The sequence below is a fragment of the Streptomyces sp. NBC_00223 genome (genome assembly GCF_036199905.1).
Classification (GTDB): Bacteria; Actinomycetota; Actinomycetes; order Streptomycetales; family Streptomycetaceae; genus Actinacidiphila.
The window spans coordinates 7,526,549-7,584,219 of sequence record NZ_CP108109.1 but is presented as its reverse complement, the minus strand read 5'-3'; the positions used below and the strand labels follow the sequence as shown (position 1 = coordinate 7,584,219).

37 protein-coding genes and 1 pseudogene (1 of these 38 cut by a window edge) are annotated in these 57,671 nt (G+C 73.4%); 31 read left to right on the top strand and 7 right to left on the bottom strand.

The window, feature by feature from the left end; genetic code table 11:
* Positions 1-94: 94 nt before the first annotated feature.
* From OHA30_RS32240 to OHA30_RS32225, 4 genes and pseudogenes are all read left to right on the top strand, one after another.
* Entirely contained in the window at positions 95-883 is a 789-nt protein-coding gene (locus OHA30_RS32240; protein WP_328917397.1) for a thioesterase II family protein, read from the top strand.
* Between the two features lie 45 nt (positions 884-928).
* Positions 929-1,987 carry a TauD/TfdA family dioxygenase gene (locus tag OHA30_RS32235; protein WP_328917396.1) on the top strand — a complete coding sequence of 353 codons (1,059 nt, stop codon included), beginning with the start codon at positions 929-931 and terminating at the stop codon, positions 1,985-1,987.
* Positions 1,988-1,992: 5 nt separating this feature from the next.
* Positions 1,993-3,819 carry a non-ribosomal peptide synthetase gene (locus tag OHA30_RS32230; RefSeq protein ID WP_328917395.1) on the top strand — a complete coding sequence of 609 codons (1,827 nt, stop codon included), beginning with the start codon at positions 1,993-1,995 and terminating at the stop codon, positions 3,817-3,819.
* Between the two features lie 138 nt (positions 3,820-3,957).
* A pseudogene (locus tag OHA30_RS32225) lies at positions 3,958-10,245 on the top strand (condensation domain-containing protein); the annotation flags it as partial.
* A 425-nt stretch (positions 10,246-10,670) separates the two neighbouring features.
* On the opposite strand, the gene OHA30_RS32220 reads toward OHA30_RS32225, so the two are convergent.
* Positions 10,671-11,813: a DUF6183 family protein gene (locus OHA30_RS32220; RefSeq protein ID WP_328917393.1), complete on the bottom strand. Its 1,143-nt coding sequence runs from the start codon at positions 11,811-11,813 to the stop codon at positions 10,671-10,673.
* A 466-nt stretch (positions 11,814-12,279) separates the two neighbouring features.
* On the opposite strand from OHA30_RS32220, the gene OHA30_RS32215 reads away from it, so the two are divergent.
* From OHA30_RS32215 to OHA30_RS32155, 13 genes are all read left to right on the top strand, one after another.
* Positions 12,280-19,482, top strand: a complete 7,203-nt coding sequence (locus OHA30_RS32215) for a non-ribosomal peptide synthetase (protein ID WP_328917392.1) — start codon at positions 12,280-12,282, stop codon at positions 19,480-19,482.
* Positions 19,483-19,577: 95 nt separating this feature from the next.
* Positions 19,578-19,784, top strand: a complete 207-nt coding sequence (locus OHA30_RS32210) for an MbtH family protein (RefSeq protein WP_328917391.1) — start codon at positions 19,578-19,580, stop codon at positions 19,782-19,784.
* A 210-nt stretch (positions 19,785-19,994) separates the two neighbouring features.
* Entirely contained in the window at positions 19,995-20,495 is a 501-nt protein-coding gene (locus tag OHA30_RS32205; RefSeq protein WP_328917390.1) for a cobalamin B12-binding domain-containing protein, read from the top strand.
* Positions 20,492-21,964 (top strand): methylaspartate mutase, encoded by a 1,473-nt coding sequence (locus tag OHA30_RS32200; RefSeq protein WP_328917389.1) that lies wholly within the window; start codon positions 20,492-20,494, stop codon positions 21,962-21,964. The genes OHA30_RS32205 and OHA30_RS32200 overlap by 4 nt, the downstream gene beginning before the upstream one ends.
* Positions 21,965-22,061: 97 nt before the next feature.
* Entirely contained in the window at positions 22,062-23,111 is a 1,050-nt protein-coding gene (locus OHA30_RS32195; RefSeq protein ID WP_328917388.1) for an asparagine synthetase A, read from the top strand.
* On the top strand, positions 23,108-24,559 hold the full coding sequence (locus OHA30_RS32190; RefSeq protein ID WP_328917387.1) for a glutamate synthase-related protein: 1,452 nt from the start codon (positions 23,108-23,110) through the stop codon (positions 24,557-24,559). Before OHA30_RS32195 ends, OHA30_RS32190 begins: the two co-directional genes overlap by 4 nt.
* Before the next feature lie 103 nt (positions 24,560-24,662).
* Entirely contained in the window at positions 24,663-25,022 is a 360-nt protein-coding gene (locus OHA30_RS32185; protein WP_328917386.1) for a hypothetical protein, read from the top strand.
* A 66-nt stretch (positions 25,023-25,088) separates the two neighbouring features.
* Positions 25,089-26,945 carry an MFS transporter gene (locus OHA30_RS32180; RefSeq protein ID WP_328917385.1) on the top strand — a complete coding sequence of 619 codons (1,857 nt, stop codon included), beginning with the start codon at positions 25,089-25,091 and terminating at the stop codon, positions 26,943-26,945.
* Positions 26,946-26,952: 7 nt separating this feature from the next.
* The gene (locus OHA30_RS32175; RefSeq protein WP_328917384.1) at positions 26,953-27,723 is read left to right on the top strand and encodes a 4'-phosphopantetheinyl transferase family protein; all 771 of its coding nucleotides are present in this window, start codon (positions 26,953-26,955) and stop codon (positions 27,721-27,723) included.
* A gap of 312 nt (positions 27,724-28,035) precedes the next feature.
* Complete coding sequence (locus OHA30_RS32170; RefSeq protein ID WP_328917383.1) at positions 28,036-29,022, top strand: YhjD/YihY/BrkB family envelope integrity protein; 987 nt, start codon at positions 28,036-28,038, stop codon at positions 29,020-29,022.
* A gap of 355 nt (positions 29,023-29,377) precedes the next feature.
* Positions 29,378-31,234 carry a coagulation factor 5/8 type domain-containing protein gene (locus OHA30_RS32165; protein ID WP_328917382.1) on the top strand — a complete coding sequence of 619 codons (1,857 nt, stop codon included), beginning with the start codon at positions 29,378-29,380 and terminating at the stop codon, positions 31,232-31,234.
* A 172-nt stretch (positions 31,235-31,406) separates the two neighbouring features.
* Positions 31,407-32,180 (top strand): LmeA family phospholipid-binding protein, encoded by a 774-nt coding sequence (locus OHA30_RS32160; protein WP_328917381.1) that lies wholly within the window; start codon positions 31,407-31,409, stop codon positions 32,178-32,180.
* 103 nt (positions 32,181-32,283) lie between these two features.
* Positions 32,284-33,099 (top strand): SAM-dependent methyltransferase, encoded by an 816-nt coding sequence (locus OHA30_RS32155; protein ID WP_328917380.1) that lies wholly within the window; start codon positions 32,284-32,286, stop codon positions 33,097-33,099.
* An 84-nt stretch (positions 33,100-33,183) separates the two neighbouring features.
* On the opposite strand, the gene OHA30_RS32150 is transcribed toward OHA30_RS32155, so the two are convergent.
* Complete coding sequence (locus tag OHA30_RS32150) at positions 33,184-34,014, bottom strand: helix-turn-helix domain-containing protein (RefSeq protein ID WP_328917379.1); 831 nt, start codon at positions 34,012-34,014, stop codon at positions 33,184-33,186.
* Between the two features lie 161 nt (positions 34,015-34,175).
* Entirely contained in the window at positions 34,176-34,412 is a 237-nt protein-coding gene (locus OHA30_RS32145; RefSeq protein WP_328917378.1) for a DUF397 domain-containing protein, read from the bottom strand.
* A gap of 311 nt (positions 34,413-34,723) precedes the next feature.
* Here OHA30_RS32145 and OHA30_RS32140 point away from each other — a divergent pair, with 311 nt between their 5' ends.
* The gene (locus OHA30_RS32140; RefSeq protein ID WP_328917377.1) at positions 34,724-35,176 is read left to right on the top strand and encodes an ATP-binding protein; all 453 of its coding nucleotides are present in this window, start codon (positions 34,724-34,726) and stop codon (positions 35,174-35,176) included.
* Positions 35,177-35,281: 105 nt separating this feature from the next.
* Here the strand turns inward: OHA30_RS32140 and OHA30_RS32135 are convergent, their stop codons facing one another.
* On the bottom strand, positions 35,282-37,471 hold the full coding sequence (locus OHA30_RS32135; protein WP_328917376.1) for an alpha-galactosidase: 2,190 nt from the start codon (positions 37,469-37,471) through the stop codon (positions 35,282-35,284).
* A gap of 236 nt (positions 37,472-37,707) precedes the next feature.
* Here OHA30_RS32135 and OHA30_RS32130 point away from each other — a divergent pair, with 236 nt between their 5' ends.
* On the top strand, positions 37,708-38,358 hold the full coding sequence (locus OHA30_RS32130) for a maleylpyruvate isomerase N-terminal domain-containing protein (protein WP_328917375.1): 651 nt from the start codon (positions 37,708-37,710) through the stop codon (positions 38,356-38,358).
* A gap of 54 nt (positions 38,359-38,412) precedes the next feature.
* Here the strand turns inward: OHA30_RS32130 and ligD are convergent, their stop codons facing one another.
* A complete protein-coding gene (ligD, locus tag OHA30_RS32125; RefSeq protein WP_328917374.1) occupies positions 38,413-39,300 on the bottom strand; it encodes a non-homologous end-joining DNA ligase in 888 nt (295 codons plus the stop codon).
* 38 nt (positions 39,301-39,338) lie between these two features.
* Here ligD and ku point away from each other — a divergent pair, with 38 nt between their 5' ends.
* The 12 genes from ku (at position 39,339) to OHA30_RS32070 (ending at position 52,594) form a co-directional block, all read left to right on the top strand.
* Positions 39,339-40,460 carry a non-homologous end joining protein Ku gene (ku, locus tag OHA30_RS32120; RefSeq protein WP_328917373.1) on the top strand — a complete coding sequence of 374 codons (1,122 nt, stop codon included), beginning with the start codon at positions 39,339-39,341 and terminating at the stop codon, positions 40,458-40,460.
* 500 nt (positions 40,461-40,960) lie between these two features.
* Complete coding sequence (locus OHA30_RS32115) at positions 40,961-42,004, top strand: amino acid ABC transporter permease (RefSeq protein WP_328917372.1); 1,044 nt, start codon at positions 40,961-40,963, stop codon at positions 42,002-42,004.
* Positions 42,001-42,792 carry an amino acid ABC transporter ATP-binding protein gene (locus OHA30_RS32110; protein ID WP_328917371.1) on the top strand — a complete coding sequence of 264 codons (792 nt, stop codon included), beginning with the start codon at positions 42,001-42,003 and terminating at the stop codon, positions 42,790-42,792. The genes OHA30_RS32115 and OHA30_RS32110 overlap by 4 nt, the downstream gene beginning before the upstream one ends.
* Before the next feature lie 116 nt (positions 42,793-42,908).
* The gene (locus OHA30_RS32105; RefSeq protein WP_328917370.1) at positions 42,909-43,925 is read left to right on the top strand and encodes a transporter substrate-binding domain-containing protein; all 1,017 of its coding nucleotides are present in this window, start codon (positions 42,909-42,911) and stop codon (positions 43,923-43,925) included.
* A 112-nt stretch (positions 43,926-44,037) separates the two neighbouring features.
* Positions 44,038-44,811 carry a GNAT family N-acetyltransferase gene (locus tag OHA30_RS32100; RefSeq protein WP_328917369.1) on the top strand — a complete coding sequence of 258 codons (774 nt, stop codon included), beginning with the start codon at positions 44,038-44,040 and terminating at the stop codon, positions 44,809-44,811.
* Entirely contained in the window at positions 44,808-46,268 is a 1,461-nt protein-coding gene (locus tag OHA30_RS32095; protein WP_328917368.1) for a pyridoxal-phosphate dependent enzyme, read from the top strand. Before OHA30_RS32100 ends, OHA30_RS32095 begins: the two co-directional genes overlap by 4 nt.
* Before the next feature lie 2 nt (positions 46,269-46,270).
* On the top strand, positions 46,271-47,191 hold the full coding sequence (locus tag OHA30_RS32090; protein WP_328917367.1) for an NADP-dependent oxidoreductase: 921 nt from the start codon (positions 46,271-46,273) through the stop codon (positions 47,189-47,191).
* Complete coding sequence (locus OHA30_RS34130; protein ID WP_405784919.1) at positions 47,192-47,500, top strand: putative leader peptide; 309 nt, start codon at positions 47,192-47,194, stop codon at positions 47,498-47,500. It begins immediately after the preceding gene.
* A 115-nt stretch (positions 47,501-47,615) separates the two neighbouring features.
* Positions 47,616-48,887 (top strand): LLM class flavin-dependent oxidoreductase, encoded by a 1,272-nt coding sequence (locus OHA30_RS32085; protein ID WP_328917366.1) that lies wholly within the window; start codon positions 47,616-47,618, stop codon positions 48,885-48,887.
* Between the two features lie 19 nt (positions 48,888-48,906).
* Positions 48,907-50,286 (top strand): NtaA/DmoA family FMN-dependent monooxygenase, encoded by a 1,380-nt coding sequence (locus OHA30_RS32080; protein ID WP_328917365.1) that lies wholly within the window; start codon positions 48,907-48,909, stop codon positions 50,284-50,286.
* On the top strand, positions 50,283-51,422 hold the full coding sequence (locus tag OHA30_RS32075) for an LLM class flavin-dependent oxidoreductase (protein ID WP_328917364.1): 1,140 nt from the start codon (positions 50,283-50,285) through the stop codon (positions 51,420-51,422). The genes OHA30_RS32080 and OHA30_RS32075 overlap by 4 nt, the downstream gene beginning before the upstream one ends.
* Entirely contained in the window at positions 51,419-52,594 is a 1,176-nt protein-coding gene (locus OHA30_RS32070) for an LLM class flavin-dependent oxidoreductase (RefSeq protein WP_328917363.1), read from the top strand. Before OHA30_RS32075 ends, OHA30_RS32070 begins: the two co-directional genes overlap by 4 nt.
* 86 nt (positions 52,595-52,680) lie before the next feature.
* Here OHA30_RS32070 and OHA30_RS32065 read toward each other — a convergent pair whose 3' ends face one another.
* Together OHA30_RS32065 and OHA30_RS32060 are read right to left on the bottom strand one after the other, a co-directional pair.
* Positions 52,681-53,718, bottom strand: coding sequence for an aldo/keto reductase (locus OHA30_RS32065; protein WP_328917362.1), 1,038 nt, complete (start codon positions 53,716-53,718; stop codon positions 52,681-52,683).
* Positions 53,715-57,671 carry the 3' portion of an ABC transporter ATP-binding protein gene (locus OHA30_RS32060; protein WP_405784922.1) on the bottom strand. Its footprint extends 78 nt past the window's final position, so only the last 3,957 of its 4,035 coding nucleotides appear in the window; its start codon lies beyond the right edge, outside the window; the stop codon is at positions 53,715-53,717. The genes OHA30_RS32065 and OHA30_RS32060 overlap by 4 nt, the downstream gene beginning before the upstream one ends.

Here is a 57,671-nt window from a genome sequence, read left to right as displayed (position 1 = left end):
CCCCGTGAGCAACCCCTGAGCGATCCCCCGAGCCGCAAGGCCCGTCACCGCCGCTCCCGCCACGCCGCGCACCCATCCACGAACGGAGTCCGTCATGAGTCATGCCCAGCACCCGACGCCCGCGCCCGACGACGTCGTATGGGACCTGCCGGGCACGGCACCGCACCGCGTCTCGCTGCTGGTGCTGCCGCACGCGGGCGGCAACGCCCACGCGTACGCGCAGTGGCGGGAGTTCCTGCCCGCCGACGTGCGGCTGCTGATCGGCCAGTACCCCGGTCGCGGCGCGCGTTTCTCCGAGCCGCTGCCGCTGGACATCGACGACCTGGCCGCGCCCGTCGTCGCCTCGCTGCCCGCCGACACCGAGGAGTTGGTGGTGCTCGGGCACAGCATGGGCTCGCTGGTGGCGTTCGAGGTGGTCAGAAAGCTCCAGGCGGCCGGGCGCACCCCCCGGGCGCTGATCGCCTCGGCGTGCCGGGCGCCCTTCCTGCCCAACCCGAGCGTCGTGCGGCCGGAGTCGCTGGACGACGACGCCCTGGTCGCCGCCATCAAGGAGCGCGGCGGCACCGACGACGGCATCCTGGACGAGCCCGAGCTGCGGGAGATCGTCCTGCCGTCGATCCGGGCGGACTTCGCCATCGACGACGTGTACCAGTGCCGCGAGCCCGGCGTACGTGTCGACTGCCCGGTGACCGTGATCGGCGGCACCGCGGACCCGGTCGTTCCGGTCGAGGCGCTGACGCACTGGGCCGAGATCACCGGCAGCGGCTTCGCTCTGGAGATGCTGCCCGGCGGCCACTTCTACTTCCAGCAGCAGCTCGACGCGTTCTTCGCGCTCGTGAACCCCGTCCTGGACGGCGAGTTCGCCCAGCCGCAGACCGTCTGAGCGGCCCCACCCCGTTCCCCCATCCCTCACTTAAGGACGCAGCCCATGCCCGCCACCGCACAAGCCACCGCCACCGTCACCGCCGCGGCCGCGTTCCCGACGGGGATCGACCCCGTACGGAAGCCCGGCAAGCCCGTCGTCGTGCACGTCCCGCACTTCGACGACCTGGAGCCGGCCGTCGGCTGGCTGGACGACCACCGGGACGCGATCCAGGCCGAGTTGCACCGCTCGGGGGCCGTGCTGCTGCGCGGTCTGCCGGTCGAGGACGCCGCCGGGTTCGCCCGTGCCCGTGACGCGCTCATCCGGCAGCGCGCCGGGTACAAGGAGAAGGCCACCCCGCGCACCGACTTCGGCGAGGGCGTCTTCTCCTCGACCGACCTCCCGGCGATCCAGCCGATCCGGCTGCACAACGAGAACAGCTACACCCTGGACTTCCCCGGCGTGCTGCTCTTCGGCTGCGTCATCGCGCCCGAGGAGGGCGGCGCGACGACCGTCGGCGACATGCGCGAGGCGCTGCGGCAGCTGCCGCCGGAGCTGGTCGAGCGGTTCGCGCGGGCCGGCTGGCTGCTGGTGCGCAACTACTCGGAGCTGGCCGGGCTGCCCTGGTACAAGACGTTCGCCACCGAGGACAAGGCCGTCGCCGAGGCGTACTGCCGCGAGAACACGGTCGGTTACGAGTGGCTGGACGACGACAGCATGCTCACCCGGCAGCGGCGTTCGGCGATCGTCACCCACCCGGTGACCGGTGAGCGCTCCTGGTTCAACCACTTCGCCTTCTGGAACAGCCGCACCCTGGACCCGGACGTCCGCGAGGTGCTGGTCGAGACGTACGGCGAGGACGGGCTGCCGTTCAACACCTACCTGGGCGACGGCAGTTCGCTGACCGACGCCGAGGTCGACGCGATCAACGAGGTGTACGACCGGGTGACCGTCCGCGAGACCTGGCAGCGCGGTGACCTGATGCTGGTCGACAACATCCTGTGCGCGCACGGCCGTGAGGCGTACAAGGGCGACCGCAAGATCCTGGTCGCGATGGGTGAGCCGGTCGCGCTGGCCGACTGCCGTCCGCAGACCGCCCCTTCGACGACCGTGTTCGGGGAGTGAGCGCGATGACCGCCGTACTTCCTGAGCGCACACGGCAGTTCACCGACCAGGCGCCGGTGGATCTGCTGGACCGGCTGGCCGCCGTGCCCGCCGACCGGCCGGCCGTGGTGGCGGGCGACCGTACGCTGACCTTCGGGGCGCTGCGGGCCGAGGCGGCCCGGATCGCCGGGCGGCTGACCGCGCGCGGCATCGGGCCGGAGAGCGTGGTGGCGCTGAGCCTGCCGCGCGGCGCGGACCTGGTGGCGGCGCTGATCGGCACGCTGGCCGCGGGCGCCGCGTATCTGCCGGTCGACCCCAAGCTGCCCGCCGAGCGCCGCCGTTACCTGGTGACGGACGCCGCGGCCGACCTGGTGGTGGTCCCGGGGGCGGACACCGCGCCGCTGAGCGCGGACGTGCCGCACCTCGCGTACGCGGAGCTGGCCGGGGGCACCTCTGCCGCGCCCTTCCGCCCGGTGCCGGTCACGGCCGGCACGCTCGCGTATGTCATCTACACCTCCGGTTCGACCGGGCGCCCCAAGGGTGTCGAGATCGTCCGGTCCGCGGTCTCCGTACTGCTGACCGAGCTGGAGGACGCGGGCATCGCCGTCACGGAGGCGGGCCGGGTCGGCTGGAACGCCTCGCCGTCCTTCGACGCCTCGGTGCAGCAGTGGATCCGGGTGTGCCGCGGCGACACCCTCGTGATGATCGACGAGGAGACCCGGGCCGACCCGGAGCTGCTGGCCCGGCTGGTGGACGAGCAGGCGCTGACCGATCTCGACATCACGCCCTCGCACGCCGACCCACTGCTGGACCTGCTGTCGGCCGACGGCGGGCACCGGCCGATGACGCTGCTGATCGGCGGCGAGGCGATCAGCCCCGCGCTCTGGCGGCGGCTCGCCGAGCAGACCGAGGCGGGTGTGCTGCGCGTGGTGAACCTCTACGGACCCACCGAGTGCACGGTGGACACCACCGCCGGGTGGATCGCGGCCGGTGACGAGCCGCACATCGGTACGGTGCTGCCGGGTCTGCGGGCGCGGCTGCTGGACGACAAGCTCCAGCCGGTCGGCTTCGGCGAGACGGGTGACCTGTATCTGGCGGGCCCGCGGGTCGGCCGCGGCTACCGGCGGCGCCCTGCGCTGACGGCGGAACGCTTCGTCGCGGACGCGGGCGGCCCGTCCGCCGCGCTCCCCGGGCAGCGGATGTACCGCACGGGCGACCTGTGCCGTCTCCTGCCGGACGGCCGGCTGGTCTATCTGGGCCGGGCGGACGGGCAGGTCAAGCTGCGCGGCCACCGGATCGAGCTGTCGGAGATCGAGGCCGTGATCGCCGGGTACGAGGGGGTCGCCGAGTCCGCCGTGCTGGTGCGGGACGAGGTGAACGGCGCGCCGGGCCTGGTGGCGTACTACCGGGCCGGGACCACCGCCGTGGACGAGGCGGGTCTGCGCGCGCGGCTCGCCGAGGAGCTGCCCGCGTACATGGTGCCCTCGGCCTTCGTGGCGCTCGACCGCTTCCCGACCACGCCGAACGGCAAGCTGGACCGGGCCGCGCTGCCCGCCCCCGCCGCCGCCGGTCCCGGGCCGGAGGAAGCCGCGAAGGACGAGCTGAACGGGCCGGTCGAGGAGCTGATCGGCCGGGTCTGGCAGACCGTGCTCGGCGCGTCCCGGATCGGGCCCGACGACAACTTCTTCAAGCTCGGCGGGCACTCGCTGCTGGCCATCAAGCTGGTGTCGCGGGTCCGCGCCGAACTGGGCGTCGGGCTGCCGGTGAAGGCCGTCTACGCGCACCCGCGACTGCGTGAACTGGCCGCGCACATCGAGGGCTTGATCGCCGGGAGCGCGGCCCCCGGGGCATAGCGCTCGACGCGCCGGGGGCGTGCTCCGCGCACGCCCCCTCGCCGACCCGGCTGCCCTTCGGGCCTGGGCCCCGGCTTCCCCCTTGAGCCCGCCCTTCTTCCCCCGTCCCGCTCCGCCCACCCCCGGAGACTGACCGTGATCCCGTTGTCCTTCGCACAGCGCCGGCTGTGGTTCCTGAACCGGCTTGAGGGCCCGTCCGCGACGTACAACGCGCCGGTCGTGCTGCGGCTGGACGGCGTGCCGGACGCGGACGCCCTCGACGCAGCCGTCGCCGACGTGGTCGCGCGGCACGAGGTGCTGCGTACCGTCTTCCCCGCCGCCGACGGGGAACCGTACCAGCGGATCCTGGACGCCCCCGGCGCCGGCCTGCTGAGTGTCGGGCGCTGCGCGCCGGACTGGCTGGACGCGCTGGTGGCCGCCTACGCCCGTGAGACGTTCGACATCACCGCCGAACTTCCGCTGCGGGCACGGCTGTTCGTGCCCGAGGGCGGTACGTCGTCGGTGCTGGTGCTGCTGCTGCACCACGTCGCCACCGACGGCTGGTCGGTGGCCCCGCTGCTGCGCGATCTGTCCACGGCGTATGCCGCCCGCGCCGACGGGCGGGCGCCCGCGTGGGACGCGCTGCCGGTGCAGTACGCCGACTACACGCTCTGGCAGCACGAGATGCTGGGCGACCCGGCCGACCCGCAGAGCGTCGCCCATGAGCAACTGGCTTACTGGCGAGGCGCGTTGGAGGGCCTGCCGGACGTCATCGAGCTGCCCGCCGACCGGCCGCGCCCGACCGGGCCGACACACCGCGGGGTGACCCTCACCGCCCGGGCGGACGCGGACGCGCATCGCGCGCTGCTGGCGCTGGCCAGGGCGCGGGGGGCGAGTCTGTTCATGGTGGTGCGCGCGGCGCTCGCGGTGGCGCTCTCGGCGGCGGGCGCGGGCGACGATCTGGCGATCGGCACGCCGGTCGCGGGCCGCCCGGAGGAGGATCTGAACGACCTGGTCGGCTTCTTCGTCAACTCGCTGGCCCTGCGCACGGATCTGTCCGGCGACCCGACGGCCGACGCGCTGGTGGACCGGGTGCGTGACGCGGACCTGGCCGCGTACGCCCATGAGGATCTGCCGTTCGACCTGCTGGTCGAGCATCTGAACCCGGAACGTTCTCTTGACCGGCATCCCTTCTTCCAGGTGATGCTGACCCTGCTGTCCGCCGAGGACGACGCCGCGGTGGCGCTGGGCGGGCTGACGGCCCGGCTCGCGGCGGCCGATCTGGCGGCGGCGAAGTTCGATCTGACCTTCTCCTGCGCGGAGGCGTCCGGCGCGGACGGGGAGCCGGCCGGGCTGGACCTCGGCGTGCAGTACGCCGTGGACCTCTTCGACGACGGGACCGCCCGGCTGCTGCTCGATCTGCTGCTGCGGGCGCTGCGGGCTTTCGCGGCCGACCCGGACGTGCCGATCAGCGCGCTGGGGCTGCTGTCCGACGCGGAGGCGGCGGGGCTCGCCGAGCGCCGGCGGCGGCTGGCGGCGGCGAAGGCCGTGGCGGCGGACGGCCGGGCGGAGGCGGAGGCTGTTCCGTCCGCCGGTGCGCTCACCCCTCGTGAGGAGATCCTGTGCGGGCTGTTCGCGGAGGCGCTGGGCCGCGAGCACATCGGCCCCGACGACAACTTCTTCCGCAGCGGCGGCCATTCGCTGCTCGCGAGCAAGCTGGTCAACCGTGTCCGGGCCGCGCTCGGCGTGGAGTTGGGCATCCGCGACCTCTTCCTCGCGCCGAACCCGGCCGGACTCCACCGCCGTATCGGCGAATTGGACGGGTCGGCGGCGGCCAGACCCGCGCTGCGACCGGTCCCGACCGCCGAACGGCCCGCGCGCGTCCCGCTGTCGTACGCCCAGCGCCGCCTGTGGTTCATCAACGAACTCGAAGGGCCCGGCTCGGCGTACAACGTGCCGATCGTGCTGCCGCTGGACGGTCCGCTGGACCCGGCGGTGCTGGCCGACGCCCTCGCGGACGTCGCCGAGCGGCACGAGGTGCTGCGCACGCGCTATCCGGCGGAGGGAGGCGAGCCGTACCAGACGGTGGTGGCCGGGGCCCGGCCCGCGCTGGAGACGGTCGAGACCAGCCAGGAGAGCCTGGCGGCGGCGGTCGACGCGGTGGCCGGGCATGTCTTCGACCTGGCGGGCGAGATCCCGTTCCGGGCCTGGCTGCTGGACCCGGGCCCGGGCGCCGGTTCCGGCGGCCGGACGCTCGTGCTGCTCCTCCACCACATCGCCGCCGACGGCTGGTCCACCGGACCGCTGCTCGCCGACCTCGCGCGGGCGTACGAGGCCCGGTCCGCCGGTCGCGCGCCCGGTCTCGATCCGCTGCCGGTGCAGTACGCCGACTACACCCTCTGGCAAAGGGAGTTGCTGGGCGACGACCAGGACCCGGACAGTCTGATCACCCGTCAGATCGCTTACTGGTCCAAGGCCCTGGACGGCCTTCCCCCGGTCGTCGACCTTCCGGCCGACCGGCCGAGGCCCGCCGAGCCCAGCGGACGGGGGGCCACGCTCAGCGCCGGCCGGCTGAGCGCGCGCACCCACCGCGGCCTGCTCGCGCTGTCCAGGACCGCCCGCGCGACGCTCTTCATGGTGGTCAGGTCCGCGCTGGCCACCGCCCTGTCGGCGGCGGGCGCGGGCGACGACCTCGCCTTCGGCACACCCGTCGCGGGCCGCGCCCACCAGGACCTGCACGAGTCGGCCGGGCTGTTCGTGAACACCCTGGTGCTGCGCTCCGACCTGTCGGGCGCGCCCACGCTCCGCGCGCTGGTCGAGCGGGCCCGGGAGACCGACCTGGCCGCGTACGCCCATGACGACGTGCCGTTCGATCTGCTGGTCGAGCATCTGAACCCGGACCGCGCGCTCGGCCATCACCCCTTCTTCCAGGTGATGGTGACGCATCATCAAGGAGAGACAGCCGCCGTGTCGCTGGGCGCCGCGTCGGCGCGGCCGACGTCGACGGATCTGGCGGCGGCGAAGTTCGACCTCACCTTCCACTGCGGCGAGGCGTACACCGCGGACGGCGAGCCGGCCGGGCTCGACCTCGGCGTGCAGTACGCGGTCGACCTCTTCGACGAGGAGACCGCGCGGCTGCTGCTCGACCTGTACGTACGGGCGCTGGAGTCCTTCGCGGCCGCCGCGCCCGACGCGCCGGCCGGGGAGTTGGTCGCGCTGACGCCGGAGGAGGAGGCGGGGCTCGCCGCGCGCCGGGACCGGCTGGCCGCAGCAGCCGTGCCCGACGCGCCAGCCGCCCGCAGTGGCGTGGGGATGGACCCGCGCGAGGAGATCCTGTGCGGGCTGTTCGCGGAGGTGCTGGGCCGCGAGCACATCGGCCCCGACGACAACTTCTTCCGCAGCGGCGGCCATTCACTGCTCGCCAGCAAGCTCGTCAACCGGCTGCGTACGGTCCTCGGCGTGGAGGTCGGCATCCGTGACCTCTTCCTCGCGCCGACCCCGGCCGGGCTCCACCGCCGTATCGGTGAACAGGACGCGTCGGCGGCGGCCAGGCCCGCGCTGGTCCCGGTCCCGCCCGCCGAACGGCCCGCCCGTATGCCGCTCTCCTACGCCCAGCGACGCCTGTGGTTCGTGGGCCAGTTGGAGGGGCCCAGCGCCACGTACAACATCACGGTCGTCCGCCGGCTGGACCGGCGGCTGGACCCGGCGGTGCTCGCGGACGCCCTCGCGGATGTCGCCGAGCGGCACGAGGTGCTGCGCACGGTCTACCCGGTGGTGAACGGCGAGCCGTATCAGCGGGTGCTCGACGGAGTACGGCCCCCGCTCACGGTCGAGCGGATCGCGGCGGGCCGGCTCGGGGCTGCGGTCGACGCGGCCGCCGGGCATGTCTTCGACCTGGCGGCCGAATTCCCGTTCCGCGCCTGGCTGTTCGACACGGACGGGGACGAAGGGCAGACGCTCGTCCTGCTGATCCACCACATCGCCGGTGACGGCTGGTCCCTCGACTGCCTGCTCGCGGATCTGGGGTACGCGTACACGGCCAGGGCCGCCGGAAGCGCCCCCCGCCGGGAGCCGCTGTCCGTGCAGTACGCCGACTACACGCTCTGGCAGCGCGCGATGCTCGGCGAGGGCGACGAGAGCCTGATGGAACGTCAACTCGGCTATTGGACGAAGACATTGGCGGAGCTTCCGCCGGTCATGGAGCTTCCGGGCGACCGGCCGCGGCCCGCCGAGCCCAGCGGGCGGGGCGCGCTCACGCCCTTCGGGCTCGACGCGGCCACGCATCGCGGGCTCGCCCGGGTCGCGCAGGAGAACGGTGCCACGCTCTTCATGGTCGTGCAGGCCGCGCTCGCCGCCACGCTGACGCTCCACGGCGCGGGCGACGACCTCGCGCTCGGTACGACCGTCGCCGGGCGCGGCGACGACGCGCTGAACCCGCTGGTCGGCTTCTTCGTCAACACCCTGGTGCTGCGCACCGACACACGTGGCAACCCGCCCTTCACCGAGCTTCTGCGGCGGGTGCGGGACACCGATCTGGCCGCCTACAGCGCGCAGGACGTGCCCTTCGACCGGCTGGTGGAACATCTGAACCCGCACCGGTCGTCCGCGCACCACCCGCTGGTGCAGGTCATGCTCCAGGTACACCCGGCCGCCTCCGCGCCGGAGGGCCAATCGCCGCTCGCCGGGGTCCAGTTGCCGGTGGGGGCGGACCGCGCGAAGACCGATCTGACGTTCGCGCTCACGGAGTCGCGGGACGCGGCCGGGGCGCCGGGCGGGCTGTCCGGAGTGCTGGAGTACGCCACCGATCTCTTCGACCCGGCGACTGCCGAACTGCTCACCGAGCGGCTGGCGTTCACTCTGCGGGCGGTCGCCGCCGACCCCGGGCTCGCGCTGGACGATCTCGCCCCCGGCGGGCCGGCGTCCGCGGCCCTTCTGCCCGGTCCCGGCCGGCCCGTGCACGAGCTCTTCGCCGACCGGGCCCGCCGCACGCCGGACCGGATCGCCGTCTCCCACCGGGGTGACGCTCTGACCTATGCCGAACTGGAGGCCCGTTCCGGCGTGTTGGCCCGGCGGCTGGTCCGGGAGGGGATGGACGCGGGCGAGGTGGTCGCAGTGCTGCTGGAACGCGGCACCGAGCAGGTCGTGGCGGCGCTCGCGGTCCTCAAGTCCGGTGCGACACCCCTTCTGTTGAGCCCGGGGCCCGATCTCGGGCGGGCGCTGGACGCGGCGGGCTGCGCGGTCCTGCTGACCCGGCGGTCGCTGTCCCGCTCCGGGGGCGCCCCGCGCGTGCTGTATCTGGAGCGGCTGACGGCCGGCTCCGCCAGGGGAGTTCGGCTGCCCGCGGTCGACCCGCTGGACGCGGCCGCGGTGTGCCTGGCCGTGGACCCGGCGGGCGAACCGTACGCGGTGCGTCTCACCCACCGTACGCTGGCCGCCTCGCCGCCGCCCGACGCCCCCGGCATCGGCTTCGCGGTCGGCGCCGAGGAGTTCGTACGGTCGCTGTGGGGGGCGCTGCTGTCCGGCGGCACGTGCGCGCTGGGTCCGGTGCGCCCGTTGTCCGGCCTGACGCCGGCCGGGGCGGCGGTGCTGCTCGACCACCGGCTGCGGCCGGTCCCGCCGGGGATCCCCGGTGAGGTGTATCTGCGCGGCGCGGCCGCCGGTGACGGCTTCCCGCTGCGGCCCGGCGCGACGGCGGGGACATACGTGCCCGATCCGTACGGGGCCCCGGGCGACCGGATGGTACGGACCGGCGAGCGTGCGGTGTTCGGCCGTGACGGTGAGCTGCGCCGGGCCCTTCCGGCGCACGGGAGCGACGACCTGATCGGCGGTTACCGCATGGACACCGCCCGGGTCGGGGAGCTGCTGGCCCGGCACCCGGGGGTGGCGGCCGCGGCCGCCGTCGTACGGGAGGACGAGCCGGGTGAGCGGCGGCTGATCGCCTATGTCGTACCGCGCGGCGCGGCGCCTGCCGAGGCCGAGGTGCAGGCGTGGGCGGCGGAGCGGCTGCCGGAGTATCTGGTGCCGTCCTCGGTGGTGGCGTTGGACGCGCTGCCGGTCGGCCCCGACGGGCGGCTCGACCGGCGGGCTCTTCCGGCGCCCGGGGAGGCCGAGCAGCGGGGTGCGGCCGGTCGGCCGTACGGGCGCTGGGAGGAGCCGCTGTCCCGGCTGTTCAGCGAGGTGCTGTCCGGCAAGGAGGTGGGGGCGGACGACAACTTCTTCCGGGTCGGCGGGCATTCACTGCTGGCGGTGCGGCTGGTGAACCGGGTCCGCGCGGAGCTGGGCAAGGAGATCACGCTGCGGGACGTCTTCCGGCATCCGACGGTGGCCGCGCTGGCGGAGTGGTTCGCGGCAGCGGCGGCGGAGGGGCCTGCCGGTGGCCCGGCGCCCGAGGCGGACCGCCCCACGCTGCGGCGCCGTACGAACGGGGGAGCGCGCCTCCGCACGTAACGCCTCCGGCGCGGACACCCCTACGACCCCGGCCCCGCCGCCTCGCGGGGCCGGCGCCCCTCGGAGCAACGCCCCCGCCCCCGGCCCGCCACCCCTTCCCGGCGGCCGGGGGCACCCGCGCGCCCGCCTTCTGCCACCCCTCAGTCCCGCAGCCGCGGCCCATAGCTCCGCGTCACCAGGGCCGCGCTGACCCGCAGGGCAACGGTCCCACCCGTCACGGGGGCACCCCCTGTACAGGTGACACCCCCGTCCCCGGCGGCAGGCAGGAAGTACGCGATACGTGCCCGGCGGCCGGGCAATCACCCCGGTCGGCCGACCGGCCGCCCTGCCAAGCCGCAGCGGGTCCGGCGCCGCCCGTGCGCCGGTCGGCCGGCGGTCCGGCGGCCTCCCCGGACCGAACCGGACCGCGCCCAAGCGCGCCCGCGTCAGTCGGTGTCGGTCGCCGCCAGCACGGCCAGCCGCCGACCGTCCGGGGTGACAGCCGCCAGGCCGAGGTCCCAGGCCACCCGCTTGAACCACTTCGTGTCGGCGTCGAAGCCGTACCAGGCGCAGTCCCGTACCCGCTGCTCGACTTCGCCGAACGTCGCTCCCTCCGCGGCACCGGACAGACCGGCGAGCGACTGCCACGCCGCCAGGCGGCCGTATGCGCCGAGGATGCCCGAGTTGTATGCGCCGCCGGTAGACGCGGCGGCGAAGAGCACACGCCATGCGTATGCCGGCGCGATGGAGGACGCCGAGAACTTCCTCTCCTTGCCCGTCCCCTTCAGGCAGTCGAGTCCCAGCGCCACGATCGCACTCGCAACCGTGTCGCCGTTCAGGGGCTCGGCGAGGGCGAAGATCCGTGCTTCGGTCCGCCCGTTGGACTCCTCCACCCAGTTCGCCACGGCCTTGACCACGGCCGTGCCCTCCGCCTCGGTCGTCGTCTCCGTCGCCGCGGGAACGGGCGCCCCGGGAACCGCCGTTCGGCCTCCGCTCTCGACCGGCCCGTACGGGAGCGAGTAACTGCCACCGTTCACGCCGTAGTCCGGCAGATCGGCGTCTTCTTCCACCTCGGACCGGGTGAGGGGCAGCCGACCGAGTGGGTGACGGGTCCAGTGTGACGAAGTCGCCCAACGGGCGATGCCCGGCACCTCGGCGACGGCCACGCCTCTGAGCACCAACTCGTGGACCAGGCAGGCGCGAAGCTCCTCCGAAGCGCTCCCGGACGTACCACTTTCGGTGAAGGCCACGGTCAACTCCTCAGCCGTACGGCTGGAGACGAGCAGCGATGCCGCCTTGCGGTCCAGAGCCCGGCCGCCGACCGCCGGCGCGGCGATCAGTCGGAGGGCCTGCGCGAGACTCTCCGGCCCCTCCGCCAGAATGAGCATCCGTAGGAGACGGCTGAAGACGCTTCTGTACTGCCATCCCCGGTCGGCGTTGGGGGCGTACCTCTCGGCAAGGGCGATACCCAGGTCCGCCACGAAGGCGGCGTCGCCCGCCTCCAGATGACGGTCGGCCTCCTTCCACACGCCGGTGACGTCCTTCAGCTTCGGCAACTTCCGCACGATCTTCGCTATCCGATCAGCCACCGCCTCAGCCTAGATTCCCGGCGCGGCCGCCGCCCGCGCCTTTCCGGCCGTCGCGCCGCACGCGACCCGCTCCCCGGCAGGCGCGACGCCGCGTCGGGGCAGGCGGGGGTGGCCGCCCGGCCATGTCGCTGCCCGAGCTGTCACCGACCAGCGGGCACGGGCGTGGCCGCCCGCCCGGCAGCCGTGCGCGGGCGGCGTACCGGACCCGCCCCGCCCGGGGGAGGCGAGCGCCACCCGCGGGCGGCGGACGTATCCGCGGGTCCTGCCCGGAGGGCGGCTGCGGCAGTTCGGGGCGGCACTGCGGGGGCGGAACGTGCCGCAATCTGTGCCGACCCGCCCCGGGCGCCGAACCTAGCCTGGACGCACGGAGCCGAGAGGAATCTTCCCGCGGTCTCCTCTCCTGCTCCTGCCCTCCACCGAACGTACGACGTCGACCGTCACCCACCCTCTGTCTGGAGGAACCGCGATGCCCTCGACCGGCCAGCCGACGACCGCGACCGATTCTCAGAAACCGTCGCGGGACGCGTCCGAACCGTCCGTGGTGGTGCTCGACGGGGGGCCGGGCGGCGGGCCGGGGCCCTCGGTCACGGAACGGATCGCCGCCCGGGCCGCGTCCGCGCCCGAGCGGACGGCGGTCGTGGACGGCCGGCGCCGGGTGAGCTATGGGGAGCTGGCGCTCGCAGCGGCCTTCCGAGCCGACGCGCTGGTCGAGGCCGGGGCCGGCCCGGGCAGGCTCGTGGCGGTGTGCCGCCCGCGCGGCCTGGACGCGATCGTCTCGCTGCTGGCCGTGCTGCGGACCGGCGCCGCGTACGTACCGCTCGATCCGGGCGCGCCGCCCGCCCGCAACGCCGCGATCCTCGCCGACTGCTGCGGGGACGCCGCCGCGCCCGACCCGGCCGCACTCGCCGCCGCCGGCGATGTCGTGCTGGACGGGCCGGGCGTCGAGGCGGGCGCCGCGTACGTCATCCACACCTCCGGGTCGACCGGCACGCCGAACGGCGTGGTCGTCGGCCGGGAGGCGCTGGCGCACTTCACCGAGGGCGCGGCGGCCCGGTACGGGATCGGCGCGGACGACCGTGTCCTGCAATTCGCGCCGCTGCACTTCGACGCGAGCGTCGAGGAGATCTTCGTGACGCTCACCTCGGGCGGCACGCTGGTGCTGCGCGACGACGACATGCTGGACGTGACAGGACTGCTCGCGGGCTGCGCGGAGCACGGCATCACGGTGCTCGACCTGCCCACGGCGTACTGGCACGAGCTGGCGCACGCGCTGGCCGCCGGGACCGCCCGGCTCCCGGACACCCTGCGGACGGTGATCATCGGCGGCGAGGCCGCGCTGCCCGAGCGGGTCGCGCAGTGGTGCCGGACGGTCGGCGCGCGGGTGCGGCTGCTCAACACGTACGGGCCGACGGAGGCCACGGTCGTCGCGACGGTCGCCGACCTGTCCGGGTACGAGGGCGGTCCGATCCCGATCGGGCTGCCGCTGCCGGGGGTACGGGCGGCGGTCGTGGACGGCGAACTCCTGCTGCTCGGCGGTGGACTGGCCCGCGGCTATCTGCGCCGCCCCGAGCTGACGGAACGCCGGTTCACCGAGCTGAACGGCGAACGCGCCTACCGCACCGGCGACTTGGTCACCGTACGGCCGGACGGGCAGCTGGGCTACGAGGGCCGGCGCGACGACGAGGTGAAGATCAACGGTCACCGGATCGACCCGGCGTCCGTCGAGTCCGTGCTGTCGGGCCACCCCGGGGTACGCGAGGCGGCCGTGGTGGTGCAGGAGAGCCCGGACGGGGTGAAGCGCCTGGTGGCGTTCGTGGCCGCGGCCGGTGTGAGCGCCGACGGGCTGCGGGCGCTGGCCCGTGAGCAGTTGCCGCCCGCCGCCGTGCCGAACGCGGTGGGCCTGGTCGGCGCGCTGCCCAGGACCGCTTCGGGGAAGATCGACCGCAAGCTGCTGCGGGTCACCCAGGTCCGGGCCTCGTCCGCCCGGGAGCGGGAGACCGTACCGGACTTCGACGGCGCGCTGCTCCCCGAGGAGGACCGGGTGCCGCTGTCGTACGCGCAGCGCCGGCTGTGGTTCCTCAACCGGCTGGAGGGCCCGTCCGCGACGTACAACGCGCCGGTCGTGCTGCGGCTGGACGGCGTGCCGGACGCGGACACCCTCGACGCCGCAATCGCCGACGTCGTCGCGCGGCACGAGGTGCTGCGCACGGTCTTCCCGGCCGCCGACGCGGAGCCGTACCAGCATGTGCTGGACGCGCCCCCGGTCCGGGTGGTGACCGAGGAGTGCGCGCCGGACGAGGTGGACGCGCTGGTCGCGGCCCGGACCGGTGAGACGTTCGACATCACCTGCCAACTGCCGCTGCGGGCGTGGCTGTTCGTCCCCGGGGACGGCACGTCGGTGCTGGTCGTGCTGCTGCACCACGTGGCGACCGACGGCTGGTCGGTGGCCCCGCTGCTGCGCGACCTGTCCACGGCGTACGCGGCCCGCGCCGACGGGCGGGCGCCGGCCTGGCAGCCGCTGCCGGTGCAGTACGCCGACTACACGCTGTGGCAGCACGACTCGCTCGGCGACCCGGAGGACGCCGACAGTCTCGCCCACCGTCAACTCGCTTACTGGCACGAGGCTTTGGAGGGTCTTCCGGCGGTCGTGGATCTGCCGGCCGACCGGCCGAGGCCCGCCGAGCCCAGCAACGAGGGCGCCACGCTCATCGGCCGGCTGGACCCGGACACCCAGGCGCGGCTGCTCGACCTCGGCGCCGAGCGCGGCGCGAGCCTGCTGATGGTGATGCAGACCGCGCTGGGCGCCGCGCTCGCCGCTGCCGGGGCGGGGCCGGACCTGGCGATCGGGACCCCCGTCGCGGGCCGCGGTGACGAGGCCCTTGACGACCTGGTCGGCTTCTTCGTCAACACCCTGGTGCTGCGCACCGATGTGTCGGGCGATGTGCCGCTGGCCGAGCTGGTCGACCGGGTACGGGACGCGGACCTGGCCGCCTACGCGCACCAGGACGTGCCGTTCGACCTGGTCGTGGAGCACCTCAACCCGGAGCGCTCGCTGGCCCACAACCCGTTCTTCCAGGTGATGCTGACCGTGCAGGGCGGCGCCGACGAGGGGGCGCGACTCGGGCCGTTCGAGGGGCGGTTCCTGCCGACCGGTCTTGATCCCGCGAAGTTCGACCTGAGCGTGTCGTGTGTGGATCTGCGCGACGCGGACGACCGGCCCGCCGGGCTGGAGGTGTGGTTCCAGTACGCGGCCGACCTCTTCGACGCCGACACCGCCGGGCTGCTGCTCGATCTGTACGTCAGGGCCCTGCGCGCGCTGGCCCACACCCCGGGCGCGCGGCTCGCCGAGCTGGAGCTGCTGACCGGCGAGGAGGCCGCGGCCCTGGCCGCGCGCCGCGCGAAGGTCGCCGCCGCCCGGGCGAGCGGACCGGCCCCGGCCGTGGTCAGGACCGGTCTTTCACCGCGCGAGGAGATTCTGTGCGGGCTGTTCGCCGAGGTCATCGGGCACGACCTGATCGGCCCGGACGACGACTTCTTCACCTCGGGCGGCCACTCGATGATGGGTGTACGGCTGATGAACCGCATCCGGGCCGTCCTGGGTGTGGAGGCGCGGATCAGGGACCTGTTCCTCGCGCCGACGCCCGCCGCGCTGGCCCGCCGGATCGGCCGGCTCTCGGCCGCCGGGAGCCGCCCGCCGCTGGTCCCCGCCCAGCGGCCCGAGCGCGTGCAACTGTCGTACGCGCAGCGCCGGTTGTGGTTCATCGACCAGATGGAGGGCGCGAGCAGGTCGTACAACATCCCGTTCGCGCTGCGCCTCGACCGGCCGCTGGACCCGGCGGTGCTCGCCGACGCGCTGGCCAATGTCGCCGAGCGGCACGAGATCCTGCGGACGGTCTATCCGGCGCCGGACGGTCAGCCGCGCCAGCGGGTGCTGGGCGGGGTACGGCCGGCGCTGCGACTCGTGCGGACGACGGCCGCGAACCTGGCGGCGGCGACGGACGCGGCGGCCGGGCATGTCTTCGACCTGGCGGCCGAGATCCCGTTCCGCGCCTGGCTGATCGACACCGACGACGGCGGCCCGCAAACCCTCGTCCTGCTGGTCCACCACATCGCCGCCGACGGCTGGTCGACCGAGCCGCTGCTGACCGACCTCGCCGACGCGTACACCGCCCGCGCGCAGGGGCGGCCGCCGCGGTGGACACCGCTGCCGGTGCAGTACGCCGACTACTCGATCTGGCAGGAGCGCGCGCTCGGCAGCGCCGACGACCCGGAGAGCGTGACGGCCCGTCAACTCACCTACTGGAAGGACCGGTTGGCGGACGCTCCGCCGGTGCTCGAACTCCCCTCGGCCCGCACCCGGCCTGCCGAGTCCTCGCACCGCGGCGCGCAGGCGCCGCTCGCGGTGGACGCCGCCACCCACCGCGCGCTGGCGCGGATCGCGCACGAGAGCGGCGCCACGCTGTTCATGGTGGTGCAGGCGGCGCTCGCCGCGGCCCTGACCCGGCACGGCGCGGGCACCGACCTGCCGCTGGGCACGGTGGTGGCCGGCCGCGACGACGAGGCGCTGGACCGGCTGGTCGGCTTCTTCGTCAACACCCTCGTGCTGCGCTGCGACACCTCGGGCAACCCGACCTTCACCGAACTGCTCGGCCGGGTCCGGGAGACCGACCTGGCCGCGTACGCCCACCAGGACCTGCCGTTCGACCGGCTGGTGGAGCATCTGAACCCGCAGCGGTCGGCCGCCCACCACCCGCTGGTGCAGGTCATGGTGCAGGTGCACCCGGCCGAGGGCGCCACCGGCGCGGAATCGCCGCTGTCGGGCACGCCGGCCGGTCTTGAGACCGCGTTCACCAAGTTCGACCTGACGCTGTCGCTGCACGAGACGAAGGACGCGGACGGCGCCCCCGCCGGGCTGACCGGGGTCCTGGAGTACGCCACCGACGTGTACGACCCGGCCACCGCCGAGCTGTTCGCCGACCGCCTGGCCCGTACGCTGCGGGCGGTCGCGGAGGCGCCCGGGCGGCCGGTCGACGACATCGGACTGCTCACCGCGGACGAGGAGCGGCGGCTCGGCGCGTACAACGACACCGCGCGGCCCGCCGCCGGGACCGGTCTGGTGCACGAGGCGTTCGCCGCCCGCGCCCGCAGCCTCCCGGACCGGACCGCGGTCTCGTACGAGGACGACACCCTCACCTACGCCGAGCTGGACGCGCGGGCCAACGCCCTGGCGCACCGGCTGATCGCCGCCGGGGTGACCCGCGGCGGCGCCGTCGGTGTGCTGATGGACCGGGTGCCGGATCTGCTGGTCTCGGCGCTCGCCGTGGCCAGGACCGGCGCCGCGTATGTGCCGGTGGACCCCCGGCTGCCCGAGGCGCGGGTGCGGATGATGATGGCGGACGTCGGCGCCGGGGTGCTGCTGACCCGTGAGACGCATCTGCCGTCCGTGATCGTCGGGCAGGAGCGGGCGGCGGGGACGCGGGTGCTGACCGCCGACTCCCCGGTGCCGCCCGGCACCCCGGTCACCGACCCCGGGATCCCGGTCGGCGACGACGACGTGTTCTACGTGATGTTCACCTCCGGCTCGACCGGCCGGCCCAAGGGCGTCGGCGTGACCCACCGCAATGTGGTCGAGCTGGCCGCCGACCGGGCCTGGGACCTCGCCAACCACCGCCGGATGCTGGTCCATTCGGCGATCGGCTTCGACGCCTCCACGTACGAGCTGTGGGTACCGCTGCTGGGCGGCTGCCAGTTGGTGATGGCCCCCGGCGACGGCACCGACGTGGCCGAGATCGACCGCACGGTACGGGCCCACGACGTCACCGCCGCGTACTTCACCATGGGCCTGTTCCACATCATGGCCGACGAGGGGCTGAGCACCCTGGCCCGGCTGCGCGAGGTGTGGACCGGAGGTGACGTGGCGTCACCGGCCGCCCTGCGCAGGGTGCTCGACCACTGCCCGGACACCACGGTCGTGCACTCCTACGGCCCGACCGAGACCACCTTCGCCTCGCACTTCCAGCGATTCCCGGCCCAGGGACGGCAGTTCAGGGGTGTGTACCTCGGAGTGCCCATGGACAACACCCGGATTCACGTCCTGGACGCCCGGCTGCGCCCGGTCCCGGCCGGGGTGCCCGGCGAGATGTACATCGCGGGCTCGCACGTGGCCCGCGGGTACGTGGGCCGGCCGGGGCTGACCTCCGAGCGGTTCGTCGCCGACCCCTTCGCGGCGGACGGCGGACGGATGTACCGCACGGGCGACCTCGTGCACTGGCAGCCGGACGGCGAACTGCGGTTCATCGGGCGGGCCGACGGCCAGGTCAAGCTGCGCGGCTTCCGGATCGAGCCGGGCGAGGTGGAGGCCACGCTCGCCCGTCACCCGGCGGCCGGGCAGGCCGCGGTCGTGGTCCGCGAGGACCGGCCGGGCGACAAGCGGCTGGTCGGCTATGTGGTGCCCCGCGCGGGCGCCGCGGTCACCGAGGCGGAGCTGCTGGCCGCGGTGGGCGCCGAACTGCCCGCCCACATGGTCCCGTCGGCGGTCGTCCTGGTCGACAGCATCCCGCTGACCGTCAACGGCAAGCCCGACCGCAAGGCGCTGCCCGCGCCGATGATCCGCTCCACCCCGTCGGGCCGCCGCCCGCGCAACCCGCGCGAGGAGGTGCTGTGCGGGCTGTTCGCGGAGATCCTGAACGTATCCGGTGTCGGCATCGACGACAACTTCTTCGCGCTGGGCGGCCATTCACTGCTCGGGGTGCGGCTGATGAGCCGGATGCGGACCGTCCTGGGCATCGAGCGCGGCGTGCGCGACCTCTTCCGCTCCCCCACCGTGGCCGGCCTGCTCGGCGACCGCGCGGACGACGGCGACCCGATGGGCGTCCTGCTCCCGCTGAGCCCGCGCGGCTCGCAGCGCCCGCTGTTCTGCATCCACCCCGGCACGGGCGTCGGCTGGTCGTACGCGGGACTGGCCGCGCACCTGGGCACCGACCAGCCGCTGTACGCCCTCCAGACCCGGGCGCTGAGCGAACCGGGCTACTCGCCGCAGAACGTCGAGGAGATGGCCGAGGAGTATCTGGAGCGCATCCGCGCCATCCAGCCGTGGGGCCCGTACCGGCTGCTCGGCTGGTCGTACGGCGGGACGGTCGCGCACGCGATGGCGGCCCGGCTGGAGGAGCTGGGCGAGCGGGCCGAACTGGTGGCGATGATGGACGTCCGCCCGATGCCGACCGAGCCGGAGCGGGTGCCGCTGACCGAGGCCGAGAAGCGGGATCTGCTCTTCGCCGAGCTGGACGACGGCTCCAACGCCCCCTTCGACATGGCGGCCGGCATCGAGCGGATGCGGCGCAGGGACATGGTGCTCGCCGACTTCTCCGACGACGAGATCCGGGGCGTGATCGAAGCCTCCTTCGACCACGCGGAGATCCTGCCGCTGTACGCGCCGCGCCGGGTGGCGACCGATCTGCTGTTCTTCACCGCCCGGCAGCCGCTCGACCCGGGCGATTCCCTGGCCATGGAATGGGCGCCTTTCATCGAGGGACCGGTGGAGAACCACGGAATCGACTGCCCGCATCTGCGCATGGCCGAGACCGAACCGATGGCGCACATCGGCCGGGTGCTCTCCGAGAAACTCCAGAGCCTCAACGAGAGCGACCTCTCGCTGTCCCCGAACGCCTGAATCCCACACTTCCGCTTTCCCCGCTCCGCCTGCTCGACGCACAACCCCTTGATCTGCGTACGGTCCCCCGCTTTCCCTTTCTCCGAGGAGCAGAAATGACGAATCCCTTCGACGACAACGAGGGCACCTTCTACGTGGTCGTCAACGACGAGAACCAGCACTCGCTGTGGCCGACCTTCGCCGATGTCCCGGCCGGCTGGACCGTTGTCCGAGGTGAGGGCAGCCGTGAGGAGGCGCTGGCCTATGTCGAGGAGCACTGGACCGACATCCGGCCGAGCAGCCTGACCGCCCAGTACGCGTAATCGAGACCGCTTTTCCGCACAACGACCCGGCCGTTCCCGGCGGCATGCCCATCTGCCGCCGGGAACGGCCTTTTCGCTGGCCGAAATCCTGATTCCGCTTCCGCTTTTCTGCCGCCGCAACTTCCTCTCGGCCGCCCCGCCGAAGCCTATATTCGTCCTACGCAGCGAGGAATCTCCCCCCTTTCCTCGACGACCTCCCGGAGACATCGCATGGAGCTCCCCACCGCCGGCCTCAAGGTGCTGGTGACCGGTACCGCGTCGGATTCCCACACCTGGAATCTGGTCTATCTCCAGCTCTTCGTGGAGGAGTTGGGGCACCGGGTGGTCAACCTGGGTCCGTGTGTGACGGGCGAGCTGCTGGCCGAGGGCTGCCGCCGGCACCGCCCCGACCTGGTCGTGATGAGCAGCGTCAACGGGCACGGCTACCGCGACGGCCTGACCGCCGTCACCCGGCTGCGCGCCGAACCTTCGCTGGCCGGCACGCCGCTGGTCGTCGGCGGCAAGCTCGGCGTCGCGGGCGAGCGCGACCCCGAGCGCGCGGCCCTGCTGCTCGCGGCGGGCTGCGACGCGGTCTTCGACGACGGGGACCTGGACGGGCTGCGGGACTTCCTCACGGCGACCGCGCGCGGTGCCCTCGGCCCGCGCGCCGACCGTACGCGGGCCGAGGGCGGGCGCCCGGACGCCGTCCTGCCCGCCGGGAGCAGCGCGTGACCGGGCCCGGCGGCCCCGCCCCCGCCCGGTCCTTCGGGCGGTTCGTCGCGGACGCGGCGGCCGCCGGACAGCTCGTGGTGCAGCCGCGGATGGGCTTCGGCGATCCGGTACGGATGCGCGCGGGGCTTGAGCGGACCCGGTTCGCGGCCGCGACCACGGTCGGCACGCTCACCATCGACAGCTACACCCGGGTCGGCGACCTGGCGGGCGCCCGCGCGGCCCTCGCCGAGGGCGTCCCGCTCAACGGTTACCCGATCACCGCCCACCCGGTGGAGCGCACCCGGGCGCTGCTGGCGGGGGTGCGGGACGACTCTTTCCCGGTCCAGGTACGGCACGGCTCCTCCAGGCCCGAGGCGATCATCCGGGCGCTGACCGCCGCGGGCCTGGACGCCACCGAGGGCGGCCCGGTGTCGTACTGCCTGCCGTACGGCCGTACGCCGCTGCGCGAGTCGGTCGACAACTGGGCGCGCGGCTGCGAGCTGCTGGCCGAGCTGGCGCCCCCGCCCCGGGTGCCGCACCTGGAGACCTTCGGCGGCTGCATGCTCGGCCAGCTGTGCCCGCCCGGGCTGCTGGTGGCGCTGAGCCTGCTGGAGGGGCTGTTCTTCGTCGAGCACGGCATCCGTGAGATCTCGCTCAGCTACGCGCAGCAGACCGACCGTGCCCAGGACACGGAGGCGGTACGGGCGCTGCGGCGGCTGGCGGCGGAGTTCCTGCCGCCGGCCGTGGACTGGCATGTGGTGCTCTACACGTACATGGGTGTCTACCCGGCCACGGAGGCGGGCGCGTACCGGCTGCTGCGCAGTTCGGCGCGGCTCGCGGTGCTTGCGGGGGCGCAGCGGCTGATCGTGAAGACGGCGGCCGAGGCGCACCGCATCCCGACCGTCGGGGAGAACGTCCGCGCGCTGGAGGTGGCGGCCGCGGCCGCGGCGGCCGAGTGGCCGTCACCTCGGCCGTCCGGCACAGGAGTTGACGCCCTGGACTCCCCGTACGGGGTGGACGGCCTCATGGGACCGGCCGGCGCGGACGCTCCGGAGGTCCTGGAGGACAGCGAGGTGTACGTCGAGGCCCGTGCCTTCGTCGAGGCGGTGCTCGGCATCGGCAAGGAGACCGGGGCCGCGCTGCGGATCGCCTTCGACCGGGGCTATCTGGACATCCCGTACTGCCTCCACCCGGACAACGCGGGCCGGTCGCGCAGCTTCGTGGACGCCGGCGGGCGGCTGCGCTGGTCGCGGGTGGGGGCGATGCCGGTGGCCCCCGGTCCGGCCCCGGCCGGCGGACCGCGCGCGCTGACGGCCGACGGGCTGCTCGCCGCGCTGTACACCGTCGCCCAGCGGCACGACAGGCCCGACCTGTACGACGCCACGGACCGGCCCGGACCTCACCGTCCTCGCGGTCTTCGCGGGCGGCCCGGCCCCGGCGACCCTCGCGGCCGGCCCGACGAGCACGGGCACCACGGCCCGCCCGGCTGACCGCCCGCCGTCCGGCCCGCCCGCCGCCTGACCCGGCCCGACCGATCCACCTCGCGCACACCCCCTGGCAACGCACCCCCAACGACCGGGAGTCGAGATGCAGCAGACCGTCACCCCGCCCGCCCCCGTGACCGCGCCCGGACCCGACCCGCGGGCCACGGCCGACGCCGTACCGCTGCCGCCGCCGCTCGGTGAGCATCTGCGCTCGGCGCGGCTGCGGGCGGCGATGCTCGTGCAGCAGGAAGCGCTGTACGCCGCACGGGAGTTCCTGCGCGCGATCGGCTTCACGGAGCTGCTGCCGCCGCTGATCGGGCCGGTCACCGACCCCGGCGGACGCGGCGCCAAGGCGCTCGACGTGGACTACTACGGACACCCGTACAAGCTGATGACCAGCGCGATCCTCTACAAGCAGGCGTCGCTGCGGGGCTTCGGCAAGCTCTTCTACATCGCGCCGAACGTCCGGGTGGAGCCGCCGGAGACCGCCGGGACCGGGCGCCACCTGGTGGAGTTCCACCAGATCGACGTCGAGATGGCCGGGGCGAGCCGGGACGACGTGCAGGACATCGCCGCCGGGCTGCTCACGCATGTGGTCGGCCACGTGTGGACGGCCGTGCCGGACGTGCTGCGTGAACTCGGCCGGGACGAGGCGGACTTCGCGGAGCTGCTGGCCGGCCCGTTCGGGGTGACCACCCACGCCGAGGCCGTACGGCGGCTGGCCGCCCGGGGCCACACGCAGAGCCCGGACGCGGAGATCGACTGGGCGGGCGAGAAGGTGCTCTCGCTGGCGGCCGACCGGCCGTTCTTCGTCAACGACTACCCCAAGGGCTCGCGCGGCTTCTACGACCGTGAGGACCCCGAACACCCGGGCGTGCTGCGGAACTTCGACCTGATCGCGCACGGCGGCTACGGCGAGCTGGTCAGCGGCAGCGAGCGCGAGTCGGACTACGCCACGATCGTGACCCGGATGCGGGAGAGCGGCGAGAACCCGGCCAAGTACGCCTGGTACCTGGACCTCGCGCGCGAGGGCATCCCGGCGTCCGCCGGCTTCGGCATGGGCGTCCAGCGGCTGGTCCGCTTCCTGACCGGACTGGACGCGCTGTGGCAGGTCAGCGCCTACCCCAAGCTCCCCGGGACGGTGGCGCCGTGACCGGGCTGCGCGCGGCCGGCTTCCCCGAGCGGGAGGTACGGGCCAGGGCCCGGCGCGGCACGGCGGAGGTCTTCCCCCCGGCGGACGCCTACGGCCGTGAACTCTTCGGCGCTCAACCGACCCCATCCACGGACGAGTTGGACCACGCACGACTGGCCCCGCCGGTCTTCATGCCGCAACGGCTGGAGAAACTGATCGAGCTGGGCCGCGAGCCACTGCACGACGACGTGGACCTGCGCGCCGCGGTCGGCGGCTTCGCGAGCGAACTCCCCTTGTTCCTCTCGGCGTTCGGCTCCACGCGGGCGGGCAGCGGCGACCTCGGTGTCGCCGCGAGCCGCCAGGCCGCACGCCTCGGCATCCCGATGGTCATCGGCGAGAACATGGTCCCGGTCCACGGCTACCGGCGCGGCGGCGGCGACGGTACGCGCTCGGCGCTGCTGGCCCGGATCGCCGCGTACACGGAAGCGGTCGCGGACGGCGTCGGCGGCGTGGTCGTCCAGCAGTCCACCGAGGACGCCGACTCCGAGGTCTGGAACCTCGTCTACAGCGACCCCTCCACCCGGCCGCTCCTGGAGTCGGGGCGGCTCGGCTTCGAGCTGAAGATCGGCCAGGGCGCCAAGCCGGGCCTGGGCGGGATGACGGTCGTGGGCGCGGCGGAGGCGGCCCGGCTGGCCGGACGGTTCGCGGTCCGGGACGTACTGGGCGGCGGCGAATCCACCGGCGCGTTCACCGGCGAGTCCACCGGCGTTTTCACCGGCGAAGGCGCGGCCGAGGCCCGGAAGGCGAGCGCGGACGGCGACAGCGACGAGAGCGGGGACCGGGAGGAGGGCGGCGAGCGGGACACGGACGGCGAGACGAGCGGCAGCGGCGGTCCGGCCGCGTACCGGCTGCGCTGCGCCAGCCCCGGGACCTTCACCGAGGAGATCGTCCGGCAGCAACTGCGGTTCATGCGCAACAACTTCCCCCGGGCGAAGGTCTGGGTGAAGTTCCACCCGGGCCGGGACGTGGGCGAGGCGGCGGCGACCGCCTGGCGGGCCGGCGCGGACGCGGTGACGGTCGACGGCGCCGAGGGCGGCTCCGGCTGGGCGCCGCGGGTCTTCCTCGACCAGGTCGGACTGAGCCTGGCCGAGTGCCTGCGCAGGATCGGCCGGCCGGACGGCTGTCTGCTGGCCACCGGCCGGATGTGGGAGGGCGGCCGGGCGGTACGGGCGCTCGCCCTCGGCGCGAGGGCGGTCGGCCTCGGCCGGGCGGCGCTGATCGCGGTGGACGAGGACCCGCGGGACGGCCTGGTCCGGCTGGTGGACGCGCTGTCCCTGGAGGCCCGGCTGCTGATCAGCGCGCTCGGCAAGTACGACGTGGACGCGCTGACCCCGGAGGACCTCTGGCAGCCGCGCCCGTACGACGCCCCGGCGTACCCGTACGCGGCCCCGGTCGGAGGCCGGCCGTGAGCCGGGCGGCCGTGAGCCCGGCGGACGTGAGCCTGTCGGCCACGGGCCCGGCGGCCGGGTCCGGTGTCCCCGCGACCGGGCAGGCGCCGCCGGGCGGCCGGTCATGAACCCCCTGGCCGAGGGCGGCCCCGCGCGGGCCCGGCCGCCGGGCACCAGCCACCCCGCCTCGTACGGGAGTTGTACGGTCCGCGCCCGCTTCCAGCTCTCCGAGACCCCCGTCGTCGCCGTGCAGCCCGGCCAGGCCGCGTGGGCCGGCGCCGTCGCCGTACGGACGCTGGCGGTGGCCGGGCGGTCGTACCAGGGCGGGCTGCTGCACCTGCGGACGTACGGGCGGGTGCCGCGGACCCTGCGGCGGGCGCTGGCCGCGGCGCAGCGACGGGCCACGGTGCTCGCCGTCGAGTCCACCCTGCGCGGCGGGCGCGGCACCGCCCGGGTACGGGTCCGGGCGCACCGCCGGCCCTGAGCACCGACCGCCGTCCTTCGCGCGACTCCCCTCCTCACGACCTCCCTTCACAGAACAGGTGATCCCATGGACACGACGCCCCGATCCGCCCCGCCCGGTCCCGTGCCACGGACGGCCCCCGTCCACTGGGGCAAGGTGAGCGCGCTCGTCAGCGGGCAGGCGGTGGTGCAGGGCGGCAGCTTCGCGCTGCTGATCGCCATGAACTGGACCGCCGTGCAGATCGGCGGCACCAGCGCCGTGAGCATGCTGATGCTGGCGTCGACCATTCCGCGCGCGCTGATGCTGATCTTCGGCGGCGCGGTCACCGATCTGCTCGGCCCGCGGTTCGTGCTGCTGCGGACCACGGCGGCGCGGGCGGTGGTGCTGGCCGTCGGGGCGCTGATCACGTACTCCGCGGACCACTTGTGGCAGCTGATCGTGGTCGGACTGACCGAGGGCGCGCTGCTCGGGCTCTCCGGTCCCGCCTCGGGCGTGCTGATGCCCCAACTGGCCGCCCCCGAGCACCTGGGCAGGGCCAACTCGCTGTACGCGATGGTGCTGCGGATCGCGCCGATCGTGGGCGCGCCGATCGGCGCGTGGCTGATCAGCGTCGGGCAGCTGTGGGAGGCGCTGCTGGCGGCGGCCGTGACCGGGCTGATCTGGCTGGGCTGCCTGCTGTACGTCACCAAGGGGTTCAAGGCGCCGCGCCGAGAGCCGGGTGTGTCGATGTTCAAGCGGTCCGCCGACGGCTTCCACCTCCTGGTCCGCAATCCCCGGCTGCGCTACATGTTCATCGCCTCCTTCTGCCTCGACCTGGCCTTCGGCTGGCCCGCCGACGTGGCCCTGCCGTCGCTGGTCTCGGAGCGCGGGTGGGGGGTGAGCGCGGTCGGCATCGTGCTCGCTGCGTTCAGCGCGGGCGCGCTCGGCTCCAGCGCGCTGGGCGCGGTGATGGCGCACCGCATCTCGCTGTTCGTGCGGCTGGTGGTGACCGGGCTCGGGCTGTCGGTCGGCATCCTGGTGATGGCCCTGATGCCGTCGGTGCTCTCGCTGACCGCGGTGGCGGCGGGTGTGGGCCTGCTGTCGGGCCTCAACGGCCCGGCGATCGTGACGGTCTACCAGCAGGCCGCGCCGGCCTCCCGGATGGGCGCGGCGATGTCGACACTGTCGCTCTCGGGCATCGGCACGGCTCCGATCTCCATCGCGATCTTCAGCAGCCTCGCCATCGGCCTGGGCGTCCAGACCACCTGGCTGATCTGCGGCGCGATCGCCTTCGGCTCCCCCCTGGCGGCGATGGTGGCCCTGCGCCATCCGATCCCCACGGAGGCGGACACGGACCCGGACGCGGACGCTCCCGCGAAGCCGGAGAAGGTCATCACGCCGGTGAACGCCCCCGCCCCCGCGCGGGCCACGACCACGGCCACCCGGCACGAGGCGGCGGAACGAGGGCGCACAGCCCAGGCCGCACCCGTCCCGACCACCGACGCCCGCCCCGAACCCGCCGGACGGCCCACGAGGCCCGGCCACTCCCCCGCACCCCTCGTCCTCGCCACCACGCAGGCGTCGACCGCCCGGCCCGAGACCGACGGTCCGGCGCACGCCACCGGAAGCGCGGCCCCCGCACAGGCCGCGCGCTCGACCACCGGCCTCGTACGCCCGGCCGCGCAGGCCCCCGCACCGGCCGGCGCCGGACCCGCACACACCACCCCCCTGCTCACGGCCGCAAAGGCCCCCGCACAGGCCACCACCCCCACCACACCGGCCGCGCAGGCCCACACGCTGTCCGCGTCCTCGACCACCGGCCTCGTACGCCCGGCCGCGCAAGCCCCCGCACCGGCCGGCGCCGGACCCGCACACATCACCCCTTCCGGCACCGCCCCCCTGCACACGGCCGCGCAGGCCGCAACCCCCACCACGCCGGCCGCGCAGGCCCCCGCATCCGTGTGAGGCAGCCATGAGGCATCCGCTGTTCCCGACCCCCACCGTCCCTCCCCCGGCCAGCGCCACCGCGGGCGGGCTGCTGATCCCGACCGCGCTCGGCACGGTGTACGCCGCCGCCGTGCCCACCTCGGCGCTCACCGCGGCCCCGCAGGTGTGGCTGGTGGACACCACCGCGCACCGGCACGCCGCGTCGCGCCGGGCGCCCGTCACCCTGGACCCGGAGGAGCTGGCCCGCGCGGCGGAGTTCCTGTACGAGGGCGACCGCGACGCCTACGTGTGCGCCCACGTGGCGCTGCGCCGGCTGATCGGCGCCTACCTCGGGCTGCCGCCGCGCGACGTCTCGCTCTCGCGGGCGCCGTGCGCGCACTGCGGCGGGCCGCACGGGCGGCCGGTCGTACCGGGCGACGCGCTGCACTTCTCGCTCTCGCACTGCGCGGACCTGAGCCTGCTGGCCTTCGCCACGGCCCCGGTCGGCGTGGACGTCGAGTCCATTCCGGCGCCGCGGACGGTCGCCGAGACCACCGATGTGCTGCACCCCCGCGAGGCGGCCGAACTCGCCCTGCTGGCCCCGGCCGAACGTCCCCTGGCGTTCACCCGCGTGTGGACCCGCAAGGAGGCGTACCTCAAGGGCCGCGGCGTCGGGCTCTCCGCGGACCCGGCCGCGGACTACGTCGGCTCGGGGCCGGTCGCGGTCGCGCTGCCCGACTGGTCGGTGACCGACGTGGCCGTCCCTGACGGGCACTGCGCGGCGGTCGCCGTCCACGTACCGGGGCTGCTGCCCTGACCGCCGGGCAGCGTCGCCCGCGCCCCCGCCGGAGGTCCCGCGCGCACCACGGGGACCTCCGGCACGGGCCGGCGGCGGCACGAGCGGCAGTACGGCCACGGCGGTACGGCGGCGGAAGCGCGGACCGGGCCGAGCGTTCGCCAATACGGGGCTCGAAGGACGTATTCGACGCATAATGCCCTGACTGCCGCCCGCCCGTGCCCGCGTACCCGACCCCGTGGAGGTCGCCATGGCCGTCCCGTGCCGCCCGACCGTCCCACCGCACGCCGCGCCCGACGGGCGAAGGCTCCGGCCCGGGACGTCCCGGCGCTGATGGCCGCCACACCACCCGAACTGCCACCCGGGCCGGACCCCGACCCCAAGCCAGGTCCCACACCCGGCCCCGATCCGGAACACGGCCCGTACCCCGACAGCCCACGCCCCGGCCCGTGGACCGGCCTGTGGACCGCCCTGCGATCCCGCGCCGTCGCGCTGCGCCGCGCCGCCGAGCGCCGCTTCCCGGTGATCACCGAACTCACCGCCCGCCTGCTCTCGGTGAACGTCCTGGACGGCGCCACCCGGCTGGCCGCGCAGATCTTCCTGACCGCCATCCCGTTCATGTTCGTCGTCGCGGCCTTCACCCCGCAGGGCGTACGCGACCAACTGGTCGACTCCGCCCAGGAGCTCTTCGGGCTCACCGGCGCCTCCAACGAGCAACTGCGCCGGATCAACGGCGCGCACGGCGCGAGCACCGACACCCTGCGGCAGACCACGGGGGCGATCGGCATCGTCATGGCGCTGCTGTCGGCCACCGCGAGCAGCCGGGCGATGGCCCGGGTGTGCGAGCGGGCCTGGCGGCTGCCGAGGGCGGCGACGCGGGTGGCGGCCTGGCGGTGGTTCGCGTGGATCGTGACGTGGGTGGCGGTCCTCGTCGTCCAGGGGCCGTTGCGCCACGGCTTCGGTACGGGGCTGTGGCTCGGGGTCCCGCTGATCTTCCTCGCGGACGTGGCGGTGTGGTGGTGGACCCAGCGGCTGCTGCTCGGCCCCCGCGTACGGTGGCTGCCGCTGCTGCCGGGCGCGGTCCTCACCGCGGCGGCGATGACCGCGCTGTCGGTCACGGCCCGGATCTACATGCCGAGGGCGCTCAACCGCAGCCTGGCGGCGTACGGTTCGCTGGGGTCGGTCTTCACACTGCTGTCCTGGCTGGTCGCGGTGTGCGCCGCGCTGACCGCGACGATCACCGCGGGCGCGGTACTCGCCGCGGAACCTCCCCTGGCCGGCCTCCTGCACGCGCCCCGGAAGCGGACCGACGCGCCCTGACGGCCCACCCGTCCGGGAGGTCCGGGCCGCGCGGGAGCGGAGCCCGGCGGGCGAGGCGCCGACCGCGCCGCACAGCCCAACTCCCTTACAGGCAGGGCGAGTCGGCCATCGGCAGGCCCGTCCGGACACCGAGCGCCGCCCGCCGGAACCGCCGTTTCGCACCCCACAAGCCCCACTCACACCTCGGATCACCCACCGTTCCACTCTCCAGAGAGCGCTCTCTGCAACCGCTTGACACAGGGCCGCCCGGCCTCCAGGGTACGTCTGCGAGAGAGCGCTCTCAGGACGCGCTCGCACAACGCCCATGCGTCGTCGGGTTGCTGGCAATACGTGTTGTAAAGGTGGGTCGTACCTCATGACTTCATTCAGGGCCGCAGACAGTGAACTCCCCGAGCCCAAACGCAGATCCGAGGGCGGGAGCGCACTGAGCCGCCGCTCGTTCGTGACCGCGGCCGCCCTGGCGACCGCGGTGCCGGTGGCGGGCGCCGCCACCCCCGCGGCGGCGCACTCACCCGCCAGGCCGCACCCGCGCCCCCACCCTCACCCCCCGGCCGAGCCGGACTTCGGCCCGAACGTCAAGGTGTTCGGCCCCAGCACCCCGAGCGCCGAGATCCAGGCCGCGCTTGACGCCGCCGCGCGGATCAGCGTCCCCGCCGAATTCGGCACGCAGCGCTACGCGTTCCTCTTCAAGCCCGGCACGTACGACGTCGACGCGCAGCTCGGCTACTACACGTCCGTGGCCGGTCTGGGCCTGTCGCCCGACGACGTCACCATCAACGGCGCCGTGCGCGTCGAGGGCCAGGACCAGCCGGGCGGCGGCGACAGCGCGCTCACCAACTTCTGGCGTTCCGCGGAGAATCTGGCCGTGGTCCCGACCGACGGCATCGACTGGTGGGCGGTCTCCCAGGCCGCGCCGCTGCGCCGGGTGCACATCCGCGGCCAGCTCTTCCTCTTCCCGCGTCAGGGCGGTTACTCCAGCGGGGGCTTCATCGCCGACTCGGTGGTCGACGGCCAGGTCATCAACGCCTCGCAGCAGCAGTGGCTGACCCGCGACAGCTCGGTCGGCAGCTGGTCCAACGGCGTGTGGAACCAGGTCTTCGCCGGCGTCCAGGGCGCCCCCGAGCAGTCCTTCCCCAACCCGCCGTACACGACGCTGCCCACCAGCCCGCTCAGCCGCGAGAAGCCGTTCCTGTACGTCGACGAGCACGGCCGCTACCGGGTGTTCCTGCCCGCGCTGCGGCACGACGCGGTCGGCGCCTCGTGGAGCGGCGGTACGACCCGCGGCTCGTCCGTGCCGATCGAGCGCTTCTTCATCGCGAAGCCGGGCGACTCGGTGCACACCATCAACAAGGCGCTGTCGCAGGGCAAGCACCTGCTGCTGACCCCGGGCATCTACAAGCTCAACGGCACGATCCAGGTCAAGTGGGCGGGCACGGTCGTCCTCGGCCTCGGTTTCCCGACCCTCACCCCGACCAACGGCTCGGTGCCGATGACGGTCGCCGACAGCCGGGGCGTACGGATCGCGGGTGTGCTCTTCGACGCGGGCCCGGTCAACTCCCGGGTGCTGCTGGAGATCGGCGGCAAGCGCGGCGGGCGGACCGACCCGCGCGAACCGGCGTCGGTGCAGGACGTGTTCTTCCGGGTCGGCGGCGCGGGCGCGGGCAAGGCGACCACGGCCCTGATCGTCAACAGCGACAATGTGCTGCTCGACCACATCTGGGCCTGGCGCGCCGACCACGGCACGGGCGTCGGCTGGACGGTGAACACCTCGGAGACCGGCGTCGTCGTCAACGGCGACAGTGTGCTGGCCACCGGCCTGTTCGTCGAGCACTTCCAGAAGCACAACGTGATCTGGAACGGCGACAAGGGCCGCACGATCATGTTCCAGAACGAGCTGCCGTACGACCCGCCGAACCAGGCGGCCTACCGCCACAACGGCGTCAACGGTTACGCGGCCTACAAGGTCGCCGACTCCGTGAAGCACCACGAGGGCTGGGGTCTGGGCTCCTACTGCTACTTCAATGTGAACCCGACGATCCACACCGCCCACAGCTTCGAGGCCCCGGTCCGGTCGGGTGTGAAGTTCCACGACCTGCTGACCGTCTCCCTCAACGGCGCCGGTGTGATCGACAACGTGATCAACAACTACGGCGGCCCGGCGCAGGGCGTGGACACCGTACCGGTCAACATCGTGAGCTATCCCGCGAGTTGACCTGCCGCGCGGTCGGCTGAACGGGCCGGGGCCGGCGCCGTCCGCACGGGGGGACGGCGGCGGCCCTCCACCGTCCCCCGCGACCCGCCCCGGCCCTCCGGGCGCCGCGCCGGCCGCCCTACCGCCCGGGCGCCACCCCCGCACTCGCCTCCCCGCCGATTACGCTGTCGGAGTGGCAGTCGACCTCCAGAAGCCCGACCCCCGGGCCCGTGACCAGCGGCGCCCCCGCGCCCGCAGGCGCCGGGCGCTGCTGGTCACCGCGGGCGCGCTCGCCACCGCCGTCGCGGTGGCGGGCACCGCCGATCTGCTGCTGGAGCGCTTCGCCGGCCACCGCATCGCCGAGGCGGCAAGCTGCAAGCTGCGTCCCACCGGTCCGGTCTCCGCGAGCCTGACCGGGGCGCTGGCCGGGCTGCGGCTGCTCACCGGAGAGCTGGGCACGGTCCACATCAGCGCCGAGGACGTACGCCGCGACGGCACGAGCATGTCCGTCGCGGCCGATCTGCACGACGTCACGATCAGGGGCGCCATGAGCGGCGGCACGGCCACCGCCACCATCGGCTACGACCAGCTGCGCAAGCGGCTCGGCGGAGCCGCGGCGGGCCTCAGGCCCGGCCACGACGACCGCGGCCTCACCCTCACCGGTACGTTCGCCGGCCTCCCGCTGCCGGTCACCGTGCACACCCGCACGACCACGACCGCCGACAGCGTGACCGTCACGCCGACCAGTGTCTCCGTGCTCGGTCAGGAGATCCCGGTGGACCGGCTGGAGACCGTGCGCGGCGGCGCGTCCCTCGCGAGCCGGCTGGGACCGCGTACGGTGACCGTGCCGGGACTGCCCTCGGGCGCGCGGCTCACCGGCGCGCACGCGGGCCCCGGCGGCCTCGACGTGAAGGTCGCGCTCCCCCGCAGCTCCGGCGGCTCCTCCTCCAACGGGTGTGCCGCGTAACGAGCTTCGGCCACAGTCTCGACCAGCGGATCATCCCTCCCTAGGATGTGAGCGGTCCTGCAATTGCAGCACTACGCAGAGTCGAGATGTCATGAGGGGTCCTATGCCATACGGGGACACACCGCTGACCGACAAGATCGACGTGACGGTGCCCAGTGTGGCCCGCATGTACGACTTCCTCCTCAACGGAAAGGACAACTACCCGGCCGACCGAGAGGCCACCGAACAGTTACTCCAGCAGGTTCCGAGCACCAAGGTCCTCGCCCTGAACAACCGTCAGTTCCTGCGCCGCGTGGTGCGCGTACTGGCCGAGGACTACGGCATCAAGCAGTTCGTCGACCACGGATCGGGCCTTCCGACCCAGGACAACGTCCATGAGGTCGCCCAGCGGATCCACCCCGACGCCCGGGTCGTGTACGTCGACAACGACCCGATAGTCCTCGCCCACGGCCGGGCGCTGCTGGAGCAGAACGAGAACACGGCCGTCATACAGGCGGACATGCGCGACACCGACGCCATATGGGAGAGCGCGGAGGTCAAGCGCCTGATAAACCTCGACGAGCCGGTCGCCGCGCTCTTCGTGTCGGTGCTGCACTGCATCCCGGACCGCGACGACCCCTCGGGCGTCATCCACCGCGTCGCCCGCCGGCTCCCGCCCGGCAGCTACATGGTCGTCTGCCAGCTGGTCAGCGAGGACCCCGAGACCCGGCGGGCGGTCACCGAGTTCATGGACCAGTCCACCGGCGGACAGTGGGGCGAGGTGCGGCGCGAGCAGGACGTGCGCGACTTCCTCGACGGTCTGGAGATCCTGGAACCCGGTCTGGTGGAGGTCTCCACCTGGCGGCCCGACAACGACCTCGCGCTCAAGCAGCCCGGCGAGGAGTGGATCGAGTTCGGCGGAGTGGCCCGTCTGGGCTGAGCGTGCCCGTGGACGTCACCCGACGGTACGTCCACCGGTCCGTCCGGTTCCCGTGACGCGCCGAGAAGGCCCTGTACCGAGCGATCACTCGTAGCGGTGCAGGGCCTCTTCCAGCATGACCCGGCTCGCGGCGGGAGTCGCCGCGAGGGCACTCAGCTCGTCGAGCGCGGCGCGGTACTTGTCCAGGTCCTCCAGCCGGTCCAGATAGACCGCGCTGGTCATGTGCTCCAGGTACACCACGTCGGGCAGAAAGCCCTGCGCGAAGCGCAGATACGTGACGGCGGCGCCCGGCGTGGCTTGGGCGCTGGCCGCCCAGGAGGCGATCTGGAGCCGTACGCCCGGTGCCCGCAGCACATCGAGCAGATACTTCAGCTGCTCCCGCATCACCTGCGGACCGCCGACCGGGCGGTACAGCACGCCCTCGTCGATCAGCGCCCACAGCACGGGAGCGCCGGGCTCGGTCATCCGCCGCTGGCGCTCCAGCCGCAGGGCGACCCGCTGCTCCCGTTCGTGCTGGGGCTCGAGCCGGTGCCCGCTGTAGACGACGGCGTCCGCATAGGCGGGCGTCTGGAGCAGACCGGGCACGAACTGTGTCTCGTAGGTGCGGATGACATGGGCGTCGCGCTCCAGGCCGATGAGCCCCTGCAGCCAGTCCGGGACGACCTCACCGTACGGCTGCCACCAGTCGGGGCGGGCGGAGCGCTGCACCATCGCCGTGATCTCGGCGCGCTCCTTGGGGTCGACGCCGTAGAGGTCGAGCAGGTCCTCGACATCGCGTACCTTCAGCGAGACATGGGCGGTCTCCATACGGCTGATCTTCGACGCGTGCGCTCTGATGTGCGAACCCGCCTGGTTGGGGCTCAGCCCCTGGGCCTCGCGCAGCGCACGCAGATAGTTGCCGAGTACGCGTGCCATGGCCTTCGACCCCATGTCGGGGCGGCGTTCAAGCAGTTGTATGGGTGAGACTGGCTGCGGCGAAGAGGGCATGCGGGCTCCCAGGCTGATACGTGACCGGGGCCAGTATTGCACCGGGGAGCCCGTCGCTACCGCCTAACGACGGTGTTTATCGGCCGACTTCAGGCCGTGAACGCGTCGAAGTCACCGTCCCTGGCGCCCTCGACGAACGCGGTGATCTCCGCCCGGGTGTAGACGAGGGCGGGGCCGTCGGGGTGCCGGGAGTTGCGCACCGCGATGCTGCCGTCCGCCAGCGCGGCCACCTCGACGCAATTGCCGCTCGGATTGCTGCGGCCGCTCTTGATCCACTGGGCGCCGGCGATCGAACTGGCCTGCACGCCGTTGTCGAACTGCTGCACTCGGCATCACTCCCTCATGAGTCGCCAACTCGCGGTCTGCATCCGCATCACAGACCACGATGGGTACACACGTACCCCACCGAGCACTTGCGGATGCAATTTCCGATGCAATTGCATCCACGGGTGAGATCAGACGATACTGTCAGTCGCACAGTGATCTCGATGCGTGCACAGCAGCTTCGCTCGGAGGGGTGAACCGCATGACCGCCCAGTCGTTCGACACCGAGACGGAACCTCCCAGGCGACGTCAACTGTCATTGACTGAACGGCACTTCACATCGCTTGACGTCTTCTTACGGGACGGTCCTGGCGTGTGGGGCGGCCCTACGGGCTCGGGCGGGGAGGGCGTGCGCGAGGACGGCTTCGCCGCACTGCGCTTCGACGCCACACCGGTCAGTGTCACCCGCACCCGGCGTTTTCTGCGCAGCACGCTGACGAACTGGCAGCTCGCGGATCTGGTGGACGACGCCACCACCATCGCGGCCGAGTTAGTGGCGAACGCCGTCACCCACGCGCTCCAGCCGCCCGTTTCGCACCGGTCGCCGTACACGGCGGCCTGGATCACCCTCCTCCGGATGGACCGCGCCGTGGTGTGCGCGGTCTCCGACCCCAGCCCCGCACTGCCCGCGCCCTCCGACCCCGATCCCTTCGCCGAGTCGGGCCGCGGACTGCACATCGTGGCCGAACTCAGCGAAAGCTGGGGGCACTCACCGGCGGCGTCGGCCGGCAAGACCGTCTGGGCCCGGCTCGCCAGCGGCAGCTAGCCGCTCGCGGCGGGTCCGACTTCCGGCCCTGATCGGCCCTGATCGGCCCGGTGACCGCGAAGCCGCTCAACTGCCCGCATCGCCGGGCGTGTTCGCGCCTCCCGCTCAGTCAGCCCGCCGCACCTCGATCAGCAGCGCCTGCTCGGGATCGAGCGTCGGCATCGGCACCCCGGCCACCGTGAGCACCGCCCCCGGCAGCGTCACCCACCCGTCGATCGCCTCGGTCAGCCACGCCGGCCCCGCGCTCTGGTGCAGCGCGGGCAGCCCGAGGTCGGTACGGACCCGGACCCGGTAGCGCGCCTCCGCCGCGAGCCCCGGCAGGGGTATCCGGCCGGACTGTCCCTCGGGCGAAGTGGCCACCCGCGCCCAGCAGTAGAGCGCCGCCGAGCCGTCGTGGGCCACCACGCCGTGCAGCAGCGTCGCCTCGCTCCCCAGGTCGGCGCGGACCGTACGGCCGCCGTGCAGCAGCGGGCGCAGCTCGCGGTAGAGCGCGCTCCACGCGGTGATCCGGGCCAGCTCCGCCGGGGTGCGCGCGGTGAGGTCCTGCTCGATGCCGGCGTGCCCGAAGAGCGCGGTGGTCAGCCGGAAGGTGTCGCTACTGGCCCGGGCGGTGGTGTGGCTGGGCGAGGGGCCGACATGGGCGCCGACGAGTTCGGGCGGCAGCAACTGACCGGTCCAGCGCTGGATCGACTGCCGTTCGACGGGGTCGTTGCAGTCCGAGGTCCACACCCGGTCGGTACGGGAAAGGATGCCGAGGTCGATCCGGCCGCCGCCGCTGGCGCAGCTCTCGATCTCCAGCCCGGGGTGGCGTTCCCTGAGCGCGTCGAGCAGCCGGTAGAGGGCGGTCACCTGGGCGTGCGCGACCGGCCGGTCGGCGGGCCCGCGCACGGCCTCGTGGAGTTCCCTGTTGTGGTCCCACTTGAGGAAGGCGATGCCGTACGTCCGCACCAACGCGTCGAGGGCGTCCAGCAGATACGTCCACACCTCGGGGTTGGCGAGGTCCAGGACGTACTGGTGGCGGGCTGTGGGGCCGAGGCCCGCGGCGGGGCCGAGCACCCAGTCGGGGTGCGAACGGGCCAGCCCGGAGTCGGGGTTGACCATCTCCGGCTCGACCCACAGCCCGAACTCCATGCCCAGCGACCGCACATGGTCGGCCAGCGGGGTCAGCCCGTCCGGCCACACCACCGGGTCGACCGTCCAGTCGCCGAGGCCCGCGCGGTCGGAGCGGCGGCCGCTGAACCAGCCGTCGTCCAGCACGAAGCGCTCGACGCCGACCTCGGCCGCGCGTTCGGCGAGCCGCAGCAGCCGGTCGTGGTCGTGGTCGAAGTACACCGCCTCCCAACTGTTGAGGACCAGCGGGCGCGGGCCGCGCGGATGGCCGGGACGGGCGCGCAGCAGGTCGTGGAAGCGGCCGGCGAGTCCGTCGAGGCCGCCGTCGGACCAGGCGAAGTGGCAGACGGGGGTGCGGTAGGTGGCGCCGGGGGCGAGGCGGATCTCGCCGGACCGCAGCAGTTCGCCGCCGCCGAGCACGGAGGCGTGGACACCGGCCCCCTCGGGGAGTTGTTCGACCAGGTAGCGCTGGTCGCCGCTCCAGGCCACGTGCAGCCCCCACACCTCGCCCGCGCGGAAGCCGAAGCCGGGGACGCCGACGGTGAGCAGATACGGCGAGTCCGCGCCCGGCTTGCCGCGCCGCACCTCGCGGGTCCAGGTGCCGTGGGCGAGCGGGCGGCGCTGCGGGGAGCGCTCCCGGCTCCACTTGCCGGTGAAGTCGAGGATCTCGGTGGCCCTGCGGGGCAGCGGCAGCAGCGCGGTGACGTGCGCGAGGTCGTACGGCGCCGGGTCCGGGTCCGCGTCGGCCCGCCGGGTCAGCGCGGCCTGGACGGCGAGCACGCCGGAGGGTTCGAGCCGGTAGCCGAGGCTGATGTCGAGTCCGGCGGCCGGGTCGGTCAGCGCGATCGTCAACTCGCCGCCGCCCGCCTCGCCTTGACGGTACGAGGTGCCGGTCGTGGTCAGCCGCGGGGCGGTGGCGGCCCCCGCGCGGTGTCCGTGGTGGGCGGGCGTGCCGGACCAGCCGTCGGCCTCGGTGGGCCAGACGGTGAAGCGCCGGGGAATGTCCAGGGCGCTGTGGAGGACGGCGGCCTCGGCGGTCAGACCGAGCGCGGCGAGATCGCCGTCGGACAGCTCGCCGAGGTCCGCTCCCCAGTGCAGGACCCTGGGCACCGGCTCGGTGAGTTCCACGACGAGACAGGTGCCGGCCGCGCGCAGCGACACGGTCCGCACGGGGGCGCTGGACATACGGACGTCCTTTCCAAGGGTCTCGACGGCTGCGTAGACCGTATGCCCTCGCCGATCGGCCGCCCGCCGCGGCCTGCTCCTCCCCACCCCGCCCGTCCACGGCTCCCTCACCCGGGCCGTGACCGGTCGGCGTGCCGGCGGACGTCACCGCGCGTCCCCGATCACCCGGGCGAGGACCGACCCGCCGCCCCGGAAGTCAAGTGCGCCCGCTCCGGCCGACGGCTACGGTGCCGGGCATGAGCCACGCACCCGATCGCACCTCCGCCCCCGTCACCGCCGACGACGTCCGCCTCGCCGTCCGCCTCTGCGTGGACGCGCTGCGCGGGGCGCCCGCGGACGCCTGGGAGCGGCCCGCGGGAACGCTGACCTGGACCTGCTGGCGGACCGCCGAGCACCTGGCCGACGACCTCTTCGCGTACGCGGCCCAACTCGGCCCCGAGGAGCCGCCGTTGACCACGGAGGTGCCCTTCTCCTGGGAGCGCCGCGATCCCGGCGGCCCGGCCAACGTCATCTACGCCGACCGCACGGCCGGACCCGACGGACTGCTCCAGGTGCTGGAGGCGAGCGGCGCGCTGCTGACGGCGATGGTCCGTACGACCCCGCCGGAGGTCCGCGCGCACCACGGCTTCGGCGTCTCCGACCCGGAGGGCTTCGCCGCGATGGGCGTCGTGGAGACCCTGGTGCACGCCCATGACCTGGCCTCGGGGCTCGGCCTGCCGTGGGAGCCGCCGACAGACCTGTGCGCCCGGGCGCTGCACCGGCTCTTCCCGGACGCCCCCACCGACACGACGCCCTGGCCGACGCTGCTGTGGGCGACCGGCCGCGGCGAACTGCCCGGCTGCCCGCGGCTGACGACCTGGCGCTGGCACGGAGCACCCCGGACGTAACCCCCGGGCCCTCGGTGAACACCTGCGACCGGAGCCACCGCCCGCCCGGCCCCCTCACCCCGGCAGCGCCGCCGCCGTAGCCGGGTCGAGCAGTCCGGCCAGCAGATCGCCCGCCTCGGCCAGCCGCCCTGGGATGTCCTCGATGGTGAAGACCAGCTCCCGCTCGTCGTCCGCGGCGGCGACCTCGTCCCAGCTCAGCGGCGTGGAGACGGTCGGTGTCGCACGGGCGCGCACGGTGTAGGGGACCGCCGTGGTCTTGCTGGCCGAGTTCTGCGACCAGTCGATGAAGACCCGGCCCGTACGGTCGGCCTTGGCCATCGTGGACACCACCCGGTCGCCGTGGCGCTCCTCCAGCTCCCGAGCCACCCGTTTGGCGTAGGCGCCGGCCGCGCGGGCGTCGGCGTCGCGCAGGGCGGCGAGCAGGTGCAGGCCCTTGGAGCCGCTGGTCTTGGGCCAGGCGGTGATGCCGTCCTCGGCGAGCCGGTCGCGCAGCAGCAGCGCGACCCGGCAGCAGTCGACGACCGTACGGCCCTCGCCGGGGTCCAGGTCCAGCACGAGCCGGTCGGCGACGTCGGGCGCGGCGGACCGCCACTGCGGGGTGTGGATCTCGACGCAGGCGAGATTGCCCGCCCACATCAGGGTGGCGAGGTCGTCGATCTCGACCTGTTCCATGATCTCGCCGCTGTGCCGGACGGTCTGCGAGACGGTCACCCAGTCGGGTGTTCCCGCGGGCGGCCGCTTCTGGAAGAAGCGCTGGCCGTCCACGCCGTCGGGGGTGCGCACGAAGCTGACCGGCCGGCCCCGGGCGTGCGGCAGCAGGGCGTCGGCGACGCCCGCGTAGTAGTGCAGCAGCTCGGCCTTGGTGGCGCCGGTCCGCGGCCACAGCACTCGGTCGAGGTGGCTGAGCTTCAGCCGGCGGCCCTCGACCTCGGTGATCGGCATACCATAAAGGTCCCATATGCTGACAAAAAGGACACGCCATGCGCAGCGTCTGGTCGGGGAACCTGGCCTTCGGCCTGGTCTCCATTCCCGTCAAGCTCGGAGCCGCCGTCTCCACCCACAAGATCAGCTTCCGGCAGATCCACCTGGCCGACCAGGGCCGCGTCCGCTACCAGAAGACCTGTGAGCTGGACGAGCAGGTGCTCTCCGCGTCGGACATCGGCCGGGCCTTCGAGACGCCGGACGACCAGCTGGTCGAGGTGACCGACTCCGAACTCAAGTCGCTCCCGCTGCCCACCGCCAAGACCATCGAGGTGAGCGGCTTCGTCGACATGGACTCCGTGGACTCGATGCAGCTCGACACCCCGTACTTCCTCGCCCCCGCCTCGGCCGCGGCGAACAAGCCGTACGTGCTGATGCGGGAGGCGCTGGAGCGGTCGGGGAAGGCGGCGGTCGGCAAGTTCGCGCTGCGCAGCTCCGAGCATCTGGCGCTGATCCGGCCGCGCGAGGACGTCCTGCTGCTGCAGACGCTGCGCTGGCCCGACGAGCTGAACTCCTCGGCGGACGCGGCGCCCAAGGGCAGTGTGTCGATCAGCGACTCCGAACTCAGGCTCGCCGACACCCTGATCGACGCGCTCGGCGAGGCGGACCTGGCCGAGTACCACGACGAGTACGCGCAGGCCGTGGAGGCGCTGGTCACCGCGAAGCTGGAAGGGGCCGAGCCGCCGACGGCGGTCACGGAGGGCCGCGGCGGCAATGTGGTGGACCTGATGGCGGCGCTCCAGGCGTCGGTGGAGCAGGCCAAGGGCGGCCGGGGGGAGGGCGGCGACGACGCGACGGTCACCGAACTCGGCCGGCGCGGAGGGAAGAAGGCCGCGGCGAAGAAGGCGCCCGCGAAGCGGGCGGCATCGGCCGAGGAGGGCGGGAAGGACGGAGAGGACGGAGAGGACGAAGGAGAGAAGGAAGAGGCCGAGGAGGGGACGGACGGGTCGGGACGATCCGGGCGGTCCGGACGGTCCCCGGGCACGTCGTCCGGCGGCAAGGCGCCGGCGAAGAGGACCGGGGCCAGGAAGACGGCCGCGAAGAAGACCTCCAAGTCGGCGGCGAAATCCCCCGCCAAGTCCACCGCGAAGAAGACCTCGTCCAAGCGCCGCGCGGGCTGACCCGGGCCCGTTTTTGAACGGCGTGTGAAGCGCGAGGACACAACCACCGCAAACCGTCGCATTCCGTCGCCGGACACATTGACACACCGCATGGCGGCTGCCTAACTTACGGCCAGGCCGGAACATATCCGGCCACCGGCCGACACGAGGCCCGTAAGGGCAGACGGACGATGGTGACCAGGATGTACTCAGGACCCGGAATGGCAGCGTGGCGTCGTCACGGCCGTGCATCCGCGTACCTGGCCCGGCACATCGATCTCCTCCGTGTCAGCAGCGCCCTCTGTCAGGGCTGAATTCCGGCCGACCCACGCCTTGTTGGGGTCCGCCCGTCGACATGTCCCCGCTGACGTCCTGCTGTTGACGTCCCCGTAAGCGCGGACTGTCCCCGTCACACCCGCTCCTGCTGTGCGGCACCGCGCGCAGGGTCGCCACCCCGCCCCCAGCACGGCCCCCGCCCCCGCGAGGCGGTGCGGCCTCCTGTCTCGCGCCGGAGTTCCCCGATGAGCGAAACGTCCCCTCCCGCCTCCGTGGCGGACGCCTCCGCGGTCGTCGCCGACGACCCGCCCTCCACGCCGGGCCCCGACCTGGCCAAGCACGACGCGGTTCCCGGTGGGAACAAGGCCCCCGACACGCTGTCCGCCCAGCGGGTGATACCGCTGCGGCACCCCCTGCGGTGGATAGCGACGGCCATCGTGCTGGTCCTGGTCGCCCAGTTCGCGCACGGACTGATCACCAACCCGTTCTTCCAGTGGGACCGCTTCCGCTACTGGTTCCTGCGGCCGGTGATCATGGAGGGCCTGGTGGTCACCCTCAAAGTGGCCGCCTGGAGTGCCCTGTTCGGGCTGCTCGGCGGGATTGTGCTGGCGCTGGCCCGGCTGTCGCGCAGCCCGGTGCTGCGCACGGTGAGCTGGGTGTACATCTGGCTGGTCCGCTCGGTGCCGCTGATCGTGGTGCTGCTCTTCCTCTACAACTTCAGTGCCCTGTACGCGACGTTGAGCCTGGGTGTGCCCTTCGGTCCTGGCTTCGTCCACTTCAGCGAATCGCGGCTGGCCACCGACATGGTCGTCGCGATCGTCGGACTCAGCCTGAACGAGGCCGCGTTCGCCGCCGAGGTGGTGCGCGCCGGAGTGCTGTCGGTGGACCAGGGCCAGCACGAGGCGGCGGACGCGCTCGGCATCCCCCGCGGTTACCAGTTCACCCGGATCGTCTTCCCGCAGGCGCTGCGGGCCATCGTCCCCAGCTATGTCAACCAGCTGATCGGCCTGGTCAAGAGCACCTCGCTGGTCTTCTACGTCTCGCTGCTCGACCTGTTCGGCAAGGTCGAGACGATGGGCAGCACCTACCCGGGCGACGTCGTACCGCTGCTGCTGGTCGCGACGGTCTGGTACGTGATCCTCACCAGCATCGTGTCGGTGATCCAGTACTACGTCGAGCGCTACTACTCCCGCGGCGCGCTGCGCACCATGCCGCTGACACCGCTGCAGAAACTCCGGCTCGCGGTGCGGAATCTGCGGGCCCGTATCGAGATCGGATCGGCGGCATGAGCACCGTACTGGACGAGAGCGGGCCGCGGCCCGCGGCGGTCAGCGTGCACGACGCGCACAAGTGGTTCGGCGCCAACCGGGTGCTGTCCGGGGTCGATCTGACCGTGCAGCCCGGCCAGGTCACGGTGATCCTCGGCCCCTCCGGCTCGGGGAAGTCCACCCTGCTGAGGGCGATCAACCACCTGGAGAAGCTGGACATCGGCCATGTCAGCGTGGACGGCGAGCTGATCGGGGTACGGCACCACCGGGGCCGGCTCAAGGAGATCAGCGAGCGGGCGATCCTCGCCCAGCGCCGCCGGATCGGCTTCGTCTTCCAGAACTTCAATCTGTTCCCGAACCTCACGGTGCTCGACAACGTCACGGCCGCTCCCATCGCCACCGGTGCCAAGACCCGTGCGCAGGCACAGGAGTTGGGCCGGGCGCTGCTGGACCGGGTGGGGCTCGCCGACAAGGCCGACGCCTATCCGCGTCAGCTCTCCGGCGGTCAGCAGCAGCGGGTGGCGATCGCCAGGGCGCTGGCCCTGGAGCCCGGGGTGATCCTCTTCGACGAGCCGACGTCCGCGCTCGACCCCGAACTCGTCGGCGAGGTGCTGGACGTCATCAAGGACCTGGCCACCAGCGGCACCACCCTGATCGTCGTCACCCACGAGATCGGCTTCGCCCGCGAGGTCGCCGACACCGTCGTCTTCCTGGACGGCGGCCGCGTAGTCGAACAGGGCCCGCCCGAGCAGGTGCTGAACCACCCCAGCCACCCGCGCACCCGTGAGTTCCTCAGCCGGGTGCTGTGACCTCCCGGGTCTCCCCCGTCCTTCCCGTTCCCCCGGCCGCCCCCGTCGTGGCGGCCGTGCCGACCGACCTCCCCCCGCCTTTTCCGACCGCCTCACCTCCGAGCAAGGACACTTCCATGCCCCGCTTCCGTTCCAGACTCGTCCTGAGCGTCGCCGCCGTCACCTCGCTGGCCCTTGGCCTGGCGGCCTGCGGCAGCGACAGCGACTCGGGCTCCTCGGCCCCGGCCGCCTCGGACACCAAGGGCAAGGTCGTCGTCGGCGCCCTGTCCAACGGCGCCGCCAAGGAGACCACCCTCGACGTGCCCGAGGTGGCGGCCATCCGGGCCGAGCTGCCCAAGTCCGTCCTCGACAGCAAGCAGCTGGTCATCGGGCTCGGCCTGCTGCCCGCGGGCTCCGCGCCGCTGGGCTATGTCGGCAGCGACCAGAAGACGCTGACCGGCTCCGAGCCGGACCTGGGCCGGCTGATCGCCGCGGTCTTCGGCCTCAAGCCCGTGCTGGCCAACGCCACCTGGGACAACCTCTTCGTCGGCATCGACAGCGGCAAGACCAATGTCGGCATCACCAACATCACCGACACCGAGCAGCGCAAGGAGAAGTACGACTTCGCCAGCTACCGGCAGGACAACCTCGGCTTCGAGGTGAACAAGGACGACTCCTGGACCTTCGACGGCACCTACCGCAGCCTGGCGGGCAAGACGGTCGCGGTGGGCGCGGGCACCAACCAGGAGAAGATCCTGCTCAAGTGGCAGGAGCAGCTCAAGGCTGAGGGCAAGAAGCTCACGATCAAGTACTTCCAGGAGTCCAACAGCACCCACCTGGCGCTGTCCTCCCACAAGATCGACGCCTACTTCGCGCCCAACCCGAGTGTCGCCTATCACGTCGCCCAGACCGCGAACACGCCGCAGGCCACCCGCAGCGCGGGGACGTTCTCCGGCGCCGGAGCGGAGCTTCAGGGCCTGATCTGCGCGACGACCAAGAAGGACAGCGGCCTGGTCAAGCCGCTCGCCGACGCGATCAACTACCTGATCAAGAACGGCCAGTACGCGAAGTGGCTGGATGCCTGGAACCTCAGCAACGAGGCGGTGCCCACCTCCCAGATCAACCCGCCCGGCCTGCCGCTGACCAACTCGTAAGGACCCGGAATCCGCCCGCGGGATTTTCCGCGGGCGGATTCCGGTTCGCAATGGTGATTCGCCACGGTGATCGCGACGCGCACCGGGAACGGAACGGAGAAACACGGCGACCATGTCGACCAGCCTTCAGCCACCGCACGAGCCCCTTCCGCAGGACGAGGAGGAGCTGATCGGCGCGCATGTCCTGGACAATCCGGCCTGGGCCGCGATGACCGGGCCGCACCGGCACCTCGCCGAGATCGTCGGCTCCGCCGCCCGCTACCAGACCGACGTGTCGCCCTTCACCGCCATCGCCGACGCCTCCGACCCGCACTCCTGGGCGGATCTGGCCCGGCTGGTCGGCCCCGGCAACACCTTCGCGCTCACCGGGGTGCGCACCCTGCCCGACGGCTGGTCGACCGGCGAGTCCGGTCAGGGCGTCCAGCTGGTGGCGACCTCGCTGCGCGACGAGTCCGACCCGGAGGCGCTGCTGCTGGGCCCCGACGACGTACCGGAGATGCTGGACCTGGTGGCCCGGGCCAAGCCGGGCCCCTTCCGGGAGCGGACCGTCGAGCTGGGCGCGTACTACGGCATCCGCCGCGAGGGCCGGCTCGTCGCGATGGCCGGCGAGCGGCTGCACCCGCCGGGCTGGACCGAGATCAGCGCGGTCTGCACCGACGAGGGCTTCCGCGGCCAGGGGCTGGCCACCCGGCTGGTACGGCATGTCGCGGCCGGCATCAGGGGCCGGGGCGAGACACCGTTCCTGCACGCGGCGGCGGTCAACACCAACGCCATACGGCTCTACCAGGCGATCGGCTTCACCCTGCGCCGGACCACCCTCTTCCACTTCCTGCGCGTCCCCGACGACGCCCTGGACACCGCGACCGCCCTGGACGGCGGACGGTGACCGTCCACGAGTCGGTCGAGGACGCGATCGGCGACACTCCGCTGTTCCGGCTCTCCCGGCTGGGCGCGGGCCTGGCCACGCCGGTCTACGCCAAGGTCGAGTTCCTGGGCGTGGGCGGCAGCGTCAAGGACCGGGCCGCGCTGTCGATGATCGAGGCCGCGGAGGCCGACGGCTCGCTGCGGCCGGGCGGCACGATCATCGAGGCGACCTCGGGCAACACCGGGATCGGCCTGGCCCTGGTGGGCCGCAGACGCGGCTACCGGGTGATCGCCGGGGTCTCCGACCGGTCCGCCCCGGAGAAGTCCGACATCCTGCGGGCGTACGGCGCCGAGGTCGTGCTCGCCCCGACGGCGCTGCCCAAGGAGCACCCGGACCATCTGTTCCATGTCGTACGGCGGCTGGCCGAGGAGATTCCCGGCGGCTGGCTGGCCAACCAGTACGACAATCCCGCCAATCCGGCGGCGCATGTGCGGACCACAGGACCCGAGATCTGGGCGCAGACCGGCGGCCGGGTGACGCACTTCGTGGCCGGGGTCGGCACCGGCGGCACGATCAGCGGCACCGGGCGCTTTCTGCACGAGGTCTCGGACGGCAAGGTCACCGTGGTCGGCGCGGACCCGGAGGCGTCGGTGTTCTCCGGCGGCGACGGCAGCCCGTACTACGTGGAGAGCATCGGCCACTTCGTCCACCCGGGGACGGAGGAGGACCTGTGGCCGCAGTCGTACGACCCCGGGGTCGTGGACCGCTTCGAGCGGGTCGCGGACCGCGAGTCGCTGCTGACCGCCCGCCGGCTGGCCCGCGAGGAAGGGCTGCTTGCCGGTCCGTCCTCGGGCACGGCGGTGGCGGCGGCGCTGCGGGTGGCCCGCGATCTGGGCCCCGACGACCTCGTGGTGGTGCTGCTGCCGGACTCGGGCCGCTCGTATCTGTCCCGGCTGCACAGCGACGACTGGCTGCGGGCGTGGGGCTTCCTGGAGGAGCCGCGCGGCCCCGACGACACCGGGCCGACCGTGCGGTCCGTGCTGGAGGCCGAACCGGGGTGGGCCGGGCGGCTGGTGACCGTGCCGTCCGGGACGTCCCTCGGCGAGGCGCTGGACCTGGCCCGCCCGCTGCCCCGTAACGTCGTGACCGCGCTGCCGGTCGTGCTCCCCCGGACCGAGCGGCCCTACGGGGTCGGCGCGACCGAAGTGCTCGGCTCGCTCGATCTGGCCGAGGCTGAGGCCGCGCTCGCGGCGGGCCGGGCCCGCCCGGACGAGCCGGTGGACGGCCTGTTGGCCGCGCCGCTGCCGGCCGTGGGCGTCGGGCAGCCGGTCTCCGCGGCCCTCGGCGCGCTCGGCGAGCGGCACCGCACCGCCGTGGTGCTGCGCGACGGCCGCGCGGTCGGCCTGGTCGGCCGCGCGGAGCTGTGGGCCGCCCATGACGCCCATGTCCCTTCATCCGACCCCGACCCGAGGAACTGACCATGCCCCTCGCATACGTGTACACCGCCTTCGGCGGCCCCGAGAACGAGACCTTCACCGACCTGCCGCGCCCGGTGCCCGGCCCCGGCCAGCTGCTGGTCGCGGTCCGGGCCACGGCCGTCAACCCCGTGGACTGGAAGCGGCGCAACGGCTATCTCCCGATCGGCTCGTCGGCCTCCGACCTGCCGGCGGTGTTCGGCAGCGAGGCCGCGGGCGTCGTGGTGGAAGTCGGCGAGGGGGTCGGGGAGTTCGCGGTCGGTGACGAGGTGTTCGGCAACCCGGTCGCCGGGTCCTACGCCGAGTACGCGCTCTTCCCGGTCGACATCACCGCGCACAAGCCCGCCGAGGTGTCCTGGGCGGACGCGGCGTCGCTGCCGGTCGCGGCGGCCACCGCGTACGACGGGATCAGGCAGCTGGACCTGCCCAAGGGCGCGACCTTGCTGATCACCGGGATCGGCGGCGGGGTCGGGGTGGCCGCGGCGCAGATCGCCCGGCACGACGGGCTGACCGTGATCGGCACCGCGAGCCCGGCGAAGAAGGAGTTCGTGGAGTCGCTGGGCGCGGTGCACGTGCCGTACGGCCCGGGCTCCGCCGATCTGGTGCGGGCGGCCGCGCCCGACGGGATCGACGCGATCTACGACCTGGTGGGCGGGGACGCGCTGCGCGAGGCCGCGCCCCTGGTCGTCGACCCGGCGCGGCTGATCAGCGCCGCCGACCGGACCACCGTCGCGGAGCTGGGCGGCGCGCCGGTACTGCGCAAGCGCAACGCCGAGGTGCTGGACGAGGTGGCCCGGCTGGTGGTCGAGGGCGCCCTCGACCCGTTCGTCACCGGCACCTTCCCGTTCGACGAGGCGGACCAGGCGCTGCGCGCGGTCGAAGAGGGCCACGCCCGCGGCAAGATCGTCATCGAGATCGGCGCCTAGATGCTGCCGAGAACCGTCCGACGGGCGGCGCCGTCCCGCCCGTCGGAAGGGGATTGCGCGCGGGAGTTCCCGCGGGTTAGCGTCGCCGGAGCAGGGACCATCAGGTCCGGACAGGGGGTGACGGCAGTGCGAGCAGTGCTCCGCGGTTCCGTCCCCCGCCCGGCCGCCGCGCACCCGGCCGTCCGGCCGCAGAGCGCCTTCCCGCCCGCCTCCGTGCGTGTCCTCGCACCGAGCGGGCCCCTCGTGCGCCTCTACGGGCGTCAGCACATCGACCTCCAGCGGGTGGCCGGCGCACTCTGTTGCCGCTGATCGCACTCCCCCGCGCCGCGACCGCTTTCCCCATCCATGCCGCCGTACGCCCGCATGCGTATGTGCCGGCGCGGTCGCGTTCGCCTCCGGTTGATCGAGAAAGGCACCCCTTCGCATGTCCGCAAACCCGTCGTCCCCTTCTCCGGCGACTTCTGACACCTCCGAGACCGCTGCTTCCTCCGAGACCTCCCCGCTGCACCTGGCCGTCGCGCTCCAGGACGCCGGCTGGCACCCCGCCGCCTGGCGGGAGCCAGGGGCCCGCCCCCGTGAGCTGTTCGACGCCGCCTACTGGGCCGACGCCGTGCTCGAAGCCGAGCGCGGGCTGCTCGACTTCGTCACCTTCGAGGACTCCCTCGCCCTGCAGTCCGACAGCCCGTTCACGCCCGACGAGCGCACCGACCAGGTGCGCGGCCGGCTCGACGCCGTGCTCGTCGCGGCCCGGGTGGCGCCGCTGACCCACCGGATCGGTCTGGTCCCGACGCTGATCGCCACGCACACCGAGCCCTTCCACCTCTCCAAGGCGATCGCCACGCTGGACTATGTGAGCACCGGCCGGGCCGGGCTGCGGGTGCAGGTCGCGGCGCAGCCGCACACGGCCGCGCACTTCGGCCGCCGGGTGCTGCCGCCGCTTCCGGTGGTCGAGGACTTCAACACGCCGCAGGTGCAGGAGCTGATCGGGGAGCTGTTCGACGAGGCCGCCGACTATGTCGAGGTGGTCCGCCGGCTGTGGGACAGCTGGGAGGACGACGCGGAGATCCGTGATGTGGCGACCGGCCGGTTCGTGGACCGCGACAAGCTGCACTACATCGACTTCGAGGGACGGCACTTCAGCGTCAAGGGCCCCTCGATCACGCCCCGCCCGCCGCAGGGCCAGCCGCTGGTGACCGCGCTGGCGCACGCGACCGTGCCGTACCGGCTGGTGGCGCGCTCGGCGGACATCGGCTTCGTGACCCCGAAGGACACCGCGCAGGCCGCCGAGATCGTCGCGGAGATCCGCGCCGAGCAGGAGAGCGCGGGCCGGGCCGGGGAGACCGTGCATGTCTTCGGCGACCTGGTGGTCTTCCTGGACGAGGACCGGGAGACCGCGCGGGCCCGCCGGGAGCGGCTGGACGCGCTGCTCGACGCCCCCTGGACCAGCGACGCGCTGATCTTCGCCGGCACCCCCGCCGAACTGGCGGATCTGCTGCTGGAGTTGCGGCAGGGCGGGCTGACCGGTTTCCGGCTGCGCCCGGCCGACGCCGACCACGACCTGCGGGGGATCACCCGCGGTCTGGTGCCGGAGCTCCAGGCGCGCGGCGCCTTCCGCCGCTCCTACGAGGCCGACACCCTGCGCGGCCTGCTCGGGCTCTCCCGGCCCGCCAACCGCTATGCCCCCGCGGGCGTCTGACCCGAAGGACCGGAACGCCATGAGCAAGCCCGTCAAGCAGATCCATCTCGCGGCCCACTTCCCCGGCGTCAACAACACCACCGTGTGGAGTGACCCCGAGGCCGGCAGCCACATCGAGTTCAGCTCCTTCGCCCACTTCGCCCGGACCGCCGAGCGCGCCAAGTTCGACTTCCTCTTCCTCGCCGAGGGCCTGCGCCTGCGCGAACAGGGCGGGGAGATCTACGATTTGGACGTGGTCGGCCGCCCCGACACCTTCACCGTGCTCGCCGCGCTCGCGGCCGTCACCGAGCGGATCGGCCTGACCGGCACGATCAACTCGACCTTCAACGAGCCCTACGAGGTGGCCCGGCAGTTCGCCAGTCTCGACCACCTGTCGGCCGGACGCGCGGCCTGGAACGTCGTCACCTCCTGGGACGCCTTCACCGGCGAGAACTTCCGGCGCGGCGGCTTCCTCGCGCAGGGCGACCGCTACTCGCGCGCCCAGCGGTTCCTGGAGACCACCGGGGAGCTGTTCGACTCCTGGCGCGGTGACGAGATCGTCGCCGACAAGGAGTCGGGCCGCTTCCTGGCCGACTCCGAAGCAGGAACGTTCCGTCACAAGGACGAGCACTTCGACATCGCCGGCCGGTTCAATGTGCCGCGCAGCCCGCAGGGCCGTCCGGTGATCTTCCAGGCCGGCGACTCCGGTGACGGCCGGGAGTTCGCCGCCGCCTCCGCCGACGCGATCTTCAGCCGGCACGCCACCCTGGATGCCGGACAGGCGTTCTACTCCGACGTCAAGGGCCGGCTGGCGAAGTACGGCCGTTCCCGCGACGAGCTGCTGATCCTGCCCGCGGCCACCTTCGTGCTCGGCGACACCGACGCCGAGGCCCAGGACAAGGCCCGCGAGGTGCGCCGCGCCCAGGTCAGCGGTCAGACCGCGATCAAGCTGCTGGAACAGGTGTGGAACCGCGACCTGTCGGCGTACGACCCCGAGGGGCCGCTGCCCGAGATCGACCCGGACCCCGGTGAGCACACCGTGGCCCGCGGCCGGGCCAGCGTACGGATGGTCCGTGATCCGCTGACCGTCGCGCGCGAGTGGCGGGAGCTGGCGGAGGCCCAGAACCTGTCGATCCGCGATCTGATCATCACCACGACCAACCGTCAGAACTTCATCGGCTCGCCCGCCACGGTCGCCGCGACGATCAACGACTTCGTGCAGGCCGACGCGAGCGACGGTTTCATCCTCGTCCCGCACATCACGCCCGGCGGCCTCGACGCCTTCGCCGACACCGTCGTCCCCCTGCTCCAGGAGCGCGGAGTCTTCCGGCACGACTACGAGGGCAGCACTCTCCGCGACCACCTGGGCCTGCGCACACCCGAGCTGTCCGACGCCGAGAGCCAGGAGGCCGCCTCGTGAAGTTCCTCTCCATCACCCTGATCGTGCACGCGCCCGACCCGGTGACCGGGGTCAAGAAGTCGACCGGCGACCGCTTCCGCGAGGTCATCGACAACGCGCTGCTCGCCGAGGAGCTGGGATTCGACGGCTTCGGCGTCGGCGAGCGGCACGAGCGCCCGTTCATCTCCTCCTCGCCGCCGGTGGTGCTCAGCCACATCGCCGCGCTCACCTCGCGGATCCGGCTGTTCACCGCGGTGACCACGCTGAGCCTGCTCGACCCGGTGCGCGCCTTCGAGGACTACGCCACTCTCGACCATCTCGCCGAGGGCCGCCTGGAGCTGATCATCGGCAAGGGCAACGGCTCGGCGCAGCGCGAGCTCTTCCATGTCTCCACCGAGGACCAGTGGGACCGCAACGCGGAGAGCTACGAGCTGTTCCGGCAGGTCTGGCGGCAGGACAAGGTCACCGCGCAGCCGCGCTTCCGCCCCTCGCTCGACGAGGCCGAGGTGTGGCCGCGCCCCCTCCAGCAGCCGATCCGGGTCTGGCACGGCAGCGCCACCAGCCGTGAGTCGGTGGACCTGGCCGCCCGGTACGGCGACCCGCTGTTCTCGGCGAACGTCACCAACCCGATCGAGCCCTACGCCGAGCTGATCCGCTACTACCGGCAGCAGTGGGAGGCGTACGGCCACGACCCGGCGCTGGCCACGGTCGGCGCGGGCTCGGCGGGCTACTACGCGGCCCGCACCTCGCAGGAGGCGATCGCCGCCTACCGGCCGGTCTTCGAGGGCCATCTCGCCTTCCAGAAGAAGCTGGGCGCCGAGCCGGTCTTCCCGACCCTGGAGGACTTCGTCGAGCGCAGCTCCGCGCTGATCGGCAGTCCGCAGCAGGTCATCGAGAAGGTGCACCGCTACCACGAGCAGTTCGGCCACTCCGTGCTGCATCTGCACGCCGACGCCAGCGGACTGACCGACGCCCAGCACCGCAGCACGCTGGAGCTCTTCCAGTCCGACATCGCGCCGGTGCTCCGCAAGGAGATCCCGGACCCGCCGTTCGCCTGGGGGCCGACCGCGCTCAGCCCGACCGAGGCCGCGACCGACCTCGTCGAGGCGCGGAACGGCGCCGCGCACACCACGAACCAGGAAGGCGGCGCCGCATGAGCGTTCCCGCACAGCCCGAAACCCCGGCCGTACCGCTGTCCGTACTCGATCTGTCCCCGATCAGCTCGGGCTCCACCCCGGCGCAGGCGCTGCGCAACACGGTGGATCTCGCGCAGCGCGCGGAGGCCGCCGGATACGCCAGATACTGGTCGGCCGAACACCATCTGGCCACCGGCGTGGCCGGGATCTCGCCCGCGCTGCTGATCCAGCTCGTCGCGTCGGCCACCGAGCGGATACGGGTGGGGGCCGGCGCGGTGCAGCTCGGGCACCGCACCCCGCTGTCGGTGGTCGAGGAGTTCGGGCTGCTCGACGCCCTCTTCCCCGGCCGGATCGACCTCGGGCTCGGCCGCTCCGGCTTCCGCCAGCCGGGCGCGAAGGACGGGAAGGGCGCGCCCGCGGTTTCCCGCCCGGCGCCCAAGCACGTCGAGGACCGCTGGACCCCGGAGGGTCTGCTGATCCCGGCGCCGTACGACTTCAGCCGGCTGATCGGCTCCCCGCTGCTCACCCGCTACATCCAGCTGGTGCAGTTCCCGGGCGCCGACCTGCCGGAGTACCGGGACCAGGTGGACCAGATCCAGGCGCTGATCCGCGGTGACCACCGCACCCCGGAGGGCCTGGAGGCGCACGCGCTGCCCGGTGAGGGCGCGGACCTCCAGCTGTGGATCCTGGGCAGCAGCGCGGGGGCGAGCGCGCAGGCCGCGGGCGCGCTGGGGCTGCCGTTCGGGGCGAACTACCACGTCAGTCCGGCGGCCGTGCTGGAGGCGGTGGAGGCGTACCGCAAGGCGTTCGTGCCCTCCGAGGCGCTGGAGCGGCCGCATGTGCTGGTCTCCGCCGATGTGGTGGTGGCCGAGGACGAGGAGACCGCCCGGCATCTGGCGTCGCCGTACGCCCTGTGGGTGCACAGCATCCGCTCCGGGCAGGGCGCGATCCCGTTCCCGACGCCGGAGGAGGCCGCCGCGCACGAGTGGACGGACGAGGAGCGGGCGCTGGTCGACGACCGGGTGCGTACCCAGTTCACCGGCACCGCGCAGGCGGTGGCCGAGCGGCTGCGGGTGCTGCAACAGGCCACGCAGGCCGATGAGTTGCTGGTCACCACGATCACCCACGACCACGACTCCAGGGTCCGTTCCTTCGAGTTGCTGGCCGACGCCTGGGGACAGCCGGCCGCCTGACCGGCCGGCCGCGCGCCGCCCGCGAACCGTGAACAGCGGCTCGTGGGCGGCGCGTTGGCGTTTCCGGCGCCCGGACCGGCGTCGCGTCAGCGGCCGCCCCGGCGGCGCAGGCCCGGCTCGGTGAGCACGGCCGGGGTGTAACCGGCGTCGCGCGCCGAGAGGTTGGTGCCCGGCGGCACGATCTCGTCGATCCGGTCGAGCACGTCACGGCTCAGCGTGATCTTGTCGGCGCCGAGCTGGCTCTCCAACTGCTCAAACGTACGCGGCCCGATGATCGCCGAGGTGACCACCGGGTGTTCGAGGACGAAGGCGAGCGCGAGCTGCACCAGCGTCAGCCCGGCCTCGTCGGCGAGTTCGGCGAGCGCGTCGGCGGCGGCGAGCTTGGCCGCGTTCTCCGGCGAGCCGATGTCGAAGCGGGCCGCCTGCCGCTGCGCGCGGCTGGAGGCGGGCTGGTCGGCGCCCTTGCGGTAGCGCCCGGAGAGCCAGCCCCCGGCCAGCGGGGACCAGGACAGCACCGCGAGGCCGTACCGCTGGGCGACCGGCAGCACCTCGCGCTCGATGCCGCGGGCCAGCAGCGAGTACGGCGGCTGTTCGGCGACCACCCGCTCCCGGCCGCGCCGCTCGGCGATCCACTGGCCCTCGACGATCGCCGACGGCTCGAAGGTGGAGGTGCCGATGTAGCGGATCTTGCCTTGCCGTACCAGGTCGGTCAGGGCGCCCAGGGTCTCGTCGAAGTCGGTGTCGGGCTCCGGCCGGTGCACCTGGTAGAGGTCGATCCAGTCGGTGCCCAGGCGGCGCAGGCTGTTCTCGACCTCCTTGACGATCCAGCGGCGGGAGTTGCCCTTCTCGTTCGGGTCGGTGCCGAGGCTGCCGTGGAACTTGGTGGCGAGCACCACATGGTCCCGGCGGCCGCCGGCCAGCGCCTTGCCGACGATGGTCTCGGACTCGCCGGCCGAGTAGACGTCCGCGGTGTCCACGAAGTTGATGCCCGAGTCCAGGGCGTGGTGGATGATCCGGATGCTGTCGGCGTGGTCCGGATTGCCCCGAGGGCCGAACATCATGGCGCCCAGGCACAGCGGGCTGACCTGCACGCCGGTACGTCCGAAGGGGCGGTACTGCGTCATCGTGCGCTCCCGTTCACAAGGTGGTCGGTGGTCGGTTCCGCGGTGGACCCGACCGGGCTGAGCTGGTCGACGGTGGCGGCGCCGCCGGTCTGCCGGAAGGCGTCCCACAGCCGCCGGTACGGTCCCCCCGCCGCGAGCAGCGCGGCGTGGGTGCCGCTCTCCACGACGGTCCCCCGGTCGAGGACCACCACCCGGTCGGCCCGGGCGGCGGTGGTCAGCCGGTGGGCGACCACGAGGGTGGTACGGCGCCGGGTCAGCGCCTCGGTGGCGGCGGCCACCCGGCTCTCGGTGGCCAGGTCGAGCGAGGCGGTGGCCTCGTCGAGCAACAGCACGTCGGGGTCGACGAGTTCGGCGCGGGCCAGGGCGAGCAGCTGGCGCTGGCCGGCCGACAGATTGCGGCCGCGCTCCCCGACCGGCTGGAGGTAGCCCCGCGCGAGGCCGGCGACCATGTCGTGGGCGCCGACCGCCCGGGCGGCGGCCTCCACCTCGGCGTCGGTCGCCTCGGGCCGCCCGTAGGCGATGGCGTCCCGGACCGTGCCGCTGAACAGATGGGCCTCCTGCGGGACGACGCCGAGCCTGCGGCGGTACGCGGCGAGGTCGAGGGCGCGCAGGTCGTGGCCGTCCACCCGGACCGTGCCGGAAGTGGGGTCGTAGAAGCGGGCGATGAGCTTCATCACGGTGGATTTGCCCGCGCCGGTCGCGCCGACCAGGGCCACGGTCTCGCCGGGCGCGACCGCGAAGCTGACGCCGTGCAGCACCTCCTGCCCGCCGCCGCCCGCGTAGCCGAAGGACACCGCGTCGAACTCGACCTCGCCCCGCAGCGCGCCGACCGGGCGCGGGGAGGGCGCGGCCGGGGTGCCGGCGGGGGTGCGCATCAGGGTGCGCAGTCGGCCGAGGCCGACGACGGCCTGCTGATAGCCGTCGAAGACCTGGGAGAGCTGCTGGATCGGCGAGAAGAACAGATCGACGTAGAGCAGGAAGGCGATCAGCGTGCCCGCGGTCAGCTGCCCGGAGCGGACCTGGCCGGCGCCGACGGCCAGCACGGCGGCCGTGGACAGCGTGCCGAGGAATTCCACGAACGGGAAGAACGTCGCCATGTACCGCTGGGCGCGCAGCCGTGAGTCGCGGAAGGACCAGGCCAGGGCGGCGAAGTCCTGGGCGTTGCGGTCCTCGCGGCGGAACGCCTGGGTGACGCGGATGGCGGTGACGTTCTCCTGGAGGCAGGCGTTGACGGCGCTGATCCGCTCCCGCGCCTCGTGGTAGGCGGGCACCGAGTGGCGGCGGAAGAGCGCGGTGGCGCCGATCAGCAGCGGCAGCGCCCCGAGCAGCACCACGGCCAGCCCGGTGTCGATCACCAGCAGGGTGACCAGCACCCCGAACACCGTCAGCAGGCTGACCACGGCGGTGATCAGACCGGTCTGCAGGAAGGTGGACAGGGCGTCGACGTCGGTGGTCATCCGGGTCATGATCCGGCCGCCGAGCTCCCGCTCGTAGTAGTCGAGACCGAGCCGCTGGAGTTGCGCGAAGGTCTTCACCCGCAGGGTGTAGAGCAGCCGTTCGCCGGTGCGCCCGGTGGTGCGGACCTGTGCGACGCCGATCAGCCAGTCGGTGGCCACCACGGCGGCCGCGGCCGCGGCGGCGGCCAGCAGCACCCCTCGGGCGTGATGGGCCACGCCCTGGTCGACGCCGTGGCGGACCAGCACCGGCACGGAGATCTGCGCGACCGCGTCCAGCGCGACCAGGAGCAGGCCGAGCAGCAGCGCGGCGCGGAACGGCCGCAGCAGGGCGCCGAGTCCGAAGTGCGGGTCGGCGGCCCTGGTCCGCCCGGTGGGCACGCCCGGATCGGCCTCCCGCAGCGGGAGTTCGGCCAGTTTGGCGATCAACTCGGGGGTGGGCGGGGCCGATCCGAGCACTCCGGCGCCCGGGCCGCCGCGTCCCCGGCCGGCGGTGGCCGCGGCGACGGCGATCGCCTCGGCGGCCTTGAGGGCGGCGCCTTCCTGCCGGGCGGCGACATGGGTGTCGGGGCGGCGCCACAGATGGGCGGTGACGGCGGGCACGGCGAGGTCGTCGTCGGGGGCGGGTACGCCGGCGGGCGGGTGCGCGGAGTCCGGGTCCGTGGCGTCCACGACATCGGCTGTGTTCGCCGGGTCTGCTGTGTTCACCGGGGCCGCTGTGTGCGCCGGGTCTGCTGTGTGCGCCGGGTCTACGGTGTTCACCGGGGCCGCTTGGTCTGCCGGGTCCACCGCGGACAGCAGCGAGCGGAACAGCGGGGAACGGGACCGCAGTTCGTCCATCGTGCCGGTGTCCACGACCCGGCCCCCGTCCAGGAGCGCGATCCGGTCGGCGAGTTCGAGGGTGGATCTGCGGTGCGCGACGATCAGCGTGGTGGGCCGCCGGGTGGCCTCCCACAGCGCCACGTGGATCTCTGACTCCACCCGCGCGTCGATCGCGGACGTGGCGTCGTCCAGCACGAGCACGGCGGGGTCGACCAGCAGCGCGCGGGCCAGCGCGACGCGCTGCCGCTGGCCGCCGGACAGGGTCAGGCCCTGCTCGCCGACGACCGTGTCGTAGCCCTGCGGCAGCCGTTCGACGAACTCGTCGGCGCGGGCGATCCTGGCCGCCTCCCTGATCCGTTCCTCGCTCGCGTCGGGGTCGCCGTAGGCGATGTTGGCCCGCACGGTGTCGGAGAGCAGCAGGCTCTCCTCGAAGACGTAGCCGATACGCGAGCGCAGCGAGGCCAGGGTGAGGTCGCGGACGTCGGTGCCGCCGACGCGCACGGCGCCGGCCGGCACGTCGTAGAAGCGCGGCAGCAGCGCGGCGGCGGTGGACTTGCCCGACCCGGCCGGCCCGATCAGGGCGACGGTCTCGCCCGCCGCGATGTCCAGGCTGAAGCCGCTGAGCAGCGGCCGTCCGTCGCCGTAGCCGAAGGTGACGTCCTGCCAGGACAGGGCCGGCGGCAGGTCGGGCAGTTCGCGGGCGCCGGGCGCGTCGGCGATGACGGGGGCCTCGTCGATGACCTCCAGGACGCGTTCGGTCCCGGCCCTGGCCTGCTGCCAGACGGTGAGCAGGGTGGCGACCTGGCGGACCGGGGTGACGAAGGAGCCGAGATACGTGGTGAACGCCAGGAAGGTGCCCAGCGAGATCCGGCCGTGCAGCGCGAGCCAGCCGCCGAAGGCCAGCACCGCGACCTGGCCGAGCGCGGGGACCGCCTGGAGGGCGGGGTTGTAGCGGCTGGTGTAGCGGACCACCCGCAGCCGGGAGGAGAAGAGCGTACGGGCGCGCCGCTCAAGACCGGCCAGTTCGCGTTCCTCCTGGCCGAAGCCCTTGACCACCCGTACGCCCGTGACGGTGGCCTCGACGGCCGAGGCCACCTCCGCGGCCTCCTGCTGGGCGTGCCAGTTGGCGGGGAACAGATCGCGGCGGCTGCGCAGCGCGATCAGCCACAGCAACGGCCCGACGACCAGCGCCACCAGCGTGAGCAGTGGGGAGAGCACCGCCATGAAGACCAGCGAGACCAGAAACATCAGGGCATTTCCGGTCATGTTGGGCAGAAACTGCAACAGCGTCTGGATGAGCGTGATGTCGGAGATGGAACGGCTGACGATCTGCCCGGTGCGCAGATCGTCCTGCTGGGCGCCGCCGAGCCGCAGCAGGGCGGCGAAGGCGTCGTTGCGCAGGTCGTACTGCACCCCGAGCGACAGCCGTCCGGAGCGGTAGCGGCGGGTGAACCCGGCGGCGAAGCGTACGGCGCCGAGCCCGGCCAGCAGCAGCGTCCAGGAGGTGAGCGAGCCGGTGCGGCCGCCGGCGACCGCGTCCACCACGTGCCGCAGCACCAGCGGCAGGGTGGCGGTGGCGATCGCGACGGCGACGGCCGCGCCGAAGGCGTACAGCAGGTCCTCGCGGTGGCGCAGGCAGTAGCCGCCGAGCCGCCGCACCCAGCCGGCCGGGCGGTC

What these genes read in the sequence shown, in the direction of transcription:
- OHA30_RS32240 (WP_328917397.1), top strand. Translation starts at nt 95, where the DNA reads ATGAGTCATGCCCAGCACCCGACGCCCGCGCCCGACGACGTCGTATGG.
- OHA30_RS32235 (WP_328917396.1), top strand. Translation starts at nt 929, where the DNA reads ATGCCCGCCACCGCACAAGCCACCGCCACCGTCACCGCCGCGGCCGCG.
- OHA30_RS32230 (WP_328917395.1), top strand. Translation starts at nt 1,993, where the DNA reads ATGACCGCCGTACTTCCTGAGCGCACACGGCAGTTCACCGACCAGGCG.
- OHA30_RS32215 (WP_328917392.1), top strand. Translation starts at nt 12,280, where the DNA reads ATGCCCTCGACCGGCCAGCCGACGACCGCGACCGATTCTCAGAAACCG.
- OHA30_RS32210 (WP_328917391.1), top strand. Translation starts at nt 19,578, where the DNA reads ATGACGAATCCCTTCGACGACAACGAGGGCACCTTCTACGTGGTCGTC.
- OHA30_RS32205 (WP_328917390.1), top strand. Translation starts at nt 19,995, where the DNA reads ATGGAGCTCCCCACCGCCGGCCTCAAGGTGCTGGTGACCGGTACCGCG.
- OHA30_RS32195 (WP_328917388.1), top strand. Translation starts at nt 22,062, where the DNA reads ATGCAGCAGACCGTCACCCCGCCCGCCCCCGTGACCGCGCCCGGACCC.
- OHA30_RS32185 (WP_328917386.1), top strand. Translation starts at nt 24,663, where the DNA reads ATGAACCCCCTGGCCGAGGGCGGCCCCGCGCGGGCCCGGCCGCCGGGC.
- OHA30_RS32180 (WP_328917385.1), top strand. Translation starts at nt 25,089, where the DNA reads ATGGACACGACGCCCCGATCCGCCCCGCCCGGTCCCGTGCCACGGACG.
- OHA30_RS32175 (WP_328917384.1), top strand. Translation starts at nt 26,953, where the DNA reads ATGAGGCATCCGCTGTTCCCGACCCCCACCGTCCCTCCCCCGGCCAGC.
- OHA30_RS32170 (WP_328917383.1), top strand. Translation starts at nt 28,036, where the DNA reads ATGGCCGCCACACCACCCGAACTGCCACCCGGGCCGGACCCCGACCCC.
- OHA30_RS32165 (WP_328917382.1), top strand. Translation starts at nt 29,378, where the DNA reads ATGACTTCATTCAGGGCCGCAGACAGTGAACTCCCCGAGCCCAAACGC.
- OHA30_RS32155 (WP_328917380.1), top strand. Translation starts at nt 32,284, where the DNA reads ATGCCATACGGGGACACACCGCTGACCGACAAGATCGACGTGACGGTG.
- OHA30_RS32150 (WP_328917379.1), bottom strand. Translation starts at nt 34,014, where the DNA reads ATGGCACGCGTACTCGGCAACTATCTGCGTGCGCTGCGCGAGGCCCAG.
- OHA30_RS32135 (WP_328917376.1), bottom strand. Translation starts at nt 37,471, where the DNA reads ATGTCCAGCGCCCCCGTGCGGACCGTGTCGCTGCGCGCGGCCGGCACC.
- OHA30_RS32130 (WP_328917375.1), top strand. Translation starts at nt 37,708, where the DNA reads ATGAGCCACGCACCCGATCGCACCTCCGCCCCCGTCACCGCCGACGAC.
- ligD (WP_328917374.1), bottom strand. Translation starts at nt 39,300, where the DNA reads ATGCCGATCACCGAGGTCGAGGGCCGCCGGCTGAAGCTCAGCCACCTC.
- ku (WP_328917373.1), top strand. Translation starts at nt 39,339, where the DNA reads ATGCGCAGCGTCTGGTCGGGGAACCTGGCCTTCGGCCTGGTCTCCATT.
- OHA30_RS32115 (WP_328917372.1), top strand. Translation starts at nt 40,961, where the DNA reads ATGAGCGAAACGTCCCCTCCCGCCTCCGTGGCGGACGCCTCCGCGGTC.
- OHA30_RS32110 (WP_328917371.1), top strand. Translation starts at nt 42,001, where the DNA reads ATGAGCACCGTACTGGACGAGAGCGGGCCGCGGCCCGCGGCGGTCAGC.
- OHA30_RS32105 (WP_328917370.1), top strand. Translation starts at nt 42,909, where the DNA reads ATGCCCCGCTTCCGTTCCAGACTCGTCCTGAGCGTCGCCGCCGTCACC.
- OHA30_RS32100 (WP_328917369.1), top strand. Translation starts at nt 44,038, where the DNA reads ATGTCGACCAGCCTTCAGCCACCGCACGAGCCCCTTCCGCAGGACGAG.
- OHA30_RS32090 (WP_328917367.1), top strand. Translation starts at nt 46,271, where the DNA reads ATGCCCCTCGCATACGTGTACACCGCCTTCGGCGGCCCCGAGAACGAG.
- OHA30_RS34130 (WP_405784919.1), top strand. Translation starts at nt 47,192, where the DNA reads ATGCTGCCGAGAACCGTCCGACGGGCGGCGCCGTCCCGCCCGTCGGAA.
- OHA30_RS32085 (WP_328917366.1), top strand. Translation starts at nt 47,616, where the DNA reads ATGTCCGCAAACCCGTCGTCCCCTTCTCCGGCGACTTCTGACACCTCC.
- OHA30_RS32080 (WP_328917365.1), top strand. Translation starts at nt 48,907, where the DNA reads ATGAGCAAGCCCGTCAAGCAGATCCATCTCGCGGCCCACTTCCCCGGC.
- OHA30_RS32070 (WP_328917363.1), top strand. Translation starts at nt 51,419, where the DNA reads ATGAGCGTTCCCGCACAGCCCGAAACCCCGGCCGTACCGCTGTCCGTA.
- OHA30_RS32065 (WP_328917362.1), bottom strand. Translation starts at nt 53,718, where the DNA reads ATGACGCAGTACCGCCCCTTCGGACGTACCGGCGTGCAGGTCAGCCCG.